Source organism: Falsiroseomonas stagni DSM 19981, assembly GCF_900114315.1.
GTDB lineage: Bacteria > Pseudomonadota > Alphaproteobacteria > Acetobacterales > Acetobacteraceae > Falsiroseomonas > Falsiroseomonas stagni.
Window position 1 is genome coordinate 1 of record NZ_FOSQ01000007.1, and the last position, 56,050, is coordinate 56,050.

Below are 56,050 nucleotides of genomic sequence, written 5' to 3' on the forward strand. Positions count from 1 at the left end.
CGACCGATTGCCCACCCGCACCGAGCGTGGATCGCAGAGTTGGCTCTACGCCCACCTCGTCCTGGCCCTGCTCTGCGACGACCTCAGCCAGGATGTCCTGGAATCTTCCCCCTGAGGCGTTGCTCGACGACGCCTACACGCCCTCGCTCTGGGCCGTGCAGAAGATCGCGCTGATCGTCCTGCTCGGCACCGTCATCGGCACCGTCACCATCGCCGACATCCTGCATGCCAGCCCCAAGGCCCATCGCAGCCTCGCCAATGCGCCACGACGCCGAAAACCACACGTCAGCTACCCAGTCAGAAACCTATTTTAGCGCGTATGGGGCTCTGCCCCCTGGTGGATGGGGTATGGGGAAGGCAGAGCCTTCCCCATCAACCTAGGCCGCGTGCACCTCGTTCACATCGCTGCCGAAGCGGTCATACCCGACCCCGTAGCAATGGATGGAGATCGCCGTCCGGCAGGACAGGTTGGCGATCCGGTGGATCAGGCGCGGGTCGGCCGCACCGTGGCTGCCCTCACCCAGCCGCAGCAGCTTCGTCGCGGTCGGGATCGGGTGTTCGTCGCCCGGCTCGTAATAGGTTTCCGTCAGCGCGCCCTGGTGGACGGCGAAGGCGCACCAGGTGCGGTGGCCATGCACGGGTGACATCTGGCCGGGGCGCCAGACCAGCGCGACGACGGCGTAGCCGCCCTCGGGATCGGCGCCCAGCAGGTGGCGCACATAGCGGTCCGGGCAGCAGGGACAATCCACCTCCGCCAGCAAGGCCGGGTCCGCCGCGAAGGCCGCGATGGCGGCGGCGACCGCGCCGGGCCGCGCCTCGACCGGCGCGCGTGCCGCGGCGGCGATGCCGGCGAGCATGGTGTCGAGCGGCGGGCGGGTGCGGATGTAGGTCATCAGGGCATCTGTCCTCTGCCACGCGAGGATAACAGCGTCTTTTTTCTCAGCGCAACCCGGAAAGGGATGGTTGTTCCCTTTTCTGAGGTCTGGAGGGCATGAGTCTCTCCTGCTGCCGGGGCTGGGAGAAGGGATGCGGCGGCGCGGGCGGGCCCCTGGCCGTGGCGCCCCCGCACGGTATGCTGGCGGGATACCAGGATGAGGACCGACCCGATGCGCCGCCGCACGCTGCTTTCCGCGCCGCTGCTTGCCAGCCTTGCCACGCCGGCGCTGGGCCAGGCGGCAAGGCGGCCGCTGCGCCTCGTGGTTCCCTTCCCCGCAGGCGGCACGGCGGATCTGCTGGGGCGGCTCGCGGCGCGGGAGATCGAGGCGGGGATGGGCATGCCGGTGGTGGTGGAGAACCGCGCCGGCGCCGGGGGCGCGATCGGGTCCGATTCCGTCGCCAAGGGGCCGAATGATGGCAGCGCGATCGTGCTGTCCAACATCGCCTCCCAGGCCATCGGGCCGGCGGTGTCGCGCAACGTGCCCTATGACCCGATCCGTGACTTCACGCATATCGCGCTGGTCGCTGCCGTACCCTCGGCCATCGCGGTCAGCGCCGCCGGGCCGATCCGGACGATGGCGGACCTCGTGCAGCGTGCGAAGGCGTCCCCGGGCGCGGTGCGCTTCGGGTCGAACGGCATCGGCACGTCGAGCCATGTGAAACTGGAACTGCTGAACCGCGCGGCGGGGATCGAGATCACCCATGTGCCCTATCGCGGCAGCGCGCCGGCGGTGACGGATGTGATCGGCGGCCAGGTGGAGGGGCTGATCGCGGCGGTGCCGGATATCGGCCGCAACGACCGGCTGCGGCTGCTGGCCATCACCCTGCCCGACCGCGCCGCGCGCTGGCCCGATGTGCCGACCGTGGCGGAGGCCGGCTTCCCGACCCTGGTCGCCACCAACTGGTTCGGCCTTTCCGGCCCCGCGGGCATGCCGGCGGAGATCGCGCAGCGGATCAACGAAGCCATGGTGGCGGGGCTGAACACGCCGGCCATGGTGGACCGACTGGCGGATCTCGGCGCGCCGCCCAACCGGATGAGCGTGGCGGAATACACCGCGATGGTGGCGGCGGAAGTGCCGCGCTGGGCGGCGGTGGCGCAGGCCGCGAATATCCGGGCGGAGTAGGGCATGGCGCGGCGGGCGGTGCTGGTGCTGGGGATGCACCGGTCCGGCACCTCCGCCCTGACGCGCGTGCTGTCCCTGCACGGGCCGGCGCTGCCCGCGGACCTGATGGCGGGGCGGGCGGACAACCCGCGCGGCTTCTTCGAGTCGCGCGGCATGGTGGCGCTGGATGATGCGATGCTGGCGGCGCTCGGTAGCGCCTGGGACGATCCGCGGCCGCTGCCGGCGGATGCGCCGGCGCGGCTCGCGGGCTTCGTGCCGGATTGCGTCGCGCTGCTGCGGGACCAGGTGCCGGAGGATGCGGATTTCATCCTGAAGGACCCGCGCGCCTGCCGGCTGCTGCCGGCCTGGCTGCCGGCGCTGGTTGCGTTGGGCGCCCTGCCCTTCGCCGTGATCGCGGTGCGCAATCCGCTGGAGGTCGCGGCATCGCTGGCCGAGCGGGACGGCATGGAGAGGCTCGACGCGCTGCGGCTCTGGCTGGCGCATGCGGTGGCGGCGGAGCGCGACACGCGGGGCATCGGACGCGTGGTGGTGCATTACGACGACCTGCTGCGGGACTGGCGCGGCGTGGTGGCCCGGGTGGGGCTGGCGGTGCGGGGCGGCGCCGCCGCGGCGACGGAGGCCTTCCTGGCCGGGGCGCTGCGGCACCATGGCCGGACGACCGATGCGCTGCTGCGGGATGCCGGGGTGCCGGCGGTGGTGAAGCGCGCCTATGCGGAATTGCGGCGCGCACCGGGGGAGGAAGGGTTGGATCCCGCCGTCTTCGACGCGGCGGAGGGATCGATTTTCCTCCGGGGCTGATCCCCTTGCCGAAGGGGCATCGCTGCCCGCATGCTCCGCCCCTGGAAAGAGCGCCGCGCAAGGCGCACCACCTTGGGAGGGGAACCGGATGTCCATCGTGATGAACCGCCGCGCGGCGCTGCTGGCCGGCGCGGGGCTGCTGGCGCTGCCGCATGTCGCCAAGGCGCAGGCCGCCTACAAATCCGAATACAAGCTGACCGTGGTCGGCAACCGGCCGATCCCGCTGTCCGAAGGCGCCTTCCAGTGGGCGGACATGGTCACGCAGCGCTCCGGCGGGCGGATCAACGTGAAGGTCTATCCGGGCAGCCAGCTGGTCGGCGGCGACCAGACGCGCGAATTGGTGGCGATGCGCCAGGGCGTCGTCGATTTCGGCGTCTTCTCGACCATCAACATCTCCCCGCAGATCCGGGAGATGAACGTCTTCTCCCTTCCCTTCCTGCTGAATGACCACAAGGGCTACGACGCCATCATCAACGGCCCGGTCGGCGAGGAACTGTTCCGCACCCTCTCCTCCCGCGACGTGGTGCCGGTGGCCTGGGGCGAGAACGGGTTCCGCGAGATCTCCAACAGCCGCCGCGCGATCCGGGAACCCGGCGACATGCGGGGCATGAAGATCCGCTTCGCCGCCGGGGCGATCTTCAGCGAGATCTTCACCGCCCTCGGCGCCAACCCCGTGCAGATGTCCTTCGCGGATTTGCAGCCCGCACTCTCCACCGGCGCGGTGGATGGGCAGGAGAATCCGATCAACCTGTACCTCGCCTTCCGCATGGACACGCTGGCGCAGCGGCACCTGACGGTGTGGAACTACGTCGCGGATGCCGGGGTCTTCACCGTCGCCAAATCGGTGATGGACAGCTTCGCGCCGGCCGACCGGCAGTTGGTGCAGGAATGCGCTCGGGATGCCGCGCGCGCGCAGATCGCGGCGAGCCGGAAGGGCATCGGCGTGGATGCCGACCGGTCGAGCCTGGAGGAGCTGGGCCGCCGCGGCGTGACGGTGACGACCCTGAGCGATGCGGAGAAGCAGGCCTTCGCCCGCGCCACGCGGCCCGTCTACGACAAATGGGCGCAGACCGTCGGGGCGGATCTGGTGCGTCGTGCCGAAGCCGCGGTCCGCGGCGCGCGGGCCTGAACAGCTTCGCCTGACACGCCACGCGGCCCGCCGGGATGACCGGCGGGCCGTTTTCCTTTCTCCCCCTTTTCAAGCGAACGAACAGCCATGGCTGCCGAGCCCGATCCATCCGCCTTCCGGGAAAACCCGCCGACCCGCATTCCGCTGAAGATCGAGGAGGCGCTGGTGGCGGCGGCGATGGCGGCGATGGCGCTCATCACCGCGGCGAATGTCGCCACGCGCTACCTGACCGACATGAGCATCAGCTTCACGGAGGAATACTCCGTGGTGCTGATGGTGCTGGTGGCGCTGCTGGGCACCGCGATCGCGACGGCATCGGGGCGGCACATCAAGATCGGCTACTTCACCGACATGCTGTCCCCCCAGGGGCAGAAGGTGGCGGAGATGGTGGCCATGGCGCTGACCATCATCTGCTTCGGGCTGCTGGTCTGGCATGGCTGGCGGCTGGCCTATGACGAATACCGGTTCGAGGTGCTGTCATCCGGCCTCGGCCATCCGAACTGGTGGTACACGGGGTGGCTGCCGGTGCTGTCCGCCGTGGTGGTGCTGCGGGCGCTCGGGCGGTTCATCCGCCTGGCGCGCGGCGGGGAAGGCTGAGGCCCATGATCGGTGCGATCCTGTTCCTGACCTTCCTGGTGCTGCTGCTGGGCGGCATCCCGATCGGCGTGGCGCTGGGCCTGGCGGGCGCGCTGGCGATCCTGCTGGCGGACCAGTCCATCCTGGCGATGCCGACCAATGTCTATGCGGGCATCGCGAAATACCCGCTGATCGCCATCCCGATGTTCGTCCTGGTCGGCAGCGTCTTCGACCGCACCGGGGTGGCGCTGCGCCTGGTGCGCTTCGCGACCGCGCTGGTCGGCGCGGGGCGTGGCGCGCTGGCCTCCGTCTCCGTGCTTGTCGCCATGGTGATCGGCGGCATCAGCGGGTCGGGGCCCGCGACCTCCGCCGCCGTCGGGCAGGTGGTGACGCGGAGCATGGTGGCGGATGGATATCCGCGGCCCTTCATCGCGGCGACGGTGGCGGCGGCGGCGGCGACCGACATCCTGATCCCGCCCTCGATCGCCTTCATTATCTACGCCGTGCTGGTGCCGGGCGTGTCCGTGCCCGCGATCTTCATGGCGGGGATGTTCCCGGGGATCCTGGCGGGCTGCGCGATCATCGTGGCCGTGCTGATCCTGTCCTTCATCAACGGCTTCGGCGGCAAGGCGCGGGCGGAGGAACGGCTGCAGGTCTGGCAGACCTTCAAGGAAGCGATCTGGGGGCTGATGGCGCCGGTCGTGATCCTGGGCGGCATGCGGATCGGCGCCTTCACGCCGACCGAGGCGGCGGTCATGGCCGTCTTCTACGGGCTGTTCGTGGGCGTCGTCGTCTATCGCACCCTCACCTGGCGCGACATGTACGAGATGCTGGTGGAGGCGGGGGAATTGTCCGCCGTCATCCTGATCGTCGTGGCGCTGGCCAGCGTCTTCGCGTGGTCGACCTCCACGCTCGGCATCGTGCAGCCGGTGGCGACCTGGATCGTGGGGCTGGGGCTCGGCGAATACGGGACCATCGCGCTGCTGATGATCGTGCTGATCTTCATCGGCATGTTCCTGGACGGTGTCTCCACCTTCCTGATTCTGCTGCCGGTGCTGATCCCGATCGCCAACGCCTTCCAGTGGGACCTGACCTGGTTCGGCGTGATCCTTACCATGAAGATCGCGATCGGGCAGTTCACCCCGCCCATGGCGGTGAACCTGATGGTGTCATGCCGCATCGCCGGCGTGTCGATGGAAACCACGATCCCATGGGTGATCTGGATGATCCTGGCAATGTTCGTATCGCTGGCCCTGGTGGTGGTGTTCCCCGACATCGCGCTGTGGCTGCCGCGGGCGCTGGGAACGATGTGATTCGCCATCCCGCCGCGGCGGGGTGCGCGAGCAGCAGCGGCGTGCGGTGCAACCGCCGCCCTGCGACGCCCGCGGCACGCGAGTTGGCGGGGGCTCCACGAACCATCCCGGTTTTGCATCGGTTTTCATTAACTGTTTTGTAATTCAAAACGCCCTGCGGTTGAACCAGCGCGCGTTTTACTCAAGCTCCATGTGCGGAAGCCTTCGTATAACGCCTTCAAGTAGGTGGTATGCCCACTTCGTGCACCGTGATCGGATGGCCAATTCCGGGAGCTGGGCGATGAGGTTGGGCGGCGGGAAGAACGGCACGGACCCGGCGGGCGTGCGCCGAGGAAATCGGAGACAACCCTGGATTGTCAATCCATGCGGGTCTGCCGTCATGAAATGTCGGCTTCATTCAGATTCACAACGGAAGTGAGCGGTAGCGAAGCCTGCACGACTGAAGAGCGCCTGGATCGAGTCACGATGACCCAAAGCCGCCTCCTCCCCGCGCCGATCGATCGACCCGGCCGGCCGGGTGACGGGCAGTGACAACCTTCTCCGCGCTGACACCGCTGGAGGGCAGGAAGCCCGGCGACGGACTGCACGGCCAGGCGCCTTCCATGATGCGGCGCGCGGCGGTCGGCATGGCGGTGGCGGCGAGCATCGTGGGCGCCTGGTGGCTGGCGGCGCGGGTCACGGATGATGCGGCGCAGGCGGAGGTCAGCCGCGTCTATGCCCGCGCGGAAGCGGATGCGCTGGCAGCCGAGAACCTGGTGCGTCGCGTGGCGGAGGATGGCCGCGCCCTGCGTGACCTGGCGCAGCGCTGGGTCCTGGCGGAAGGCCCGCAGGCCGAGGTGCGGCGCGAGGAGATCGAGCTGTCGCTGCGCACGCTGCTGTCGCTGCGCAGCCTGCCGGTATTCCACCTGATGATCACCGGGCTGGATGGCGTGACGGTGTGGCAGAGCCGCAGCGGACAGCCGCCGGTCAACCTGGCGGACCGCGAGCATGTGCAGGTGCACCGGACGAACGTCCCCTCCCCCTGGTTCGGCCAGCCCGCCATCTCCCGCGCCACCGGGGAACAGGTGGTGCCGGTCACGCTGCGGCTGGATGACCCGCAGGGCCGGCGGGCGGGCGTGCTGGTCATGCATTACCGTCCCGCCGACCTCGGCCGGGCGCTGGCCCTGCTGGGCAGCGGCAGCGACACGGTGCTCTGCCTGATCCGGAACGACGGCGTGCTGCTGGCGCACAGCGCGATGCAGCGGGACCTGCTGGGCCGCCGCGTCCTGCCCGAGGCCGTGCAGCGGGTGAATGCAGGGACGCGCATCCTGCGCCAGCGCACCACCGGCAGCGCCGAGGATGAGGCGATGCTGGTGGTGCTGCGTGCCTCCGACCAGGCGAACATCATCGCGGTCGCGGGCCAGACGACGGAATCCGCGCTCGCGCCGGTGGTGCGGGTACGCAACCTGGCCATGGCCACCGCCGGCGGCTATTCAGTGGCCGCGCTGTTGATGCTGGCCTTCGGCTACGGAATCGTGCGCCAGCGCCGGCTGCGGCGCGAGGCCGCCATGCTCCGCGCCGGGCGGGCGGAGGTGGAGCGGCTGCAGGGCAAGCTGCCCGTCGTGATCTTCCTGCGGAAGGTCTTCCCGGATGGATCGTCCCGCATCCTCTACCGCACGGGCGACATCGCGGGCGTGACGGGCTGGACGAACGGGGAGCTGGAGGGACTCGGCCCCTGGGACAGCTACGTGATCGAGAGTTCGCTCTCCCGCGCGGAGGGCAATTCGATCGTGCTGCGCGACGGCTTCGCGAAGGCGACCTGGAAGCTCCGCCAGCCCGATGGCAGCCAGCGCCGGATGCTGACGCAGATGGAACGGCTGTCGGTGAACCCGGCCGGCGGCGGGGAGATCGTCGGCTATATCCGGGACCTGACGGCGGAGCACAGCGCGAGTGAGCGCGAGGCGGCGGCGCGGCAGGAACTGGATGATACGCTGGCCCTGGCCCCGGTCATCGTCTTCCGCGCCATGCTGGCCTCCGATGCCCGCGCGATGATCGAGCGGGACAGGCCCTGGTACCGGGAGGTCTTCGTCAGCCGCAGCGTGGAGCCGGTGTCGGGCTGGACGCCGGAGACGCTGGCCGCGGAAGGCGGGCTGCCGGGGGTGCTGGAGCCCTGGGACAGCCTGGTGGAGGGGATCGAGGCGCTGAAGCGGGACGGCGCCTGGGCCGCCGATCTCGGCCTGCGGCACGGGCATGGCGGCAGCATCGTCGTGCGCATGACGGTGCGGCTGGTGGCGGAGGATGGCGATTCCCTCTCCGTCGTCGGCTACATCGCCGATGTGACGGCGGAACGCGATGCGAAGGCGCGCGCCATCGGCAGCGCCAGGCTGGCATCGCTGGGCGAATTGTCGGCCGGGCTGGCGCATGAATTGAAGCAGCCGCTGCAGGCGATCGAACTGGCGGTGAGCAATGCGCACAGCGCGCAGAAGCGCGGCAACATGCCGGCGATCGGCCAGCGCCTGGACCGCATCACCGCCTATACCCGCCGCGCCAACCAGGTGATCGAGCATCTGCGCCGGCTGGCGCGCGGCACGGATGATGCGGCACCGGCGGAGCCCGTCCATATCGAGGAAGCGCTGGCGGGCGTGCTGGCGCTGATGGCCGGGCCGCTGCGCGATGGCGGCGTGGTAACGCGGGTGGAGCTGACGGACCCGCCGCCGCGGGCGATGGGCCACAATGTCGCGCTGGAACAGGTGCTGGTGAACCTGCTGGCGAATGCGCGGGACGCGATGCAGTCCCTTCCGCCGGACGATACCCGCCTGGTGACGCTGAAGGCGGAGACGCTGCCGGAGGGCCGGGTGCTGATCACCGTCTCCGACACCGGGGGCGGCATCCCACCCCAGGTCATGGCGCGGCTGTTCGAGCCCTTTGTCACGACCAAGGGGCTGGAACGTGGCACCGGGCTCGGCCTGTCCATCTGCCAGGGGCTGATCCGGCGGATGGGCGGCACGATCACGGCGACGAATGAGGGGCCGGGGGCGGTGTTCCGCATCTCCCTGCCCGCCGCGCCGGCGCCCCTGGCGCCGGTGGCCGAACCGGTGCCGGACAGCCAGGCGGCGGCGTAGGCACGGGCTGGGGCCGGGAAGCCCCCCTCACCCAACCCTCTCCCCCGTGGGGAGAGAGGGCTTTCCGGTGGCTACAGGCTCATGTCCAGTGCGGGGGTGGCGTCGGGCGGCAGGGGGCTCTCATAGGGCTTGCCGCCGGTGCGCTTGCGGTGGTCGGCCTTGGCCTCCGCGATGATGGTGGGGTTCAGCAGCGCATCCACCGCCGTGCCCGCCATCACCTTTGCCACATGCACCATGCCCTTGTGCGCGGCCGGCAGCTTGCCCTGGCCGGTCAGCTGCCAGGAATGGAAGGGCGTCCCGATGGCGCAGGTGGCGCCGCGGGCCTGCACGGTCGGCACTTTCCAGGAGACGTCGCCGACATCGGTCGATCCGATCATCGGCACGCCCTTGGCGGATTCCGGCACCACTTCCTCGCACAGCACCTCCCCCGGGCGGGGCTCCACGCCGACGCGACGCCAGGCGGAGGAGATGTCCTCCGGCAGCAGGGTCGCCTGGAAGGCGGCGGCGACCTCCCGGTCCTTGTCGTCCCAGACAGGGGCGCCGAGGCGGGCGAGGTTGGCGTGCATCGCGCGTTCCAGCGCCGTGTTGCCGACCAGTTCGGAGACGGCGGAGACGACGCGGGTGGAGACGGTGCATTCCGTCATCAGCGCCGCGCCATCGGCGATCTTGCGCACGCGCGTGACCAGCTGCTTCAGCTCCTCCACGTTGCGCGCGCGGATGAGGTAGCGGACCTTGGCGGTGGCCTGCACCACGTTGGGCGCGATGCCGCCGGCATCGAGATAGGCGTAGTGGATGCGGGCGTCGCTCGGCATGTGCTCCCGCATGTAGTTCACGCCGACATTCATCAGTTCCACCGCGTCCAGCGCGGAGCGGCCGAGATGCGGCGCGGCGGCGGCGTGGGAGGCGCGGCCGACGAAGGAGAAGTCGATGCGGGTATTGGCGAGGCTGATCGCATCATCGACGCCCGCGAAATTGGCGGGGTGCCAGGTGATGGCGATGTCGACATCGTCGAAGGCGCCGTCGCGGACCATGAAGCCCTTGGCGGCGCCACCTTCCTCGGCCGGGCAGCCGTAATACCGAACCCGACCGGGCAGGTTGTTGGATTTGAGAAAATCCTTGACCGCGGCGGCGGCCATCAGGCTCGCGGAGCCGAGCAGGTTGTGGCCGCAGCCATGGCCACGGCTCTCCCCCGGGACGGGGCGCGGTTCGGTGACGCCCGCTTCCTGGGACAGGCCCGGCAGCGCGTCATATTCGCCGAGGATGGCGATGACGGGACCGCCTTCGCCGAACTCACCCATCACCGCGGTCGGGATGCCGGCGACGTTCGTGGTGACCTTGAAGCCCTCGGCTTCCAGCATGGCGCGGTGTTCGGCGCTGCTGCGGTGCTCGTCGTAGCAGAGCTCGGGCATGCCCCAGATGCGGTCGGCAAGTTCGACATAGGGCTCACGGCGCTGATCGACCAGGCGCCAGATCTCTTCTTCATTGGCCATGGGGGGCTCCTTCGTGATGGCGGATTGTCGCGCGGATCGGCCAGGGGTGCCAGAAGGGAGGGGGCAGAAGGGAGGGGCTAGAAGGGAGGGGGCAGGAGGGACGAACCGGGAGGGGGATGCGTTGACAGGATCGCGATTGACCCGGCCGGGCGGGCCGTGGATACCCTCCGGGCCGTGACGGACCTCCTCATCGACTATGCCGTGCTGTTCGCGGCGATCCTGGTCATCGCCTACCTGCTGCCGGCCGGGGCCTTCCAGCTGGTGATGCGGCTGGCGCCGCCGGCCAGCCGCATCCAGTCCCGCCCGATCAGGCCAGGCCAGGTGCGGCGGGAAGTGCTGCTGTCGCTCCGGGCCGTCGCCATCTTCGCGCTCTACGGCCTCGGCCTGCTGATGGCCTATCGCGCGGGCTGGACGGCGCTCGACCCCGATTGGGCGGCCTGGCCCTGGTGGTGGCCCGCGGTCGGGTTCCTGGCCGCGATCCTGATGCATGACACCTGGTTCTACTGGGTCCACCGCGCCATGCACCTGAAGCGCGTGTTCGGCTGGATGCATGCGCAGCACCACCGATCCGTCACGCCGACGCCTTGGTCCATCCTGGCCTTCGACGTGGCGGAGACGATCCCCCAGTTCGGCATCTTCGTGGTGCTGGTGATGCTGGTGCCGATGCACCCGGCGGTGCTGGGCGCCTACCTGCTGTTCGACAGCATGGTGAACGCCGCTGGCCATTGCGGGCATGAGATCATCCCCGATCACCAGCGCACGCATTGGCTGCTGCGCTACACCAATGCGGTGACGCATCACGACCTTCACCATTCGCGGTTCGACTGCAACTACGCGCAGTATTTCAACATCTGGGACCGGGTCTGCGGCACCTTCCGCGACCGGGATGCCCCGCCTGCCCGGCCTGACCGCGCCGCCTGACGGCCCTGCCTGAAACGGCGGGCGGCTGGCGGGTTGAGATATGTCATTGGCGCCCGGCGCCGGCCTGGCGGACAGTGGCGCCATGCCGATCCCGATCATCATCGACGGACACGCGATCGAGGCCCCGCCGGGCGCCTCGCTCATCCAGGCCTGGATCTCGGCCGGGCTGCCGCTGACGGAGAATGTCGGCTGCATGGGCCAGGGGGTCTGCGGGGCCTGCCGCGTGCTGGTGCGGCGGGAGGGGGAGAGGATCGCCACCGCCGCCCTGGCCTGCGAGACGCGGGCGGAGGCCGGGATGCAGGTGGCCTTCATCGACCATTTCCCGGCCAGGCGTCCCCATGCCTATGACCTGGCGGCGATGGGCGACAGCTGGACGGCGCTTGGCCAGGTGGATGCGGTGTTCCCGGAGGCGAAGCATTGCCGCCATTGCGGCGGCTGCGACGCCGCCTGCCCCAAGGGGATCGAGGTTCAGAAGGCCGTGACATTGGCGGTGGAGGGGCGCGCGCTGGCGGCCGGGGCGCTCTTCGACCATTGCGTCATGTGCAACCTCTGCGTCGCCGCTTGCCCGGAACACATCGCGCCGGCGCATCTCGGCCAGTTTCTGCGGCGGATGGCGAACAGCCTGACCCTGCGGCCCGGGGATCTGATCGAACGTATTCGGCAGATCGAGGATGGCAGCCAGGCGATCGACCTGGACTCGCCGGGGGCGGCGCCGTGATCGCCTGGGACCAGGCGCTGGCGGCACCGCGCGACCCCGCGCCACCGCTGCCTTCCGACCGCGATGCGCTGCTGCGGGGCTTCCACCCCGACCATGCGCCGGGGGCGATGGAGCGGCTGCGCGTCGGCGTCTCCGCCGGCCAGCCCTGCCCCGCCGCGCTGGCCGACCTTCTGCAATCCAATGCGCTGGTGGAGGATGTGGACATCGCTGGCCGCGCGATGCGGGAGGCGGAGGTGCTGGTGCTGGGCGGCGGCGGCGCCGGCTGCATCGCGGCGCTGACGGCGGCGCGGGACGGCGCGCGGGTGCTGCTGGTGACCAAGCTCCGCATGGGCGACGGCAACACGGTGATGGCGGAGGGCGGCATCCAGGCCGCGGTGGGCGCCGAGGATTCGCTGCAACGCCACTACGAGGACACGCTGCGCGCCGGCCATTTCCGCGCCGACAAGGCGCTGGTGGCGGCGATGGTGCGGGATGGCCCGGCTTCGATCCGCTGGCTGATCCAGCAGGGCATGGGCTTCGACCTGGAGGAGGGCGAGGACCGCATCGGCGGGCACCTGCTGCGCAAGAAGCCGGGCGGGGCAACGGCGGCGCGGCTGCTGTCCTTCCGCGACTATACCGGGCTGGAACTGATGCGGGTGATCCGGGAGGCGGTGCTGCTGACCCCCGGCATCACCGTGCTGGAACGCCATCCGGTGGTGGAACTGCTGACGGACCCGCATGGGCGATGCGCCGGCGCCGTCCTGCTGGAGCTGGGGCGGCGGGAGATCGTGCTGGCCCGCGCGGGCGCGGTGGTGCTGGCGACCGGCGGCGCCGGCCGGCTGCACCTGAACGGCTTCCCGACCAGCAACCACTACGGGGCGACGGCGGATGGGCTGGTGCTGGCCTACCGCCTGGGTGCCGGGCTGCGGGAGGTGGAGAGCTTCCAGTACCACCCGACCGGCATCGCCTGGCCGCCCCACCTGGCCGGCACGCTGATCAGCGAGGCCGCGCGCGCCGCTGGCGGGCTGCTGTTCAACGGGCTCGGCCAGCGCTTCGTCGATGAACTGGCGCCGCGGGATGTCGTGGCCGCGGCGATCCTGCGGGAGATCGCGGAAGGCCGCGCGGCGGCGCGCGAGGGCTGCGAGGGCGTGCTGCTGGATACGCCGGGGCTGGAGGCGGCGAATCCCGGCATCCTGGCGAAGCGGCTGGTGACGCTGTCGCATTTGGCGCATCGCGCGGGCTTCGACCCGGCGCGGGAGCCCTTCCTGATCCGCCCCACGCTGCACTACCAGAATGGCGGCATCGCCATCGATGCGGAGGGCCGGACGGCGGTGCCGGGGCTGTTCTGCGCGGGGGAGGCCTCCGGCGGGTTGCACGGGCTGAACCGGCTGATGGGCAATGCGCTGCTGGAACTGGTCGCCTTCGGACGGCGGGCGGGGGCGGCCGCGGTGGAGGCAGCGCGCGGGGACCGGCCGCGGGGCGTGGGCCTGACGCATCTCGCGGCGTGGGAGCGGGGGCTGGTGGCGGCGGGGCTGCCGCTCGACCGGCGGGCGCCCATGGTCTTCCCGCCCTATGGCAATGTGGACCTGGCGGCGATGCTGCGGCAGCGGGTGGCGGCATGATGGTACTGACGGACCCGGCGCTGCGCGGCCTGGCGCTGGACGGCTACCTGGCGTCGGCCGGGCATGGGCTGCGCGCGGCACTGCGCGATCCCGGCGCGATCATCCCGGTGATTGAGGCGTCGGGGTTGCGGGGCCTCGGCGGCGCGGGCTTCCCGGCGCATCGGAAATGGGCGGCGGTGGCCGCCGCGCCCGGTCCGGGCCGTTGGATCATCGCCAATGGCAATGAGGATGAGCCCGGCACCTTCAAGGACCGTTTCCTGCTGGCGGAGACGCCGCACCAGGTGATCGAGGGCGCGCTGGTCGCCGCCGTGGCGGTCCGCGCCGCGCAGGTGGCGCTGTATGTGAACCCGCGCGATGCAGCGACGGTCGCGGGGCTGCGGGATGCAGCGGCGCAATGGGCGGCGCATCCGCTGCTGGCCGCGGTCTCGGCGGCTGTGGGAGAGGCCGTCACGCTGCGCGTGGTGGAGAGCAGCGGCCTCTATATCGGGGGGGAGGAGACGGCGGCCGTGGCCGCCGTGCAGGGCGGCTTCCCCTTCCCCTCCCTGAAGCCGCCCTTCCCCGCGCAGCATGGCGTGCATGGTGCGCCGACGCTGGTGACCAATGTGGAGACGCTGGCCCAGGCCGGGCACATCCTGGAGAAGGGTGCGGATTGGTATCGCGGCCTCGGCATCGGGGATGCGGCGGGAACGAAGCTGTTCTCCCTGTCCGGGGACGTGCTGCGGCCGGGGCTGCATGAACTGCCGATGGGGACCAGCCTGCGGTCGCTGGTCTTCGACCATGGCGGGGGGATGCTGGGCGGGCGGGGGTTCAAGGCGGTGTTCACGGGAGGGCCGTCCAACACCCTGCTGACGGAACGGGACCTCGATGTCGCGATGGATTTCGACAGCCTGCGGGCGCGGGGATCGCGGCTTGGCACCGGGGCGATGATCGTGGTGGGTGAAGGCACCTCCATCCTGCGCAAGACGGCGGAATATGTGGCCTTCTTCGCGGCATCGAGCTGCGGGCAATGCCCGCCCTGCAAGGTCGGTACCTTCCAGGTGGCGCGGCTGCTGGAACGGCTGGAAGCGGGCAGCGGCGGGCCTGGCGACCTGGAGGCGCTGCGCAATTTGGCCGCGCTGCTGCCGGGCAGCGGGCGCTGCGGCCTGGTGGATGGCGCGGCGACGGTGCTGGCGAGTTCGCTGGCGACCTTTCCGGCGGAGTATCAGCGCGCGCTGCGCTGAACCCGGCGGGTCAGCTGCTGCGCCGCCAGGGCGGCGGCCGCATGTGGCCGCGGCGGATGGCCATGAGGAGCAGCACGACGCCCGTCGCGGTGCAGAACAGGAAGGCGACCAGCGAGGCTTCCAGGCCGAAGCTGCCGCCCGTCAGCGCGACGGGGCCGTCGATGCGGGGGCGGATCAGGCCGGGGTCGGTCACGCCGCCGGAGACGATGCCGGAGAAGATGGCGGATTGCGTGTAGTTCCACGCCATGTGGAAGCCCATGCTGAGCCAAAGGCGGCGCGTCAGCACATAGGCGGCGCCCAGGAGCAGCCCGGCCTCGATGCTGATGAACAGCGCGCCCAGCATGGTGGCCGCGGGGTTGAGCAGGTGCATGAAGCCGAAGACGAAGGAGGAGACGAGAAGGGCGATCCAACTGCCCAGCATCTCCTCCACGATGCGGAACAGCGCGCCGCGGAACAGCAATTCCTCGAAGATGGCGGAGCTGATGGCCATGGCGATCGCGGGCAGCAGGAAGCCCCAGGGGTTCAGGCCCTCGATCCGGTAGACGCCGGGCACCATCAGGATTAGCACGCAGGCGGTGTAGAGCCCGGCGCCGATCGCGAGGCCGATGGAAAGCTCCCGCCCGAGCGGCGGCAGGGCCAGTTCGCTGACCGCGCGGCCTTCGAGGAAGCGGACGAAGCCGGCATAGAAGGCGAAGCCCAGCACCCCCATGCCCGCGGCGGCCGCGGCCGCGCGCAGCGGCTGCCCGGCGAAGACCAGCATGGCGTCGTTGCTCATCACCAGCATGACGAAGAGGACGCCGCCCAGCAGCAGGAGGCGCAGCGGCGGAAAGCGGAGGAGCCTGAGCCACAAGGCGGGCTTCGGGGCGGAGGGATCGGTCATGCGGGCAGCCCGGCGGAAGCCGCCAAGGCTAGGCCCGCGGAACGATCCGACCAAGGGATTCGGCGGGCTACCGGATCAGCATGATCCAGGGGATGCCCACCACCAGGAATACCGCCAGGAACAGCGCCCCGAAGATGGCGCCGAGCCGCCAGTAGTCCCGCGCCGGCAGGTAGCCGCTGCCGTAGTAGACCGGGCTCGGCCCCGTCGCGTAGGGCGTCAGGATGCCCATGATGCCGAGGGTGAGGACGAGGGCGAGCGTCAGCGCCTTCATGTCCATCCCCGGCACCGCCGCGCCGACCGTCAGCATCACCGGCAGCAGCGCCGTGACATGCGCGGTGACGGAGGCGAAGGCATAGTGGGCGAGGTAGAAGACGATCACGAGTGCCACGAGCGCCGTGGTCGGCGACACCCCCGCGACGGCGCCACCGACCTTGGCCGCGAACCAGGCAACGAAGCCCACCTGCGCCAGGCCGCCGGCGAGCGCCACCAGCGTCGCGAACCAGGCCAGCGTGTTCCAGGCCTGCCTGTTGGCCAGCACGTCATCCCAACTCGCGATGCCGGTCAGGACGATGGCGGCGAAGACCGCCAGGCCCACCGTAGTGCTGTTGATCGCCGGCTCCCCGAACACCCAGAGGCCGAGCGCGACCACCACCAGCACGCCGAGCATGACCTCCTTCCGCGTCAGCCTGCCCATCCGCGCCAGTTCCTCGCCCGCCCAGGCGACGACCTCCCCGCCCTCCGTCACCTCCGGCGGGTAGAGCTTCCAGGCCAGCAGCGGCACGGCCAGCAGCAGGATGGCGCCGACCGGGGCGAAGGCCAGGAACCATTCGAACCAGGTGATGGTGACGCGCGCCGTGCGGCTTGCCAGTTCCAGCGCCAGCAGGTTCGGCGCCAGCGCCGTGAGGAACATGGAGGAGGTGACGCAGGTGGCGGCGATGGCCGTCCACATGACGTAGCCGCCGATCCGCCGCGCCGTCGGGTCGTTCGGCAGGCTGCCATAGAGCGGCGGCAGGTTGCGCACGACGGGGTAGATGGTGCCGCCGGACCGCGCCGTGTTGCTCGGCGTGAAGGGCGCCAGCGCCAGGTCGGCGAAGGCGATGGCATAGCCCAGCGTCAGCGTCCGCCGCCCCATGGCGCGCACCAGCAGCAGCGCGATCCGCCGGCCGAGGCCCGATTTCTCATAGCCCAGCGCGAACATGAAGGCCGCGAAGATCAGCCAGACCGTCGCGTTGCTGAAACCGGACAGCGCCCAGGCCAGCGACGCCGTGGCGGGGCGGAAGCCCGGCCGCGCGAGTTCCGCCGGGCCGTAGAGCACCCAGGGTGACAGCAGCGCGATCAGCGTGACGCCCGTCAGCCCGATCAGCGCGCCGGGGATGGGTTCCAGCACCAGCGCCAGCACCACGCCGGCGAAGATGGCGAAGTAGAGCCAGGCATGGGGGGACAGGCCCTCCGGCGCCGGCAGAAGGGCCAGCAACGCCGCCAGCGCCACCGGCGCGGCCAGTTTCATCCAATGCGGCATGCCCCACCCGATCCGTGATCCGCCGCCAGATTGCGCGCGCCAGGGCCGCGCCGGCATTGATGCGGCGCAAGACACGCGAACGTCATCCCGGCGCCGCATTCGCGGGCCAGGAAATGGACCACACCCTGGCCTGCGCCATCACTTGGACTGGAGATTCCGCATGCCCGAGATTCCCCTCGCCACCATCATCCTCGCCGTCATCGTCATCCTGGCCGTCATCACCGTGGCGAAGGGCGTGCGGACCGTGCCGCAGGGGGAGGTCTGGTCGGTGGAGCGATTCGGCGCCTTCACGCGCCTGCTCCAGCCCGGGCTCAACCTCATCATCCCCTATGTCGACGGCATCGGCCGCAAGCTGAACGTTCAGGAAGTGGTGCTCGACATTCCGGAGCAGTCGGTCATCACCAAGGACAATGCCTCGGTCGCGGTCGATGGCATCGTCTATTACCGCGTCATGGATCCCGCCAAGGCGGCCTATGCGGTGCAGGATCTGAAGCAGGCGCTGGTCGCCATGGCGATGACCAACATCCGCGCCGTGATCGGGGAGATGGACCTGGACCAGACGCTGTCGTCGCGCGACCGGATCAACACCTCGCTCCTCACCATCCTTGATGGCGCGACGGAATCCTGGGGCGCCAAGGTCAGCCGCGTGGAGATCCGCAAGATCGAGCCGCCGGAGAACCTGATCCGCGCCATGAACCTGCAGATGACGGCGGAGCGCGAGCGCCGCGCCAGCGTGGCGAAGGCGGAGGGCGACAAGCAGGCACTGGTCCTCCAGGCCGAAGGCCGCCGCGACTCCGCGCTCCGCGATGCGGAGGCGCGGGAGGCGCTGGCCCAGGCGGAGGCGAATGCCACGCGCATGGTGGCGGAAGCGGCCGCCGGGGCGGGGTCCGACGCGCTGCGCTACTTCATTGCCCAGCAATATGTGAAGGCGTTCGAGGCGCTGGCCGCCAACCCCTCCTCCAAGCTCGTCGTCGTGCCGATGGAAAGCGCCTCCCTCGCGGGCGGGATCACGCAGGCGATGGAATTGCTGCGGGCCTCCCACGCCGGGACCGCGCCACCCGCCGCCCCGCCGCCCGCACCGCCGCCGCCGGCACCGCCCGCCGGCGGGACCCTGCCGGGGGTGAGCCCATGGACCCGGGGCTGATCTGGATCCTCGCCGGGCTGGTCGGGCTCGGCGCGGAACTGCTGCTGCCGGGCGTCTGGTTCCTCTGGGCGGGGATCGCCGCCATCGGCACGGGGCTGCTGGTGCTGCTGCATGATCCCGGCCTCGGGCTGGAGGTCGCGGTCTTCCTGCTGCTGCTGGGTACCGGCGTGCTGGCCTCGCTCCGCCTCAAGAAGCGGGTGGAGGGGCCGGCGCATCGGGTCAATGCGCCGGAGGCCGGGCTGGCGGGGCGCCTGGCCACGGTGATCCTGGTGGAGCCCGGGGGCCTGCGCGTCCGCCTCGGCGACAGCGATTGGGCGGCACGGCTGCCGCGGGATGCGGCGGCGTCGGTCGGCGACAGCGTCCGGGTCGAAGGGGTGGACGGCACCGTATTGATCGTGAGGCCCGCCGCCGCCCCGCGCGCTTGATGCGGCGGCGGAATCCCGCATAGCCTTCCGCAAAGCGTGCCGGCACATCGGCGACGCATGGGGAGGAATGTCGAGATGACCCGCGTGACCCGTCGTACCCTGCTGGCCGCTTCCGGCCTGGGCGCCGCCAGCCTGGCACTGCCCGCGCTGGCCCAGCCGCGCTGGCCCGTGCGGCCTATCCAACTGATCGTGCCATGGGGTGCCGGCGGCGGCACGGACGCGACCGCGCGAATCGTGGGGTCGCTGCTGGAACGCGACCTCGGCCAGCCCGTGAATGTCGTGAACCGCACGGGTGGTTCGGGCGTGGTCGGGCACAGCGCCATCGCGACCGCGGCGCCGGATGGCTACACGATCGGGATGATCACGGTCGAGATCGCCATGATGCACTGGCAGGGCCTCACCGAACTGAAGCCCACCAGCTACACCCCGCTGGCGTTGATGAACGAGGACCCGCCCGGCGTCACGGTCAACGCCTCCTCCCCCCACGCCGACATCAAGGCGCTGGCGGATGCGATCCGGGCGAGCCGCCCCGGGCAACTCAAGGCATCCGGCACCGGCCAGGGCGGCATCTGGCACCTGGCGCTGGTGGGCTGGCTGCAGGCGATGGGGCTGCGCGGCGACCATGTGCGGTGGGTCCCCTCCAACGGCGCGGCGCCGGCCATGCAGGACCTGGCGGCGAACGGCATCGACCTCGTCACCTGCTCCATCCCCGAGGCGCGGGCGATGATCGATGCCGGCCGGGCGAAGGCGCTGGCCATCATGGCGCCGGCCCGCAACCCGATCTTCGGCAACGTGCCGACGCTGAACGAGACGCTGGGGATCAACTACTCCTCCGGCGCCTGGCGGGGCATCGCCGGGCCGCCGAACCTGCCGGCGAATGTGCGGGACACCATCGTCGCGTCGCTCGACAAGGCGTTCAAGTCCAGCGAGTTCCAGGACTTCATGCGCGCGCGCGGCTTCGGCACGGTGTGGGCCGGGCCGCAGGATTTCGCGAGCTTCATGGACCGGGCGAATACCGGAATGGGCGAGGCGATGCGCGCGGCGGGGCTGGCGCGGGGCTGACGGCGGGGAGCGCCGGGGAGGGCGTAGCCCTCCCCGGACCCCACCCACCAAGGGCCAGCGGGCCCTTGGAACCCTTGAGATACAAGTACGAATGGGGAGGGGGCGTTTCGGCCCCCTCCCCTTTCGTCGTCATGCCCGTGGTCCAGGAGGACGCTGCCTCCTGGTGGGGGGATCGAAGGGGGGCAAGGCCCCCCTCGCCTACGCCGCCGCGACCTTCCGGCGTTGCAGCGCCCAGGCCAGCACCGGCCAGGCCAGGGCACCCAGGGTCAGCGCCGCCAGCACGCCCGCCACGGGCCGTTCGAAGAAGGGCAGCACGCTGCTGTCCGACTTGATGAGCGACGTGACGAAGGTCTGTTCCAGCATCGACCCCATGACGATGCCGAGCACCATTGCCGCCACCGGATAGCCGTTGCGCTCCATCACGAAGCCCAGGCAGCCGAAGATCGCGACGAGGATGACGGCGAACAGGTTGGCCCCCGTGGCGAAGGTGCCGACGGCGCAGAGCAGCATGATGACCGGCATCACCGCCGAGCGCGGCGCCTTCAGGATGCGGCTGGCGAGGCGGATCATCAGGATGCCCAGCGGGATCATGATGATGTTGGCGATGATGAAGATGATGTAGAGCGCGTACATGCTGCTGGCGCGTTCGGTGAACAGCGTCGGCCCGGGGTTCAGCCCCTTCATGTAGAGAACGCCGATGGCGATGGCGGTGATGGTGTCGCCGGGTATGCCGAACAGCAGGGACGGCACCCAGCCAGAGGCGAGGGAGGCATTGTTGGAGGCACCGGCCTCCACCAGGCCTTCCGGGTGGCCGGTGCCGAACTTCTCCGGCTCCTTGCTGAACTTCTTGGACATGGCGTAGCTGACCCAGGCCGCCATGTCCGCGCCCGCGCCGGGCAGCACGCCGATGATGATGCCGACGACATTGCCCCGCCACATCGGCCATTGGTACTTCTTCGTCAGCGCCCATTGCCCCGCCAGGATCGATCCGAACTTCCGGTCCGGCAGCGGCGGCGGCGGCGGGATCAGCATGGCCCGCATCACTTCGCTGACCGCGAAGACGCCGACCAGCGCGGGAATCGGCTCGATGCCCCCCAGAAGGTCCGTCAGGCCGAAGGTGAAGCGCGGTGTGCCGGCCGGGTTCTCCATGCCGATGCAGGCCACCAGCAGGCCGAGCAGCATGGAGGCGATGGCCTTCACGGGGGAAGACCGCGCCACCAGCGTGGCACACATCAGGCCCAGCAGCGCGAGCCAGAAGTATTCGTAGGAGGAGAAGTTCAGCGCCATCTCCGCCAGCACCGGCGCCATGAGCACCAGCGACAGCGTGCCGACGATGCCGCCGATCGCGCTGAACCAGAGGCCAGCGCCGAGCGCGAGCTCCGCCTGGCCCTTGCGCGTCATCGCATAGGCTTCGTCGGTATAGGCCGCGGACGCCGGCGTGCCGGGGATTCGCAGCAGCGCCCCGGGGATGTCGCCGGAGAAGATCGCCATGGCGCTGGCGGAGATGATGGTGGCCACGGCCGCGATGGGCGACAGGTAGAAGGTGAAGGGCACCAGCAGCGCCGTCGCCATGGTGGCGGACAGGCCGGGCAGCGACCCCACCACCAGGCCGTAGATGGAGGAGAGGATGATGGCGATCACCACCTCCGTCTCCGCGACCAGTCGAAGGCCTTCGAGAAGATCGGTCATTTGGTCACCTGGGGGATCACCACGGCGCCGGCAGGACGCCGTCCGGCAGGGGGACGCGCAGCAGTTTCGCGAAGACGGCGTGGACGCCGAAGGGGGCGATCAGCGCCAGCGGCAGGAGGAGCCGCCAGGAAGCGCCGAGCGCATAGGCGGCGATGCCGATCATGATCGCCGCGGTCGGCAGGAATCCCAGCGGTTCCGCGACCAGCACATACAGCACAAGCAGCGCCGGCGGCAGCAGGGCACGCAGGCCATACAGCGGGTGGCGCGGGGTCGGGTCCTCCTCCTCCGGTGCCTCGAACCCCTGGCCGATGCCGAAGGCGACGAGCGCGCCGCACAGCACGAGTCCGCCGCCGACCACCATCGGAAAGACGGAGGGTCCGACATCCTGGCCCGGCACGCCTGGCAGGCGCGACCCGAACCAGGCTGCGGCAATGCCGAGCGCGACGAGGATGCCGCCGGACATGCGGTCCGATAGCTTCATGGCGTTGATCTGCCGTGGCGCATGGCTCCCCCCTGATGCCCTTGTGGGGAGGCTAGGCTGTAGCGGCCCGTCGCGACAAGGTACGCCGACCACCAGCGAGGTTGCCATGACGCCCCTGAATTCGCTCGATGAGCTGTCGCCCGGCCAGGAATTCGACCTGGGCCGCTTCGCCCTGCCGCGGCAGGAGGTGCTGGACTTCGCCGGGAAGTACGACCCGCAATACTTCCACCTGGATGAGGAAGCGGCGAAGGGCTCGATCTTCGGCGGGCTAGTGGCGTCCGGGCTGCACACCCTGTCCTCCGCCATCGGCCACCTGGTCCGCAGCGGGCTGATCAGCCGGATCAACCTGGCGGGCGGGGGAATGGAACTGTCCTGGCCGGCGCCGCTGCCGCCGGATACGGAGGTGGCCTTCACGCTGGGCGTGGTGGAGATCCGCCCCTCCCGCAGCAAGCCGGAGATGGGGATCGCGAAACTGCGCTACCTGCTGCGGCGGGTGGATACGGGCGCGGTGGTGCTGGACGCCGTCGCCACGCATTTCATGAAGCGGTAGGGCCGGAAACACGAACGGCGCGGGGGTTGCCCCCCGCCCCTCCCGCCGGAGGCGGGGTGAAACGCAAAACGGCGCGGGGGTTGCCCCCCGCGCCGCTGGCGTCAGTCTATCCCGATGGGATCAGGCGGACTTCTTCATGATCTCGTCGGCGACGTTGCGCGGCACCGGATCATAGTGGTGGAACTGCATCGAGAAGCTCGCGCGGCCCTTGGTCATGCCGCGGAGGTTCGAGATGTAGCCGAACATCTCCTTCAGCGGCACATGGGCGCGCACGATGACGGAGGTGCCGGCCATGTCCTGCGACTGGATCACGCCGCGGCGGCGGTTCAGGTCGCCGACGACGTCGCCGACGTGGTCCTGCGGCGTGGTGACTTCCACGTCCATGATCGGCTCGAGGATGACCGGGCTGGCCTTCTTCATGCCTTCGCGGAAGCAGGCCTTGGCGGCGATTTCGAAGGCCAGGGCCGACGAGTCGACGTCGTGGTACTTGCCGTCCACCAGGGTGTACTTGAAGTCCACCGTGGGGAAGCCGGCGAGCACGCCGGTATCGGCCTGCACCTTGATGCCCTTTTCGACCGCCGGGATGTATTCCCGGGGGACGGAGCCGCCGACGACGCCGTTGACGAACTCGATGCCCTCGTTCCGTTCCTTCGGCTCGAAGACGATCTTCACCTCGGCGTACTGGCCCGAGCCACCCGACTGCTTCTTGTGGGTGTAGATCTCGGTGTGCGGCTTGGTGATCGTCTCGCGGTACGCGACCTGCGGGGCGCCGATGTTGCACTCCACGTTGTATTCGCGGCGGAGGCGATCGACGATGATCTCCAGGTGCAGCTCGCCCATCCCGGACAGGATGGTCTGGCCGCTTTCCTGGTCGGTCTTGACGCGCAGAGACGGGTCCTCGCCGGCCAGCTTGCCGAGGCCGATCTGCATCTTCTCGACCGCATCCTTGGTCTTCGGCTCGACAGAGATGTCGATGACGGGGACCGGGAAGGCCATGCGCTCCAGCACCACGGGGTCGGCCTGGTCGGCCAGGGTGTCACCCGTGCCGGTGTCCTTCAGCCCCACGAAGGCGGCGATGTCGCCGGCGGAGACTTCCTTGATTTCCTCGCGCTTGTCGGCGTGCATCTGGAACATGCGGCCGATGCGCTCGCGCTGGCCCTTCGTGGTGTTCATCACCATGTCGCCCTGGCGGAGGACGCCGCGGTAGACGCGCACGAAGGTCAGGTTGCCGTACTTGTCGTTGATGATCTTAAACGCCAGGCCGGCGAAGGGCGCGTTCTCATCGGCCGGGATGTTGCGGCGGTCGGCCGTCTCGTCCTGGCCTTCCTCCGGCGCCACCTTGATGCCGGGGATGTCGATCGGGCTCGGCAGATAGTCCACCACGGCGTCGAGCAGGGGCTGCACGCCCTTGTTCTTGAAGGCCGTGCCGCACAGCACCGGGCGGAACTCGCCGGAGATGGTGCCGAGCTTGATGCAGCGCTTCAGCGTCTCGACGGAGACGTCGCCCTTGTCGAAATACTCTTCCATGGCGGCGTTATCGATGCCGACCACGGTATCGACCAGCTTCTGGCGGTATTCGGCGGCCTTGTCGGCCAGGTCGGCCGGGATCGGCGCGTCCTCGTACTTCGCGCCGAGCTCGTCGCCCTTCCAGATGATCGCCTTCATCTCGACCAGGTCGACGACGCCCACGAAGGTGTCCTCGATGCCGATCGGGAGCTGCAGCGTCACCCAGTTGATGCCGAGCTTCTCGGTCAGGGTCGCGGCGGCGCGGTAGAAATCGGCGCCCGTGCGGTCCAGCTTGTTGATGAAGATGATGCGCGGAACGTTGTAGCGGTCGGCCAGGCGCCAGTTGGTCTCGGACTGCGGCTGCACGCCAGCCACGCCCTCGATGATGAAGACGGCGCCGTCCAGCACGCGCAGCGACCGGTTGACCTCGATGTTGAAGTCGATGTGGCCGGGGGTGTCGATGACGTTGATGCGGTAGTCCTTCCACACGGCCGTCACGGCGGCGGAGGTGATGGTGATCCCCCGCTCGCGCTCCTGCTCCATGTAGTCGGTCGTGGTGTTGCCGTCGTGGACTTCACCAATCCGGTGGGACTTGCCGGTGTAGTAGAGAATCCGCTCGGTCGTCGTCGTCTTGCCGGCATCGATATGCGCCGTGATGCCGATGTTGCGGATCTTGTCGAGCGGTGTGCGCGCCACGATGGGCCTCCATACGCGAAAGCGGGCCCGACACTGGGGAAATCCCCGTGGGGAAATCCCTGTGCCGCCCGCGCAATGGTTCCGAATCTAGTCTTGTGCGGAGGGGGAGATGCCCTCTCCCGGCCGGTTTTGCAAGCGTTCCCGCATGGCGGGCGATGCGGGGCTGCCCTGCGGCAGCGCCGCGTCACCATCCGTCACCACACGACCGCTGCGGCGGCGCGGGCGGCGTGCTAGTGGTCCGTCCCATGAGTGTTCGCGGATACATCGCCGCCATCCGCTTCGGCTACGGGCTCCGGCTGGGCGAGGCGCCGCCTGCCGACCCGGAGGCCTGGCTGGTCGGGCAGATCGACAACCCGGCGCCGCCGCCCCAGGGCCTGACAGTGGCCGAGGGCTTCGAGCTTGCCCTTGCCGACCGGGCCGCGCGGCGGGCCAACATGGAGGCGCCCCGGGCGCCCAATGGCCGCGCGGCGCTGGCCGAGGCCATCCGGGCCGACATGATCGCGCAGGCCCATCGCGCCCTGACCACGAAGGAGGGCTACCGCGAAAGGCTGGTCGATTTCTGGATGAACCACTTCACGGTCAGCCGCCGCGTGGGCGCCATCCAGCCGATCATCGGCGCCTTCCAGCGCGATGCGATCCGCCCGCATGTCACCGGCCGCTTCGCCGACATGGTCGTCGCCGTGGCCCGCCACCCCGCGATGCTCGTCTACCTCGACAACCAGAACTCCACCGGGCCGGCCAGCCCGGTGGGCGAGCGCCGGCGGCGCGGGTTGAACGAGAACCTGGCGCGGGAGGTGCTGGAACTGCACACGGTCTCCCCCAGCGGCGGCTATACCCAGCGGGACGTGCAGGAATTCGCCCGCCTGCTGACGGGCTGGTCGGTCGAATCCCGCGTCCCGCCGGTCGGCTTCGCCTTCCGCCCCGCCACGCATGATCCCGGGGAGAAGGTCATCCTCGGCCGCCGCTTCGGGGACGGAGAGGCGGAGGGCGAGGCCGCGCTGCGGTTCCTGGCGGAGCATCCCGCCACCTGGCGCCACCTGGCGACGAAGCTCGCCCGGCATTTCGTGGCCGATGATCCGCCGGCGGAGGCGGTGCGGGCGCTGGAAGCCGTGCTGCGCGACACGCGGGGGGACCTCGGCGCCGTTGCCCGCGCGCTGGTGCGTCTGCCGCAGGCCTGGGACCGGCCGCTGGCGAAGATGAAGGCGCCGATGGACTACGTCATCACCGCGGCCCGGGCGATCGGGCTGCCGGAGGAACGCGCCGACGTCATCCTCACGGGCCTCGCGGCGCTGGACCAGCCGCTCTGGACCGCGCCGCAGCCCAATGGCTGGCCGGACGGGCTGGCGCATTGGGCATCGCCGGAGGGTCTGATGCGCCGGGTGGACTGGTCCTACAACCTGGCCGGGCGCGTGCCGCGCGCCGATCCGCGGGCGGTGGCGGCGGCCGCGCTCGGGCCGCTGGGACGGGCGGAGACCGCGACCGCGGTGGGCCGCGCGGGTTCGGTGCGCGATGCCCTGACCCTGCTGCTCGGCAGCCCGGAGTTCATGCAGCGATGAGCGACGCGAAGCACGCCTCCTTCCGCATCGGCCGCCGCGGCCTGCTGCTGGGCCTGGGCGCCACCTTCGCGCTGGGGCGGTCGCGGGTGGCCTTCGGCCAGGCGGCGGGGGACCGGCGGCTGGTCGTCATCATCCTGCGGGGCGCGCTGGATGGGCTCCATGCCGTGCAGCCCTATGGCGACCCAGGGGCGGCGGAGCTGCGCGGGGCGCTGATGCTGCCCGAACCCGGGCAGGAGGGCGGGCTGCTCGACCTCGGCGGCCAGTTCGGCCTGCATCCGGGCTTCGCCAACCTCCATGCGATGTACCGGGCCAATGAGGCGCTGGCCCTGCATGCCGTGGCGGGCCCCCATCGCAGCCGCAGCCATTTCGAGGCGCAGGACCTGCTGGAGACCGGCGCCAGCCGGAGCATGACCAGCGGCTGGCTGAACCGCGCCCTGCAGGCCGTGCCGTCGGCGGGCCCGTCGCGCGCCGGCATCGCCATCGGCGCCGGCGTGCCGCTGCTGCTGCGCGGGCCGGTCCCCGTGGGCGCCTACGCCCCCCCGGGGCTCGACCGGCCTTCCGAGGACCTGATGTACCGCCTCGCGGAGTTGCAGGGCGCCGATCCGCGCCTTGCCGCGCCCTTCGCGGAGGGGATGCGCGCCCGCGGCTTCGCCATGCAGACGCTGGGCGCGCCGAGCAATGACCCGGATCGCGGCAGCTTCCCGCGCCTGGCGGCGGCGGCGGGACGGCTGCTGTCGGAAAGCGGCGGGCCGCGCGTGGCCGCGCTGGAACTCGGGGGTTGGGACACCCATGCCAGCCAGGCCGGGCGCATCATGGGACCGCTGCGGTTGCTGGATGACGGGATCGGCCAGCTCAAGACCTCGCTCGGCGCGGCATGGGCGCGGACGGCGGTGCTGATCGTGACGGAGTTCGGTCGCACCGCCCGGGTGAACGGCAATCTCGGCACGGATCACGGCACCGGCGGCGTCGCCTTCCTGCTGGGCGGCGCGGTGGCCGGCGGCCGGGTTGTGGCGGATTGGCCAGGGCTGGCGCCCGGGCAGTTGTTCGAGAACCGGGACCTGCAGCCCACGCGCGACCTGCGGACGATCGCCAAGGGCCTGCTGCGGGACCATCTGCGGCTGCCGGAGGCCGCGGTGGCGCAGGCCTTCCCGGACAGCCGGGACGCCCCGCCCATGGCCGGGCTGATCAGGGCCTGAGCCGCCCGATACCGGGCAACCCGATCGGCGGCCCTGGCGTTCCCCCTGCACGACAAGGGAATGCCAGGATGCCGGAACGCTTCGCCGTCTATCGCTATGAGATCGAGCGGCCGGGGGAGGCTGATGAGCCGCGCTATTCCCTCGCCCCCATGCAGGGGGTTGGCTATGCGGGGAATGACGAACCTTCCGACGCCCATCCCCGCGGGAATGAGGCAGCGGAGGCGACGCAATCCCACCCCGCCGGGCATGTGGAGGCGCCGGACGGGACGAGCATCGCCAGCTTCGAGCCGCCGACGCTGGAGATCCCGGGCCGTGGCCGCGTGGACCTCTCCGCCGTCATCGGGGTGACGGAGGGGGATGCGGCGGAACTCGGCCCGCTGCTGCGCTGGCTGCCGGCGTGACGGTCAGCAGCCCGGGCGGGCCATCCGGTCGTCTCGGCCGATGAAGGTGAAGGACCAGGGCTCGGCGGCCGAGGGATCGACCGCGACCATCACGGCACGGACATCCTGATCCCCCGGCACCATGATGCGGGTCAGGTTCGGGGCGGTGGCGATGGGCCGGTCATGCAGCCAGAAATGGCTGTCGCCATGCACCAGCAGCACGGGCCTGCCGAAGGCCGCGGCGTGGCGGGCCAAGGCCGAGCGGAAATCGGCATAGCCGCTGTCATAGCCGCGGCCGCAGCGCGCCACGTAGAACAGATCCGCCTGCACCATCACCACAACCGCCGGGGCGGCAGCGCGGGTGGCATCCGCGAAGGTCGCCTCCAGCCAGGCCAGGTTGGCGGCGTGCCGGGCCTCGTATTCCGCCAGCGCGCCGGGCGCCTGGGGGACCACGGGCGTGTCGCCGGGGATGCCGGGGCGGCCGTTGTTGCTGCCGGTGACGTGGAGGGTGGCGAAGACCACGGCGTTGCGGACCCAGCGGGCATTCTCCACCAGCGCGGGGTGGGCGGGGTCCACATCCGCCTGGCGCAGCAGCGGCATGGGGCGGCGGCCGAGGCTGCTGGCATCCCGGAAATAGCGGGCACGGAGGAAGGCCAGACGCTCCTGCGGCGCATACCGGCCGGCGAAATCGCGCCAGCAATCCGTCCATTCATTGTCGCCTGGCGTATAGACCAGCGGGTGGTTCGCCAGGGTGAAGAAGGCGAAGGCGCGGAGCAGTTTCTCGTCCGTGCACAATTCGCTGCCGCCGATCGTGTCGCCGACATGGACGGTGAAGGCCGGGTTGGCGCGGTTCAGGTCCTGCATCAGGTCGGCGACGCGGGCTTCCTGTTCCACGCATTCCCGTGGTGCCCAGGGGCGGCAATAGGGCACGTCCCCGAAGGCGGCGAAGCTGAAGGGTTGCGCGGCGGCAGGGGCGACGGGGGCAAGGAGCAGGAGAAGCAGCGGCAGCAGGCGACGCATCGGGGACTCCGCGGAAGGAACGGCCTGGCGCCCTTCTACCGCGCCGCCCGGCCCGCGTGCATGACGGATCGGCGGCGTTCCGTGCTGGACAAGCCCGGGGGTCCGGGCCACATGCCGCGGCCATGCCGGATGCCCCGCCCTTCCCCACGCCGCTGCGAACCGGGGATTTCGACTATGACCTGCCCGAACGCCTGATCGCCCAGGCGCCGGCCCGGCCACGCGATTCCGCCCGCCTGCTGGTGGTGGGCGATGGGCGGCTGGAGGATCGGGGCGTCCTCGACCTGCCGGCGATGCTCGACCCCGGCGATGTGCTGGTGGTGAACGACACCCGCGTGATCCCGGCCCGGCTGCATGGCCGCCGGGGCGAGGCCCGCGTCGAGATCATGCTGAACCGGGCGGAGGGCGGCGGGCTGTGGCACGCGCTGATCCGCAATGCCCGGCGGCTGCGGCCCGGCGATACCGTGGCGATCGAGGGCGCGGAAGGCTGCGTGGCGCGGGTGGTGGAGCGCGACGGCGGCAGCGCGCTGCTCGATTTCGGGCCGGACCAGGCGGCGCTGGCAGCCGCGCTGGAACAGGCGGGCGAGGTTCCCCTGCCCCCCTACATCCACCGCGATGGCAAGCCGGGCGCGGAGGATGTGGCGGACTACCAGACCATCTTCGCGGAACGCCCCGGCGCCGTGGCCGCCCCCACCGCCAGCCTGCACTTCACCGACCAGCTCCTGGCGGCACTCGACGCGCGCGGCATCCGGCGCGCGACCGTGACGCTGCATGTCGGCGCCGGCACCTTCCTGCCGGTGCGGGAGGATGACCCCCGCGCGCACCACATCCACCAGGAATGGTGCGACGTATCGCCGGAGGCCGCGGACACCATCAACCAGGCCCGCGCCGAGGGCCGCCGGGTGGTGGCGGTGGGCACGACGGCGCTGCGCACGACCGAAAGCGCGGCGCGGGAGGATGGGACCGTCGCGCCCTTCCGGGGGCTGACGGACCTCTACATCCTGCCGGGCTACCGCTTCCGCGCCGTCGATGCTCTGGTGACGAATTTCCACCTGCCCAAATCCACGCTGCTCATGCTGGTCTCCGCCTTCGCCGGCACGCGGCGGATGCGCGCGGCCTATGCGCATGCGGTGGCGCAGGAATACCGCTTCTTCTCCTACGGGGACGGCAGCCTGCTGTTCCGCTGCGACCAGGATTCCCCCGCGTGACCCTGCACTGGACCATGGCCGCCCGAGACGGCGCGGCCCGCGCCGGCACCCTGATGACGGCGCATGGGGAGGTGCCGACACCGGTCTTCATGCCGGTCGGCACCGCCGGCACCGTCAAGGCCATGACGGCCGATGCGGTGCGCAGCACCGGCGCGCGGATGGTGCTGGGCAACACCTACCACCTGATGCTGCGCCCCGGCGCGGAACGCGTGGCGCGCCTCGGCGGGCTGCACAGGCTGATGGACTGGCACGGGCCGATCCTGACGGATAGCGGCGGCTACCAGGTGATGTCGCTGGCGGGGCTCAGGAAGCTCGACGCCGATGGCGTGACCTTCCAGTCCCATATCGACGGGTCGAAGCACCGGATCACGCCGGAACGCAGCGTGGAGATCCAGCATCTGCTGGGCGCCGACGTCACCATGTGCTTCGACGAATGCACGCCCTACCCCGCCACGCATGAACAGGCCGCCGAGAGCATGCGCCTGTCCATGCGCTGGGCCGCGCGGTCCCGCGCAGCCTTCAAGCCGCGCCCCGGCCACGGCCTGTTCGGCATCGTGCAGGGCAGCACCTTCGAGGATCTGCGCAGCGAGAGCATCCAGGCCCTGACCGCGATCGGCTTCGAAGGCTATGCCATCGGCGGCCTGGCCGTCGGCGAGGGCCAGGCGGAGATGCTGCGGGTGCTGGACTTCACCACGCCGCAACTGCCGCAGGATGCGCCCCGCTACCTCATGGGCGTGGGCACGCCCTCGGATCTGATCGAATCCATCCGTCGCGGCGTCGACATGTTCGACTGCGTGATCCCCACGCGATCCGGCCGCACCGGCCGCGCCTATACCAGCCGCGGCGTGCTCAACATGCGCAACGCGAAACACGCGGAAGACACCGGGCCGGTGGACCCCGACTGCGACTGCCCGGCCTGCCGCAACCACTCCCGCGCCTATATCCACCACCTCATCAAGGCCGAGGAGATGCTCGGCCCGATGCTGCTGACCTGGCACAACATCCAGTACTACCAGCGCCTGACCGCACGCCTGCGGGCGGCGATCCTGGCGGGGCGGTTCGAGGAAGAAGCGGCGGTGATCGAGGCGGGGTGGGGTGGCGCTGGTGAGGCTGGGGACGGGGCGCTGCCCCCTCCCCAGACCCCTTCCCCGCCAAGGGGCAGCGGCCCCTTGGATCCCATGTGAATTGGAAGGCGGAGAGAGGGGCACGGCGCGCGTCCCCCATCCGAGCGTGCTCGGTGCCCCTCCCTCCGCCTTCCAAAACCTCGCGGTCCAGGGTCCCGCTGGACCCTGGCTGGGTGAGGTTCGGAGAGGGGCAGCGCCCCTCTCCGAGGGCCACCCGCACCCACCCCACTCACGGCCTCCATCCCCGCAACTCCCCGAACACCTGCGCCACCGTCGGCGGCAGGTCGGGCGGCGGGGTCGTGCCGGGCCAGCGGATGGTCGTGGTGCCCTGGCTGAGGGAGCAGGTCATGTTCCCCGGCGCGCCCCCGCCCATGCGGATGAAGCCGGCAGCGGCCAGGATGGCGTCCCAGCGGCGGAAGGCGGCTTCGTCCTCCCCCAGCGGGGTTGCCACTTCGGGGGCGGCGGCGGTTGTGCGGCTGAGGCGGAGGAGGCGCCCATCCGGCATGATGCGCGTGCCGTTGCCGCCGCCGGTCACGCCGCCGGCGCACCAGGCGGTGATCGGGGTCTGTGCCGCGGCGGGCGTCGCCAGGGCCAGGGCAGCCGCCACCAGGAATACGCGCATCCTCGCCCCTTCCTTCCGGCGCTGCTATAGGCGCCGCCTTCCAGGCTAGTGGATTCCAGGCGGTGACGGGACCTTCGATTTCGACGGATACGAGCGGGCTGACCATGCTCGGCCAGCAGACGGCGCAGCCCGCGACGCCGGAGGCGGCGGTGCTGGAGCGCGTGCCGAACCCGCATCCGGGGCAGCGCTATTGCGTGCGCTTCACGGCGCCGGAGTTCACCTCGCTCTGCCCCATGACGGGCCAGCCGGATTTCGCGCATCTCGTCATCGACTATGTGCCGCGGGATTGGCTGGTGGAGAGCAAGTCCCTGAAGCTCTACCTGACCGCCTTCCGCAACCACGGCGCCTTCCACGAGGCCTGCACGGTCGGCATCGCGCGGCGCCTGGTGGAGGAGCTGGACCCGGAGTGGCTGCGCATCGGCGGCTACTGGTATCCGCGGGGCGGCATCCCGATCGACGTGTTCTACGCCACGGGGGAGCCGCCGGCGGGCGTCTGGGTGCCGCCGCAGGACGTGCCGGGGTATCGTGGGCGGGGCTGAGGCCCGGGACGCGATACGGGCCCGCGCGCTGGCGCTGGGCTTCGATGCGGTGGGCTTCGCGCGCGCCGCACTGGCCGCGGAGGCGCGGGAACGACTGGGTGCCTTCCTGGCCGCGGGACACCATGGATCGATGGGCTGGATGGAGGCTCGCGCCGACCAGCGCGCGGACCCGAAGGCGCTGTGGCCGGAAGCGGTGAGCGTGATCTCGCTCGGCCTGAACTACGGGCCGGACCGGGACCCGATGGAAAGCCTGGGCTGGCGGGACCGAGGGACGATCAGCGTCTACGCCCGCAACCGGGACTATCATGACCTGGTGAAAGGGCGGCTGAAGCAGCTGGGCGGCTGGATCGCGGGGCGGTTCAAGGGCAGCGGGATCAAGGTCTTCGTCGATACCGCGCCGGTGATGGAAAAGCCGCTGGCGCAGCAGGCGGGGATCGGGTGGCAGGGCAAGCATACCAACCTCGTCTCCCGCGATTTCGGGTCCTGGCTGTTCCTGGGCGAGGTGTTCACCACGCTCGACCTGGTGCCGGATGAGGCGGAGCGCGACCATTGCGGACGCTGCGATGCCTGCCTGCGCGCCTGCCCGACGGAGGCCTTCCCGGCGCCCTACCGGCTGGATGCCAGGCGCTGCATCTCCTACCTGACCATCGAGCATCACGGCCCGATCCCGGCTGAACTGCGCGCGAGGATGGGCAACCGCATCTATGGCTGCGATGACTGCCTGGCGGTCTGCCCCTGGAACAAATTCGCCCGGGCGCATGAGGAGCCGGCCTTCGCGCCGCGCGCGGCCCTGACGGCGCCTCGGCTGGCGGAACTGGCCGCGCTGGATGATGCGGGGTTTCGCGCGCTGTTCAGCGCCAGCCCCATCAAGCGCATCGGCCGCAACCGCTTCGTGCGGAACGTGCTGGTGGCCATCGGCAACAGCGGCGATCCGGCGCTGCGCGCCACGGCGCAGGGCCTGTGCGATGATGCGGATGAGAGCGTCGCGGAATGTGCGCGATGGGCAAGCGAGAGGTTGCTTGGATGATCCCTTCTGTTGCTGGAGCCGCTTCGCGCCCGCCAGCGGCGGGCGAGGCCGCGAATGCGGCCCGCCGGCAGTCCGGCGAGCCAAGCGCGCGGAGCGCGCGCCCGGCGATTGAGGGCGAGCGGAGCGACAAGGCGCTGGTGCTGTTCTCCGGCGGGCAGGACAGCGCGACCTGCCTGGCCTGGGCACTGGACCGCTATGCCGCGGTGGAGACGCTGGGCTTCGACTACGGCCAGCGGCATGTGGTGGAACTGGAAACGCGCGCCGCCTTCCGCGCGCATGTCGCGGCGCATCCCGTCTGGGGCGGCCGGCTCGGCGCGGATCATATCATCAAGATCGATGCCCTGGGCGCGATCAGCGAGACCTCGCTGACCCGCGATGTGGCGATCGAGATGGAGACCGGCGGGCTGCCCAACACCTTCGTGCCCGGGCGGAACCTGATCTTCCTGACCTTCGCCGCGGCGCTCGCCTTCCGGCGCGGGCTGAAGCACATCGTCACCGGCGTCTGCGAGACCGACTATTCCGGCTATCCCGACTGCCGGGACGACACGATCAAGGCGCTGCAGGTGGCGCTGAACCTCGGCATGGAGAAGCGTTTCGTCCTGCACACGCCGCTGATGTGGCGGGACAAGGCGGCAACCTGGCAGCTGGCGCAGGAGCTTGGCGGGGATGGGTTGGTGGAGGCGATCCGGACCATCACCCATTCCTGCTACCTCGGCGATCGCACGCCGCATGAATGGGGCGCGGGCTGCGGGCATTGCCCGGCCTGTGACCTGCGGGAACGCGGCTGGCGGAAGTGGAAGGCGGCATGACCCCGCGGGCGGAGGGCTTCGTCTTCCTCGCGGGGTTCGGGCTGTGCATCCCGGCGGCCAATTGGCTGATCGGGCATGCAGGCACGATGTGCATCCCGGGCGGGCCCTGCCTGGTGCCGGTCGCGCCAGGGGTCATGGCGCCGTCGGGCGTGCTGATGATCGGCTTGGCGCTGGTGCTGCGGGATCTGGTGCAGCGCCGGCTCGGGCTGGGATGGGCGTTCGGGGCGGTGCTGGCCGGCGCCGCGCTCTCCGCCCTGCTGGCGCCGCCGGCGCTGGTGGTGGCCTCCGCGCTGGCCTTCCTGCTCTCGGAACTCGTGGACCTCGCGGTCTATACGCCCTTGCAACGGCGGGGCCTGGTGCTGGCCGTGGCGGCGAGTGGCGCGGTGGGCCTGGTGGTGGATAGCGCTGTGTTTCTGTGGCTGGCCTTCGGCAGCCTGGACTTCATGGCCGGGCAGGTTCTGGGCAAGGCGTGGATGGTGCTGGCGGCGCTGCCCATCCTGCAGGTGATGCGCAGGCGCGATGCGGCGCGGGGGATTGCATGAAGATCCTGGTGGTTCGGAACAGCGAGACAGCGCCGGAGGGCGCCTTCGGCGACTGGCTGCGCGCGCAGGGGCATGAGCTGGAGATCATCGCCGGCTGTGACGTGACGGACGCCCAGATGCAGGCGGCGCCCCTCGTCGTCATGCTCGGATCGCCGCGGGGCGTCTATGAGGGCGCGGCCCATCCCTGGATCGACGCGCAGCGCGCCATGGTGGCGAAGCGGCTGGAGGCGCAGCACCCCACCATCGGCATCTGCTTCGGCGCGCAGATGATGGCGGCCGCCGCGGGCGGCAGCGTGGCGCGCCATGCGGAGGGCGTGTTCCATCGCGGCTGGATCGGCAATGCGGAGGCCGCTGAGCCCTCCCTGGAAGGGGTGTGGCCGCGCTGGCATGGCGATGTGATCACGCCCCCGCCGCAGGCGACGGTGCTGGCCCGCGATGCCGGCACGGTTCAGTGCTTCGCGCTGCCCAACGCCATCGCCGTTCAGTTCCACCCGGAGGCGACACCCGCGATCATGGACCATTGGGCGAGCCTGTCGGCGCCTGGCGCCGTGGACCGCGGAGCGATGCTCGACCAGGGCGCGGTGCTGTTCGAGGAACGGCGCGCGGCGCGGGAGGCCTTGTTCGCGGAATTGCTACGGCGGGCCGGGGTGTGATGCGATCGGCACGACGGGGTGACCTGCGGCCGGCAACGCCGGCCGAGGCGCCGGATGGCGCCCGCGGCCAGTGCGGCGAAGCCAAGCCCGCGGAGCGGGCGCTGGCGATTGAGGCACCGGAAAGCAACACCAACGAGCCGCTGCAAGCGGCCGTTGGTGTGAGGCTGGACACGCCGCGCCTGCGGCTGCGGCCGCACAGCGTCGAGGATTTCGAGGCGCTGGCGACGCTCTGGGCGGACCCGGCGGTGACGCGCTTCATCGGTGGCCGGCCGGCGACGCGGGAGGAAAGCTGGGGGCGGCTGCTGCGCTATGCCGGGCTCTGGCGGTTGCTGGGCTTCGGCTATTGGGCGGTGGAGGATCGCGAAACCGGCGCCTATCTCGGCGATGTCGGCTTCGCGGATTTCCACCGGCCGCTGGACCCCGCGCCCCCTGCCCTGCCGGAGATGGGCTGGGTGCTATCGCCCGCCGTGCATGGGAAGGGCCTGGCGACGGAGGCCGCGGCTGCGGCGCTGGCCTGGCTGGGTCGCGACTGCTTCTGCATGATCGACCCTGCCCATGCAGGTTCGCTGCGCGTCGCCGCAAAGCTGGGCTTCGTCCAGGTTGGCGTGCCGCGTTATCGCGACGGCGTTACGACCTTGTTGATCCGCCGCCATTGAAGGCGGGGCCCGGGGGGCGCCACGCCCCCCGGCGGGGGTGCGGGGGCGGCGTCCCCGCCCTTACGCCTTCCCCGGCGTCTGCAACGCGTAATACCCGTGCCGCTTCCTGGCCTCCGCCAGGTCCACCCCCGCGCGGATGTCGCGAAGGATCAGTTCCTCCTTCGCGTCGATCGATTCCGCGATGCCCAGCACGTCCATGGCGCGGGAGAGCGGGACGCAGACGACGCAGCTGTCATCGGCGCAGATGACATCGCCCGGGTCCACGCGGACATGGCCGAGCACGACGGGCACGTTGGTTGCGTCCAGCGCCACGCGGTCCTTGCCGGTGCGCGAATGGTTGGCGCGGGACCAGATAGGGTAGCCGTATTCGCGGCTTTCGCCGACGTCGCGGTTCACGCCCTCGATCACCGTGCCGGCGATGCCCTTGGCCTTCGCGGCCTCCGTCAGGATGTTGCCCCAGACGGTGCAGTCGATGCGGCCGCGATTGTCGATGACGATGACGTCGCCGGCTTCCGCCAGGTGCAGGAAATCGCCCACGGTGCCGCCGGCCGGCCCCATCGGCAGGTAGCGCAGCGTCACCGCCTGGCCGCAGATGCGCGCGCCTTGCAGCATGGGCTTCAACCCATCCACCTGCCCCGGGATGGCCAGCTTGTCGCAGGCATCCGAGACGCAGGAGGAAGGCAGCTTCGCGAAGCGCGCGATCACATCGGGGGCGAGGCGGTCGAAGGACATGGGCTCAATCCGGTTGGATGTTGTTGGCGCGCACGATGGCGCCCCAGGTCTCGACCTGCCGCGCGAAGAAGACGCGGAGTTCCTCGGGCGAGGAGAGGACCAGGCGCGCCTGCTGGGTTTCCGTCATCACGCGGCGGGCGCGTTCCTCCGACAGCGCTTCGCGCAAAGCGGCGTTCATGGCGGCGATGGTGGCGGGCGGCGTGCCGCGCGGGCCCCAGACGCCCCACCAGGCCTCGGCCTCCAGCCCCTGGTAGCCGGCTTCGGCGGAGGTCGGCGTATCCGGCAGGCCGGCCAGTCGCGTCGGCCCGAACTGCATGAGGGGGCGGAGCGATCCGCCGGCGATGTGGGGCAGCATCAGCGCGGCGCTGCCGATCATCATGTCCACATGGCCCGCCACCGCATCGTTCACCGCGAGGCCGCCGCTGCGATAGGGGACGTGCTGGAAGCTCGTGCCTTCCCGGTCGCCGAGTTGGATCATCGTCAGGTGCCCGATGGTCCCGTTGCCGGTGGAGCCATAGGAGACGCTGTCCCGCTGCGCCTTCGCCCGCGTGACGGCATCCGCCATGGTGCGGAAGGGCTTGTCCGGCTTGCAGGCCACGGCATAGGGCGAACCACCGATCAGCATGACGGGATCGAGGTCCGTCAGCACGTTCAGCGGCGGCGTGCGCAGCAGGGCCGGGATGGTCGCGTGGCTGTCGAAGGTCAGCATCCAGGTCAGGCCATCCGGCCGTGCCTTGGCCACGATATCCGCGCCGATGGAACCTGCGGCGCCGGAGCGGTTCTCCACCACCACCGTCGCGCCGAGCCTGGCGCCGACACCCGGTGCGACCAGCCGTGCGACGGCATCGGTGGAACCGCCGGGGCCGAAGGGCACGACGATGCGGATGGTGTTGGACTGCGCGCTGGCGATGCGCGGCGCGGCAAGCACCGCGGCGGCGCCGAGCAGGGCGCGCCGGTTGATCCGGACCATGGACTAATCCTCCCGAGTTGAGCCGGCGTTCAGACGCCGTGCGTCGTCTCGTGGAAGAGTGCCTCCGGCTGCACGTCCTGGGAAGTCAGGCCATCGGCGGCGGAGAAGCGGCACATCGCGGCCATCTCCGCCCGGTTGCGGCGGAAGCCGTAGGGCCAGGGGTCGCCGCCCATGAATTCGGTCTGCTTCGCGACTTCCGACGCGATCCAGGGGATGGAGACGCGCAGCACATTCACCATCGCGGCCTCCGCCAGCGCATGGGCCTTGGCGGCACTGAAGGCGTTGAACAGCGCCATGGCCAGGCCAGGATTGGCGGCGGCGACATCACGCCGGATGGCGATGCAGTGCATGATCGGGAAGAAGCCGGTGGCCTTGTAGTAGGCTTCCTCATGGGTCCGGAAATCGGGGAACAGGCGGGCGACGGGCGCCGTACCGTTCACGAAGCAGGCAGGCGGGCGGGGGGCGATGACGGCATCGATCTCGCCCCCGGCCAGCATGGCGTCGAGCGTCTGGCCCTCCGCGATGCTTTCCTTGCGGATGTGGGGCGGCAGCACGATGGGCGTGCGTTCGCCCGCGACCTTCCAGGTGATGCCGGACAGATCGACGCCATAGTGGTCGCGCAGCACGCCGCGCACCCAGACCGCCGCGGTCTGCTGGTATTCCGGCAGGCCGATGACGCGGCCGGCCAAATCCTTCGGCCCGGTGATGCCGCGGTCGGTGCGGATGTAGATGGCGGAATGGCGGAAGGCGCGGGACGGGAAGACGGGCACGCCGATGTAGCGGCTGTCACCGCGCGCGACGGAGAGGATGTGGCTGCCCATCGACATCTCCGTGATGTCGTAGCGGGCTTCCCGCATGGCGATGCGGAACAGGTCCTCCGGCTCCCCCGGCGTGAAGGCGATGTCGAAACCCTCGACCTTGATGCGCCCTTCCACCACGGCGCGGGTGCGATCGGTCAGCGTGCAGGCGAGGGAAAGCTGGGTCATGCATCATCCATGGCGCGGGCGATATTCTCGGGCGTGAAGGGCCAGCGCGTGACGCGCACGCCGAGCGCATCGGCGATGGCATTGGCGATGGCGGCGATGACGGGGCCGAGGCTGCATTCACCGGCGCCGAGTGGGGGCGCTTCCGGCCGCGCGATGAGTTCGGCCTGGACGCGCGGCACATCTGTAAAGCGGAGGATCGGGTAGGTTTCCCAGCTATCCGACGTGACGTTGCGCGCATCGTGCCGCACGGCTTCCAGCAGGCAGAGCGACGTCGCCTGGATGGCGCCGCCCTCGATCTGGTTCAGCGATCCGTCGGGGTTCACGACCTCCCCCACATCGGCGGCGAGCCAGAGGCGCTTGCAGCGGATGCGCTCACCGGCCTCGATCTCCGCCACCGCGGCACACCAGGCGCCGCTGCCCTTGTAGCGGGAGACGGCGAGGCCCATGCCGATGCCATCGCGCTTCTGCCGGTTGGGCCAATCCGCCATCCGGGCGGCGCGGGACAGGACATCGCGGGACCGCGCATCGTCGAGGTGACGGAGGCGATGCGCCAGCGGGTCCTCCGCGGCCTGGGCCGCGAGTTCGTCCATCACGCTCTCGATCGCCCAGACATTCACCAGCGCGCCCAGGCCGCGCAGCGCGGAGGTGCGGAGCGGCATGGCGGTGATGCGCGCCATGTCGACCTTCAGCGCAGGCACGCGATAGGGCGGGACGGCATTGCGCTGCGCGCCGCCACCGCCGGCCAGCGGCGGGTTGATGGCGGGCGGCACGGGGAAGCCATCCGCCATCATGGAAGCCGCGAGCAGCGTCGGCAACGCGCCGCGGCCGGGGCGGCCGGAATGCCCGTTGGAGAGCACCTGCTGCGACCAGCGGAGCAGCGTGCCATCCGCCTCGGCCTCCGCCGCCACATCGACGATCATCGCGGGGGATGCGGGGCCCCAGGCGAGTTCCTCCGCGCGGGACCACAGCACGCGGATCGGCGTGCCGGGATGGGCGCGGGCGATGAGGGCGGCATCGAGCGCGACATCATCCGCGCCATTGTGGCCGTAGCAGCCGGCACCCTCGACATGGTGGAGGATGATGTTGTCCGCCGGCATCCGGAGCGCCTTCGTCAGGTCGGCGCGGAGGTTGTAGATGCCCTGGCTGTGGCACCAGATCTCCACCGTATCTCCAGTCCAGGTCGCGACGGCGCATGACGTGCCGATGGAGCCGTGGGTGATGAAGGGGCGGAAGAAGCGGCGCGCGATCCGGCGCGCGGGCGCGGGGGTTTCGGCGCTGCGTTCCAGCACGATGGAATCCTCGCGCGGCGCGGAGTCCATCCAGGCCTCGATCGCGTGTTCCTCCGGCAGCGTATCCGCCGCATCCCAGCTGGCGCGGGCGGCCAGGCGGGCGGCGGCTGCCTCCGCGTGGTGTTCCTGGGTGGCCAGGGCGGCGAGGACGCTGCCATCGCGGAAGATGGTGGCGCCGCCGGGCAGCGGGCCGTCGCGGAGCGCCGCGAGCGTCGCGCCGCGTGCGGCGGGGCGGACCATGCGGGCATGCATCATGCCGGGCAGGCGCATATCATGCACGAAGCGCGGCTGGCCGAATATCTTGGCCGGCAGGTCAAGCCGGGGCGCGGAGGTGCCGGCGATCCGGCGGGCGCTTGCTGGCTTGGCGCGGTCGCCCGGCGTGGCCTCGACAGCCAGCAGCGCGGCATCGGCCATGGACCAGTAGGAACCCAGCACGCGGCCATCCGGGGCGACGAAATCGCCGTCCTGCACCGCAATGTCCTCGCGCGGCACACCGGTCTTCTGAGCCGCCACACCGACGAAGATCGCGCGCGCCTCGGCGCAGGCATGGCGGATTGCCATGCCGGATTCCTGGACGGAGAGGCTGCCGCTCGTCACGGCCTCATCCGGGCTTCCCGGCGTGGAGGCCGGGCGCACCACCAGGCGGGGCAGCGCGACATCCAGCTCCTCGGCGGCGATCTGGGCGAGTGCCGTGATGATCCCCTGCCCCAGCTCCACCTTGCCCGGCGTGATGGTCACGGTGCCCCCGGGCTGGATGGACAGCCATTGGTCGAGCCGCCGGTTCACATGCAGGCTGCCGGGGAGCTTCGGCTTGTCGTCGCCACCCTGCACGGCGTTGCGGAAGGCCAGGTTCATGCGGGCTGCCCTATCGCCGCGGCGCGCAGCACGGCGCGGATGATGCGGTTGTGGCTGCCGCAGCGGCAGAGATGCGGATCGAGCGCCGCGCGGACGTCATCCTCGGTGGGCGCCGGCTTGTCGCGCAGCAGGACGGAGGCGCGGAGCAGGATGCCGGAAAGGCAGAAGCCGCACTGCCCAGCCTGGAGTTCGAGAAACGCCGTCTGCAGGGGATGCGGCGCTTCCGGCGTGCCGAGGCCCTCCACCGTCGTCACGCTGCGCCCCGCCACCACGCCGCTGTGCAGCGTGCAGCTATAGGCGGGCTGGCCATCGACCAGCACCAGGCAGGCGCCGCATTGTTCCGCCCCACAGCCATAGCGCGTGCCCGAAAGGCCGAGCGGCCCGCGCAGCGCGGCGAGCAGCGGCGCCTCATCCTCGATCGGCGCGGCCACCGCCGCGCCGTTCAGGGTGAAGGAAACGCTCACGTCGGCGTCATGCGCGCCATGCGGATGTATTCCGCCTGGCGCGTGATGTCGCGGCGCAGGAAGGCATCGAAATCCGCGATCGACATCGGCAGCGGCGCGGCGCCGGCGCGGGCCTGGGCTTCCTGGGTGGCCGGCAGCGCGAGGATGCGGTTCACCTCCGCATTCAGCCTTTCCTTGATGGGCTGCGGCAGCGCGGCCGGCGCCATCAGGCCGAGCCAGATGGATGCCTCGAAGCCCGGCAGCGCTTCCGCCACCGCCGGCACTTCCGGCATCAGCGGGCTGCGCGTCGGCCCCGTGGTGCCAAGCGCGCGGACGCGGCCGCCCGCGACCTGTTCGCGCATGGTCGGGATGGCGTCGAACATGATCGGCACCTGGCCCGCGATCAGCGCCGTGCGGGCCTCGTTCGATCCGCGGAAGGGCACGTGCTGCGCCTGCACGCCAGCCATGGCGAGGAAGACCTCCCCCGCCACGTGATAGGGCGTGCCGGGGCCGGAGGAGGCGTAGTCATACCGCCCGGGATTGGCGCGCAGCAGCGCGATCAGTTCCGGCACCGTGGTGGCGGGGATGGAGGGGTGCACGGCGAGCACGTGGTAGGCGACGTTGATGGCCGCGACCGGCGCCAGGTCCCGCATCAGCTGGTAGGGCCGGTTGGGGATCAGCGTCTCATTCGCCGTGTGGGTGTTCGACATCAGCAGCAGCGTGTAGCCATCGGCGGGCGACTTCACGACGAGGTCGGTGCCGATCACGGCGCCGGCGCCGGGCCGGTTCTCGATCACGAAGGGCTGGCCGAGGGATTGCTGCAGCTGCTCCCCCAGGAAACGCGCCGCGACATCGGCGGAGCCGCCAAGGCCGAAGGGCACCACGATCTTCACCGGCCGGTTCGGCCAGGCGCCCTGAGCCGATGCGATGGACGGCGCCGCCAGCAGCCCCGCCGCGCCCAACATCAGTCTGCGTGAGATCATGGGTCCCTCCCGGTGCAACCGTTTGCGGCTACATTGTCCATGCCGGCCGGAAGGGCAAGGGTGTTTCAGAACCCCGCCATTTCCCGCCGCACCCGGGCCAGGAAGCTCGCGCGCTGGTGTTCCGTGGCGCGGTTCATGTCGTAGAGGGCGTGATACTGCACCGCCGCCCGCCCGCCGCTGACCACGCGGAAGTAGCGCGTGACGATCTTGCGGGGCGGGTCGCCCATCATCATCGCCGTCCAGCGCGGGCGCCCATAGGTGCTGATCCCCGCCACCTTCCTGATGTGCAGCAGGTTGGGGGAGGCCACGCCATCCTCCAGCCTGAAGGACACGCCCGGCAGCATCACGCGGTCCATCCAGCCCTTCAGGATGGCGGGCAGGCCGAAGCACCAGGTGGGGAAGGACAGGACCAGGGCCTCGGCCTCCATCAGGCGGCGGACGTAATCCGCCACGGGCTCCTGGTTCGACGGCACCTCGTGGTAGCCGCGGCGTTCCTCGGCGCTCAGGACCGGGTTGAAGCCTTCCGCATAGAGGTCGCAGAAATCCACCTGGTGGCCGGCATCGCGCAGCCCGTCCCGCGCGGCGCGGCTGATGGCGGCATGGAAGCTGTCTTCCAGCGGATGGGCGTAGAGGTAGTGGATACGCATCAGCGGCGCCCCGCGATGATGGCGATATCCTCCGGCGCCAGGTCGACCGGCGTGCCGTTGCGGATCAGCTCCGCGAAACCCTCATTCGGCGTCATCATCGTCAGGCAATACAGCTTCTCCTGCGTGTCGTTGACCACGACATGCTCGGTCCCCGGGCGCAGCACGAAGCAATCGCCGGGGCCCACGGGCATCTCCACGCCATTGGCGTAGGCCTTGCCGGAACCCGCGAGGACGAAGAAGCATTCCTCCGCCGCGCTGTGGGTGTTGGGGGGCGTGCGGCCGCCCGGTTCGAAGATCTCCACCACCAGGGTGAAGGTCACGCCATCGGCCACGGGATCGAAGAGGCAGGCGAAGTAGTTGCTGTCATCGGGCGCGATGCGGAAGCCGCGGAGGTCCGCGGCGCGGCGAGACAGGACGGGGGCGGCCATCATGCGGCGACGTTCCTTGCAAAGCTCACGCTGATTGTTGCACATCGCGCGCCGGAACAACCGGGACAATCGCGATGCGCATCCTGCTGGTGCACAGCCACCCACGGGCCGACAGCCTCAACGCCGCGCTGCGCGACGCCACGCGCGAATCGCTGGAAGCGGCGGGCCACACGGTGGAGGTGCGGGACCTCTATGCCGAGGGATTCAACCCCGCGCTCAGCGCGGAGGAGCGCGGTGTCTATCACGCGGTGACCGACAACTACGCGGGCGTCGCGGACCATGTGGAAAGCCTGCGAACAGCCGATGCGCTGGTTCTGGTGTATCCGACCTGGTGGTACGGCATGCCCGCCATGCTGAAGGGGTGGTTCGACCGCGTCTGGGCGCCGGGCGTGGCCTTCAAGCTGGGCGATGGCGCGATCGAGCCGCTGCTGACCAACATCAAGCGGATCGCAGTGGTGACCACCTACGGGTCCCCCACCTGGCTGCTCTGGTATATCGGCCGCACCGACCGGAAGCTGATGGGCCGCGGCATCCGCCGGCTCTGCGCCAAGGACTGCAAGGTCGAATGGGTGACGCTGACGCGGATGGACCACCGGACGCGGGCGGAATGCGAGAGCTTCGTCACCCGCGTCCGCGCGCATTTCCGGCGCTGGTAGGCTAGAGGCCGACCACCGCATCCAGTTCCCGCCAATCCGGCGCGACGGCATCCAGCACCTTCCCCGCCCGCAGCACGACGCGATCGGCTTGCGGGCGGGACAGAAGCTCCGTCATGAAGCGGGCGGAGAACAGCACCAGGTCGGCGGTGGCGCCGGCGCGGATGCGGCCATGGGTGGCGCTGACCTGCATCGCCTCCGCCGGCGCGGCGGCGGCCGCGCGGTGCCAATCCGTGAAGGGATGGTCGAGGTGGAGGATGCGCGTCGCCTCGCGGAACACTTCCGCCATGTCGAGGTCGCCATAGGCGTAGAAGGGATCGCGCGTATTGTCGGAAGCTACGGAGACGCGGATGCCCGCGGCGCGCATCTCATGCACCAGGGTCACGCCGCGCCAGCGGGGCGTGCGGCTCGGCACGCGGTCCTGGAGATACATGTTGCACATCGGCAGGACGACGATGTCGATCCCGGCCTCCGCTACGCGGGCGATCGTCTCCTTCGCGAAATCCTCCGGCTGGATGGACAGCGAACAGCAATGGCCGGCCTGGATGCGACCCTTGAAGCCGCGCTTCAGCGCGGTCAGCGCGATCTCCCGCAGCGCTCGCGCGCCCGTCTCCCCGCTCTCGTCGACATGAAGGTCGAGGTCGAGGCCACGGGCCTCGGCCAGGGAGAAGAAGTGGTCCAGTTCCTCCTGGAATCCCTCGGGCAGGTCGTCATGGATGCCGCCGGAATGGCGCGTGACCATGCCGAGCACGCCGCCGCTATCCGCCACCATGTCGGCCAGCGCCGCGCCATCATCGCCCCGGAAACGGTCCAGCGGGCAGATGGAGGTCATCTGCAGCGCGATGCGCCCGGCCCAATCGTCCCGAAGCTTGCGGAAGACGCGCCAGGTGCCGGCGCCGTGGGGCATGTAGGTGTCGAGGTGGGTGCGGATGGCCACCGTGCCATGCGCATAGGCGCAGCGAAGCGAGAAATCGGCGCGCGCGGCGACGTCATCCGGGCTCCAGGCCTTGGTGCGGTCGGCCATGACGGCGTTGATGGCGCCGGCGAAGGTGCCGTCCGCATTGCGCGACCGCGGCCAGATATGGCCCTTGTCGAGATGCGTGTGGGCATCGACGAAGCCGGGCCAGACCTGGCCGCCGCGAAGGTCGATGCCCTCCCCGCCCCCCTTCCCCTGCGGCACCACGGCGGCGATGCGGCCACCCTCCACGCGGATATCGACGCGGCAGAGGTCATCGATGTCCGGCGTCCCGACGGGTTCGGCCAGCAGGGAGGCAGGCACGCGGGCGTCCACCAGCCAGTAGTGGCTGCCGGCAGCAGAAAGGGCGGTCTTCACTACTTCCGTTCCTTCATCGCGCTTTCGTGCCAGTGGCGCAGCGCGAGATGCGAAATGAGGCTGAGCGCCAGGAAGATGGCGATGCCGGTGACGGAGATGAGCACCAGGGAGGCGAACATCCGCGGGATCTTCAGCTGGTAGCCCGCTTCCAGGATGCGGTAGGCGAGGCCGGAAGCCCGCCCGCCCGTGCCCGCCACGAATTCCGCCACGATGGCGCCGATCAGCGCCAGGCCGCCCGAGATCCGCAGCCCCGCCAGGAAATAGGGCATGGCGGTCGGCAGGCGGAGGTAGCGCAGCACCTGCCAGCGATTGGCGCGGTACAGCCTGAACAGGTCGACCAGATTGTGGTCCGCGCTGTTCAGGCCGAGCGTGGTGTTCGACAGGATCGGGAAGAAGGCGACGATCCAGGCGCAGATCAGCAGCGCGATCCGGATGTCATCCACCCAGATGAAGATCAGTGGCGCGATGGCGACGATCGGCGTGACCTGCAGGATCACCGCATAGGGGAAGAGCGACAATTCGATGATGCGGGACTGCGCGAACAGCACCGCCAGCGCCAGCCCCAGCACCGCGGCCACGGTCAGCGCGGCGAAGGTGATCTGCAGCGTGATCAGCAGCGACCCCGACAGCGTGCCCCAATCCGTCAGCAGCGTGCGGCCGATCTCAATGGGCCCCGGCAGGATGTAGGAGGGGATCTCCTTCGCCCGCACAGCCCATTCCCAGGCGCCGAGGGCCAGGAAGCCGATGAGCATGGGCATCAGGATGCGGAGCCAGCCATCCGGCGTCAGCCCCAGCACCTTGCGCTCGCTATGTTCCTCGACCGCCGTGGCGGCTTCGTTGGAGGAGAGGACGACGCTCATTCGCCCATGGCCCGGGACAGGGCCGCGGAGATGTCGCGGCAATGGGCGGCATAGGCGGCGGAAGTGCGGAACACCTCGCCACGGGGATAGGGGGCATCCACGGAGAGGTCCTCCACCACGCGACCGGGCCGCGCGGCCATGACGACGATGCGGCGGGAGAGGTAGACGCTTTCGAACACCGAATGGGTGACGAAGATGGCGGTGAAGCGCTCCGCCTCCCACAGCGTCAGCAGGTCGTTGTTCAGCTTGTGGCGCGTGATCTCATCGAGCGCCGCGAAGGGTTCGTCCATCAGCAGCAGGCGCGGCTTGGTGACAAGGGCACGGGCGATGGAGACGCGCATCTTCATGCCGCCGGACAGGGCGCGGGGGTAGGATTTCTCGAACCCCGCCAACCCAACGGAAGCCAGCGCCGCGGCGGCACGCGCCTCGGCCTCCGGCTTCGGCACGCCGGCCAGGCGCAGCGGCAGCATCACGTTCTTCAGCGCGTTGGACCAGGGGGCGAGGGTCGGCTCCTGGAAGACGAAGCCGACATCGCCGGTAGCGTGGCCGCCCGAGGCCATCTCGATCCGGCCCGCACTCGGCGGGATCAGCCCCGCCATCATGCGCAGCACGGTGGATTTGCCGCAGCCCGAAGGGCCAAGCAGGGAGACGAAATCCCCCTGCCCGATGGCCATGTCCACGCCCCTGACCGCGAGCGTCCCGTTGGCGTAGCGCTTGGTGACGCCCGCCAGCGAGACGACGGGCGCCCCCACGCCAACATCCATGTCAGGCAAGACCGACGCGCTTGTTGACGAAGTCCAGGCTGTAGGCGCGCTGGAACTCCATGCCGGCGGGGTAGAGGCCGACATCGCGCATCCCTTCATAGAATGACTGCCAGCGCGCATCGGTCATGGCGCCGCAGCCCAGCGTCAGCGCATCGCCGGACATGACGATCCCGTTGCTGTTCATCACCTGGATCGCATAGGCGATCTTGGCGTCGTCCATGTCGGGGTTGTCGCGCTTGATGAGGGCGTTGGCCGCGGCGATGTTCTGGCCCGTCAGGTACTGGGTCCAGCCTTCCATCGTGGCGTTGACGAAGCGCTGCACCAGGTCCCGGCGTTCCGTCACCATGCGGCGGCTGACGTCGATGGTTGTGTTGTAGTTGTTGTAGCCGGCATCGGCGATCAGGAAGACCTTCGGCCGCGCGCCGGCCTGGATGGCGGCGAAGGGCTCCGACGACACGAAGCCCTGCTGGATTGCCATGCGGTCGGCCAGGAAGGGGCCGACATTGAAGGTGTAGGGACGGATCTGCTCATCCGTGAAGCCGAAGCGCCGGCGCAGGAAGGGCCAGTAGGTGACGCGGCCTGAAGCGCCGATCAGCACGGGACGGCCGCGCATATCCTCGAAGGAATTGATGCCGTTGCCCTCATGCGTCATCAGGATCTGCGGATCCTTCTGCATGATGGCGCCGATCGTCAGGAAGGGCAGGTTCTCCCGCACATAGTTCAGGGCCTGGAAGCCGTTGGACATGATGAAGTCCACGCGGCCCGCCAGCAGGAGCTGGGACGGGTTCTGCTGCGGCCCGCCCATGCGGATCTCGCAATCGATGCCGTAGCGGCGATAGATGCCGGAGGCAACCGCATGATAGTAGCCGCCATGTTCCGCCTGGGCGCGCCAGTTGGTCTGGAAGGAGACGCGATCCAGCGTCTGCGCCAGCGGCACGCGCGCGCCGGCGACCGCCGCCAGGGTGAAGGCCGTGCCGCCCGTCAGCAGCGCCCGCCGCTCGATCCGATACCTCGTCCGCATCCGCCGATCCCTTTCTTCCGCATCCCGGTTGCCGCCGACTCGCGGCGGTTCGCCCCACTAGAAGGGGGCATGGCCGAAAGTCAGCAAGGGCCATGCCAGGGCCCATGAAGCGCGGGCAGGCATAGACCAAGCGGGCACCGATGCGAAAGCGGGCAGTCGCGGAAATTTTAGGCATCCGTTGCGCGCCAGCCGACCCGGCACCCTGTCTTTCCACCCCGCACGGGCATGGCGCCGGGGCCCCGGCTTTGCCTACAGTCCGGTCGTGCAAGAAAACGCCCCCCACCTCCGCCTCGACCGCCTCACGAAGCGCTATGGAAGCCAGGCCGCCGTCGATGGCGTGTCGCTCTCCGTCGATCGGGGCGAATGCATCGCGCTTCTCGGCCCCTCCGGCTGCGGCAAGACGACCACGCTGCGGCTGGTGGCCGGCTTCATCATGCCGGATGAGGGACGCATCCAGCTCGACGGCAAGTCGATCGAGCGGTCGCCCCCGCATCGCCGCCAGATCGGCATGGTCTTCCAGAACTACGCGCTCTTCCCGCACATGACGGCGGCCGACAATGTCGGCTTCGGGCTGGAGATGCGCGACGTCTCCCGCGCCGAGCGCGACAAGCGGGTGGCGGAGGCGCTTTCGATGGTGGGCCTCGCGCATCTGGCAGACCGCTACCCCGCCCGCATGTCGGGCGGCCAGCAGCAGCGCGTTGCGCTCGCCAGGGCGCTGGTCATCCGCCCCGACCTGCTGCTGCTGGATGAACCGCTGTCGAACCTCGATGCCGGGCTGCGCGTGGAGATGCGGGAGGAGATCGCCCGCCTGCGCGCCGCCGCCGGCATCACCACGCTGTTCGTGACGCATGACCAGGAGGAGGCGCTGGCGTTGGCCGACCGCGTCGCCGTGATGGATCGCGGCCGCATCGTCGAATGCGCCTCGCCGGCCGAGCTCACGGAACGGCCCCGGCATCTCTTCACCGCGGGTTTCCTTGGCGCCCGCACCGTGCTGGCGGGCCGCGCCGCCGACGGGCATTTCGTGCTGGAGGACGGGACGGCGCTGCCCCTGCCGGAGGATGCGCCCGAACGGCCGAGCCATCTGGTGCTGCGCGCGGCGCGCCTCTGGCTGCTGCCGGCGCTGGAGGCGGAACTGCCGCGCGGGCCCCTGCCCTACAACCGCCTGGCGCTGCCGGCGGTGGTCACGGCGGCGACGCGCCTTGATGACAGCATCCATTACGAGGTCGCGGTCGGCAGCCGGCAGATCAGGGTCCATCGCCCCTCCGCCGAGCTCGCCATCGCGCCGGGCACCGACGTCACCCTCGCCGCGCCGCCGGAAGCGGTGTCGTGGATCGAGGATTTCACCGCCGCAACGGGAGCATCAGCATGAGCATCCAGACATCTCGTCGTGCCCTTCTGGCCGCCGCCGCGCTGGCCGCGCCCGCGATCTGGGGCCGCGACGCGGTCGCGCAGATCCGCCGGGGCGATGAACTGACGGTCGGCATCTGGGGCGGTGCGCAGGAACGCATCACGCGGCAGTTCTGCGCCACGCCGCTGGAACGCCAGCATGGCGTGAAGATCAACTATGTGCTGGGCGGCACGCCCGAACGCCGCGCCCGCGCCTATGCCGAACGCGGCCGGCCTTCCTTCGACCTGCTCTACCTCAACATCTTCGAAAGCCGGCAGGCGGTGAAGGACGGGGTGACGATGGCGTCCAGCGCCAATGTCCCCAACTTCGCCAACCTGTATGACATCGCGAAGATCGGCGGCTATGCCGTGGCCTTCAACCCCGTCACCATCGTCTATGACCGCCGCAAGGTGGCCGCGCCGATGACGTCCTGGCGCGACTTCTGGCGCGACGATCTGAAGGGCAAGGTGATCTGGCCGACCTATCCGGGCGCGCAGGGCACATCCGCGCTGCTGATGGCCGCCAAGGTCTGGGGCGGCAGCGAGAGCAATATCGACCCCGCCTTCACCAACATCGCCCGCCTGCGCCCCTTCGCCGCCATCCAGGGCAGCCAGGACCAGCTCTATGGCATGTTCGACCAGGATGTCGGTGCTGCCAGCGTGGAGTTCGGCAGCTTCACCCGCAAATACGCGGAGACGCGCAACCCCAACATCGTCATCGCCGACCCGACCGAGGGCCAGGCCATCGCGACCAATGTCGCCTGCATCACGACCGGCACGCGCAACCAGGCGCTGGCGGAAGCCTTCGTGAACCTGCACCTCTCCCCGGAATGCCAGGCGGCCTATGCGGAGGAGATCTACTACTCCCCCACCATCAAGAACGTCAGCTTCGCCCCGGAACTCGCGGCCAAGCTGATCCTGGGCGAGGCCGCGGTGAACAAGCTGGTGGACTTCAACTGGGACCTGGTGATCGCGAACCAGCCCCGCTGGTCCAGCCGCTTCACGCGTGAGATCGCGGGCTGACATCGGGCCACTGGATACGGGCATACGGGACGGCGCATGAATTCCTCTCCGCGGGCCGGCTGGCTCGCCCTGCCCTATGGGCTGTGGCTGCTGGCCGCCTTCGCCGCGCCGCTCGGTGCCGTGGCGCTGCTCTCCGTGCAGGAGAGCAGCGAGATGTTCGCGCCGCTCTCCCTCCTGCCCTCCGGCGCGCAGTATGCGGAACTGCTGGGGGACCGCTTCTATGTGCGGGTCTTCCTCAACACGATCTGGCTGGGGCTGGGAGTGGCGGCGGCCTCCACCTTCCTCGCCTATCCGCTGGCGCTGTGGCTGACGCGCCTGCCGCCGCGCTGGAAGCCGGTGGGCTTTGCGGTGGTGCTGGTGCCGCTGCTGACCAATGTGGTGGTACGGTCGCTCGGCATCATCCTGCTGTTGGCGCCGCGGGGCATCGTATCGGGCATCGGGCAGTTCTTCGGGCTGCCGCCGTCCAACCTCCTGTTCGGCTGGTTCGCCGTCGGCCTGGCGCTGACGCAGGTCTTCCTGCCCTACATGGTCCTGGCCTTGTACGACGTGCTCGACGGCCAGGATAAGCGGCTGGAGGAAGCGGCGGCGGGCCTCGGCGCCGGACCGGCCATGCGCTTCCTGCGCGTGATCCTGCCGCTGTCGCTGCCTGGCCTCCGCGCCGGGCTGACCGTGACCTTCCTGATGGCATCGACAGCCTACGTCTCCGCGACCCTCGTCGGCGGGCGGAAGGTGTGGGTTTCCGGCATGGTGGTGCTGAAGGAGGGGATGGAGATCCTGAACTACCCCCTCGCCGCCGCGCTGGCGATGATGATGCTGGGCGCGTCGGTGGTGGTCACGATCCTGATCGGGCGCGCGATCGGGTTCCTGACGCCCTGGGTGACAGGCCGCGCGCCGCGCTTCCGCCTCTCCCTGCCGCCAGGCCTCCGCCGGCCGCTGGTCGCTGTGGCGGAGGCCGCGGCGCCGGTCGTCTCCCGCTTCCTGCTGGCACTGGCCATTGGCGTCCTGATCTTTCCGCTGCTGCTGGTCGCCGTCGCCTCGGTGAATGACAGCCCGCAGGCGACGGTCGCGCAATTCGTCGGCTTCACCTGGAAGTGGTACGGGATGGTGCTGCAGAATGAGCGCTATCTCTCCGATGCCTGGGTCAGCGTGAAGCTGGCGCTGGCCTGCGTCGCCATTTCGCTGGCCATCGCGCTCCCGGCCTCCTTCGCCCTGGTGCGGGCGGGGTTCAGGGGGCGGGAGGTGCTGGGCGCGGCGCTGATGCTGCCCCTCGCCCTGCCGGGCATCGCGATCGGCCTTGGCATGTTGCGGCTGCTGCAATGGTTCACGGCGCTGCCGCCCTTCATGGGCGTGCTGGCGGTGCATGTGGTGCTGGTCGCGCCCTTCATGCTGGCGCTGCTGCGCGCCTCCGTCGCGGGGCTGGACCGGACGCTGGAGGAAGCGGCAAGCGGCCTCGGCGCGCCGCCCGCGCGCGTCTTCCGCAAGGTGATCCTGCCGCAGCTTGGCCCGGGCATCGCGGTGGCCTGCGTCATCGGCTTCCTGCTGAGCTTCGGGGAGGTGACGGTGACAGCCTTCCTGACAACGGCGCGGCTGCAGACCCTGCCGGTGCGCATCTATGCCGAGAGCACCTTCAGCCTGGAGAACACGGTGAATGCCATCAGCACCATCTTCATCCTGATGACGGTGGCGATGCTGATCCTGGTGAACCGCTTCATGCCGCTGGACCGGGTCTGGAAGCGGTAGCCCTTCCCCCTCCGCCGCCCCACGAAACCCCTCCGTCGCCCGGCGCCGGAGGGGTTTTTCGTTTGCGGTTGACGCGCGGCGGCACTTGGCTACATGCTTGCTGTACGAAGGACGCTGTCCTGCATTGCGAGACGCCCATCCCGCAGCGCAGTCGGGGAAGGAAACCAGGTGCCAGACGATGTGACGGGCGCGCCGCGCGCCCTTGCGGCCGCGACCGCCGCCACCGGCTATTCGCTGGCCGTCGATATCGGCGGCACCTTCACGGATGTGGTGCTGCGCCATGCGGATGGCCGCGCCACCACCGACAAGACGCTGACCACCCATCGCAACCTGCTGGAAGGCTTCTTCCGCGCGGTGGATTTGGCGCTCGGCAAGGCGGGTGTGGGGCCAGAAGCGGTGACGGAGGTCACGGTCCACGCCACCACCCTGGTGACCAATGCGGTCATCGAGCGTCGAGGCCCGCCGACCGCCCTGCTGGCGACGAAGGGTTTTCGGGATATCCTGAGCATCCGCAACGAACATCGCTACGACATGTTCGACCCGCAGATCGAATTCCCCGATCCGCTGGTGCCCGACAGCCTGGTCTACACGCTGGATGAACGCATGCTCGCGACCGGCGCGGTGGAGAAGCCGGTCGACGCGGCGGAAGCCGCTGACCTGGCGCATCGCATGGCCGCCGATGGCGTGAAGGCGGTGGGCATCTGCCTGCTCAATGCCTATCGCAACGGGGCCAATGAACGCGCGGCGCGGGCGGCGATACTGGCGGCGGTGCCCTCCATGGAGGTCACTCTGTCCTCGGAGGTCTCACCGCAGATCCGCGAATATCCGCGCGCCTCCACCACGGTGATGAATGCCTACACCCAGCCCATCGTCGCGCCCTATCTGGCGGCGCTGTCGGCGGAGCTGGTGCGGCGGGGCTTTCCGAACCGGCCGCTCATCATGCTGTCGAATGGCGGCGTCGTCGGCACCTCCATCGCCGGCGCCTTCCCGGTGCGGATGATCGAGAGCGGGCCGGCGGCCGGCGCGCTGGCGGCCAGCTACTTCGCCGATGTGCTCCACCTCCCGCGGCTGCTGTCCTTCGACATGGGCGGCACCACGGCCAAGGCCTGCATGATCGATGCCGGCAAGCCGCTGGTGGCCGGGGAGTTCGAGGTCGATCGCCGCTACCGCTTCAAGCCCGGCAGCGGCTTCCCCATCACCATCCCCGCCGTGGACATGATCGAGATCGGCGCCGGCGGCGGCTCCATCGCGCGCGTCGACAATCTCGGCCTGCTGAAGGTGGGGCCGCGCAGCGCGGGGTCGGAACCAGGGCCGGTCTGCTACGGCCGTGGGGGCACGGAGCCCACGGTGACGGATAGCGACGTGGTGCTGGGCCTGCTGGATGCGGACCGCTTCCTCGGCGGCGACATGAAGCTGGACATGGCGGGTGCCGCGGCCGCGCTGGGGCGGCTTGGCGAACGCCTCGGCACCGATGCGGTCGCGACGGCGCGCGGGGTGTTCGAGGTAGTCTGCGAACAGATGGCCGGCGCGGCGCGCGCCCATGCGACCGATCGCGGCATCGATTGGCGCGGATTGCCGATGCTGGCCTTCGGCGGCGCCGGTCCCGTCCATGCCTGCCGCGTGGCGGAACTCCTGGAATGCCGGCACCTGGTCTTCCCACCGATGGCCAGCGTGCTCTCCGCCTTCGGGACCCTCGTCTCCCCGGTACGGCTGGACCTGGTGCGTTCCGCGCTCTCCCCGCTCGCGACGCTGGACTGGGCGGCCGTGCGCGCGCTGGTCGGCGGCATGGCGGATGAGGGCCGCGCGGCCCTGGCGGAGGCGGGCGTCGATGCCGCGGATGCGACGCTGGAACTCGGCGTGGATTGCCGCTACCGCGGGCAGCAGAACGAGGTCACGACCGAACTGCCGCTGTCCGTGCTGGACAGCGGCGATGCGGTGGCGCTGCGCGAATCCTTCGAGCAGGCCTACGAAGCCCTCTACGGCATCCGCCTGCCCGATGTCCCGATCGAGGTCGTGACCTGGCGCCTGGCCGCGCGCGGGCCGCTGCCCGTTGCCAGCCCCTCCCCCATGCCGGGCGGCACGCCCGCCAGCCCGCGCACGCATCGCCCCGTGGCGGTTGAGCCTGATGTGCCGATGGTGCCGGTCTATGACCGCGGAGCCATCGCCGTCGGCCAGAAGATCGAAGGCCCTGTCATCATAGAGGAACGGGAGACCACGCTGGTGGTGCTGCGCGGCTGGACGGCCAGCGTGCACCCGACTGGCGCCGTGGTCGCGGAGCGCGTGGCATGAACACCTCCCTCGACGGCATCGCGCTGGAGATCCAGTGGTCCAACCTGATCGCGACGGTGACGGAACAGGCGCGCGCGCTGCAGCGCATCGCCTTCAGCCCCATCGTGCGGGAGGCGGGGGACCTGGCCACCGCGCTGTTCGACCGGCGCGGGCGGATGGTGGCGCAGGCGGTGACGGGCACGCCAGGGCACATCAACAGCCTGGCCGCCGCCGGCCAGCACTTTGTCCGTGCCTTCCCGCCCGATAACCTCTCCCCCGGCGATGTGCTGATCACCAATGATCCCTGGCTTTCCGCGGGGCATTTCTTCGACATCACGGTGATGACGCCTGTGTTTCGCGGCGGCGCCTGCATCGGCTTCTTCGGCAGCACCATCCACCATACCGATATCGGCGGCTACGGCGTCGGTGCCGGGGCGCGCGACGTGCATGAGGAAGGGCTCTGGATTCCGCTGGCGAAGCTCTATGAGAAGGGCGTCGCCAATGCGCTGCTCTTCGACATCATCCGCCGCAATGTCCGCACGCCCGACCATGTGGCAGGCGACCTGGCCGCGCAGGTGGCGGCGGGGCGTGTGGGGGCGGAGCGCCTGAACGCGCTCTGCGACCGTACCGGCTTCGATGACATCGAGGCACTTTCCGATGCCATCATCGGCCGGTCGGAAGAAGCGACGCGGGAGAGCATCCGCAAGCTGACGCCCGGCACCTTCCATGGCGAGAGCATCTTCGATGTCCCCGGCGGGCTGAAGGTGACGCTGAAGGCGGCGGTGACGGTGGATACCGATGCCGGCGAACTCGTCATCGACTTCACGGGGTCTTCGCCTGAAGCGCCGATCGGCATCAATGTCGTGCTGAACTACACGGCGGCCTATGCGAACTTCGCCGTGCGCGCCTGCCTCGACCCCGACCTGCCCAACAACTACGGCAGCCTCTTCCCCGTGAAGGTCCGCGCGCCGGAAGGCAGCATCGTGAATTGCCGCTACCCTGCGCCGGTGAATGCGCGGCACGTGGTCGGCATGTATGTTCCCTTCCCCGTGCTGAAGGCGCTGCACCAGGTGATGCCGGACCGCGTGCTGGCGGAGGGTTCGGGCGCGGTCTGGACCATCCAGATCCAGGGCAAGGATGATGAAGGCCAGCCCTTCACCTCCTCGATGTTCAACTACTCCGGCGGCACGGGCGCGCGGCGGGAGAAGCCCGGCCTTTCTGCCACCTGCTACCCTACGGGCGTCGCGGCGGTGCCGGTGGAGGTGCTGGAAGCCGCCATGCCCATCGTCTTCACGCGCAAGGAGCTTCGCCGCGGATCGGGTGGCGCGGGGCGGATGCCCGGCGGCGATGGCCAGGTCATCGGCTACCGCATGAGGACCCGCGATCCCTGGCTGCTCAACGTGGTGGCCAGCCGCACCGACCTCGGCCCGGAAGGGCTGGAAGGCGGTGGCGATGGGTTGC

At 70.2% G+C, this 56,050-nt stretch carries 53 protein-coding genes (1 of these 53 cut by a window edge); 32 read left to right on the top strand and 21 right to left on the bottom strand.

Annotated features, from left to right (window positions below):
• The first annotated feature begins 92 nt into the window (after window positions 1–92).
• On the top strand, window positions 93–314 hold the full coding sequence (locus BM041_RS17605) for a hypothetical protein (RefSeq protein ID WP_139226097.1): 222 nt from the start codon (window positions 93–95) through the stop codon (window positions 312–314).
• 63 nt (window positions 315–377) lie between these two features.
• Here BM041_RS17605 and BM041_RS17610 read toward each other — a convergent pair whose 3' ends face one another.
• The gene (locus tag BM041_RS17610; protein ID WP_092961208.1) at window positions 378–893 is read right to left on the bottom strand and encodes a cysteine dioxygenase family protein; all 516 of its coding nucleotides are present in this window, start codon (window positions 891–893) and stop codon (window positions 378–380) included.
• Between the two features lie 213 nt (window positions 894–1,106).
• Between BM041_RS17610 and BM041_RS17615 the strand changes: the two genes are divergently transcribed.
• The 6 genes from BM041_RS17615 (at window position 1,107) to BM041_RS17640 (ending at window position 8,977) form a co-directional block, all read left to right on the top strand.
• On the top strand, window positions 1,107–2,060 hold the full coding sequence (locus BM041_RS17615) for a Bug family tripartite tricarboxylate transporter substrate binding protein (RefSeq protein WP_408735413.1): 954 nt from the start codon (window positions 1,107–1,109) through the stop codon (window positions 2,058–2,060).
• Window positions 2,061–2,063: 3 nt separating this feature from the next.
• Window positions 2,064–2,858, top strand: coding sequence for a sulfotransferase family protein (locus tag BM041_RS17620; protein WP_092961210.1), 795 nt, complete (start codon window positions 2,064–2,066; stop codon window positions 2,856–2,858).
• Between the two features lie 88 nt (window positions 2,859–2,946).
• Window positions 2,947–3,987 (top strand): TRAP transporter substrate-binding protein DctP, encoded by a 1,041-nt coding sequence (gene dctP, locus BM041_RS17625; protein WP_092961211.1) that lies wholly within the window; start codon window positions 2,947–2,949, stop codon window positions 3,985–3,987.
• 87 nt (window positions 3,988–4,074) lie between these two features.
• Entirely contained in the window at window positions 4,075–4,584 is a 510-nt protein-coding gene (locus BM041_RS17630) for a TRAP transporter small permease (RefSeq protein WP_092961212.1), read from the top strand.
• 5 nt (window positions 4,585–4,589) lie between these two features.
• A complete protein-coding gene (locus tag BM041_RS17635; protein WP_092961213.1) occupies window positions 4,590–5,876 on the top strand; it encodes a TRAP transporter large permease in 1,287 nt (428 codons plus the stop codon).
• Window positions 5,877–6,403: 527 nt separating this feature from the next.
• Entirely contained in the window at window positions 6,404–8,977 is a 2,574-nt protein-coding gene (locus BM041_RS17640; RefSeq protein WP_139226098.1) for an ATP-binding protein, read from the top strand.
• Window positions 8,978–9,048: 71 nt separating this feature from the next.
• Here the strand turns inward: BM041_RS17640 and BM041_RS17645 are convergent, their stop codons facing one another.
• The gene (locus tag BM041_RS17645) at window positions 9,049–10,467 is read right to left on the bottom strand and encodes a M20 family metallopeptidase (RefSeq protein ID WP_092961215.1); all 1,419 of its coding nucleotides are present in this window, start codon (window positions 10,465–10,467) and stop codon (window positions 9,049–9,051) included.
• 156 nt (window positions 10,468–10,623) lie between these two features.
• Here BM041_RS17645 and BM041_RS17650 point away from each other — a divergent pair, with 156 nt between their 5' ends.
• From BM041_RS17650 to BM041_RS17665, 4 genes are all read left to right on the top strand, one after another.
• On the top strand, window positions 10,624–11,388 hold the full coding sequence (locus BM041_RS17650; RefSeq protein ID WP_092961216.1) for a sterol desaturase family protein: 765 nt from the start codon (window positions 10,624–10,626) through the stop codon (window positions 11,386–11,388).
• 82 nt (window positions 11,389–11,470) lie between these two features.
• The gene (locus BM041_RS17655) at window positions 11,471–12,106 is read left to right on the top strand and encodes a 4Fe-4S dicluster domain-containing protein (RefSeq protein ID WP_092961446.1); all 636 of its coding nucleotides are present in this window, start codon (window positions 11,471–11,473) and stop codon (window positions 12,104–12,106) included.
• On the top strand, window positions 12,103–13,707 hold the full coding sequence (locus BM041_RS17660; RefSeq protein WP_217648753.1) for an FAD-binding protein: 1,605 nt from the start codon (window positions 12,103–12,105) through the stop codon (window positions 13,705–13,707). Before BM041_RS17655 ends, BM041_RS17660 begins: the two co-directional genes overlap by 4 nt.
• Entirely contained in the window at window positions 13,704–14,927 is a 1,224-nt protein-coding gene (locus BM041_RS17665; protein ID WP_092961217.1) for an NADH-ubiquinone oxidoreductase-F iron-sulfur binding region domain-containing protein, read from the top strand. The genes BM041_RS17660 and BM041_RS17665 overlap by 4 nt, the downstream gene beginning before the upstream one ends.
• Before the next feature lie 10 nt (window positions 14,928–14,937).
• Here BM041_RS17665 and BM041_RS17670 read toward each other — a convergent pair whose 3' ends face one another.
• Complete coding sequence (locus BM041_RS17670; protein WP_092961218.1) at window positions 14,938–15,807, bottom strand: CPBP family intramembrane glutamic endopeptidase; 870 nt, start codon at window positions 15,805–15,807, stop codon at window positions 14,938–14,940.
• 67 nt (window positions 15,808–15,874) lie between these two features.
• Complete coding sequence (locus BM041_RS17675) at window positions 15,875–17,326, bottom strand: anion permease (protein WP_092961219.1); 1,452 nt, start codon at window positions 17,324–17,326, stop codon at window positions 15,875–15,877.
• A 160-nt stretch (window positions 17,327–17,486) separates the two neighbouring features.
• Here BM041_RS17675 and BM041_RS17680 point away from each other — a divergent pair, with 160 nt between their 5' ends.
• The 3 genes from BM041_RS17680 (at window position 17,487) to BM041_RS17690 (ending at window position 19,957) form a co-directional block, all read left to right on the top strand.
• Window positions 17,487–18,470 (top strand): SPFH domain-containing protein, encoded by a 984-nt coding sequence (locus tag BM041_RS17680; protein WP_092961220.1) that lies wholly within the window; start codon window positions 17,487–17,489, stop codon window positions 18,468–18,470.
• Window positions 18,455–18,895: an NfeD family protein gene (locus BM041_RS17685; RefSeq protein WP_092961221.1), complete on the top strand. Its 441-nt coding sequence runs from the start codon at window positions 18,455–18,457 to the stop codon at window positions 18,893–18,895. Before BM041_RS17680 ends, BM041_RS17685 begins: the two co-directional genes overlap by 16 nt.
• Window positions 18,896–18,970: 75 nt before the next feature.
• Entirely contained in the window at window positions 18,971–19,957 is a 987-nt protein-coding gene (locus BM041_RS17690; protein WP_092961222.1) for a tripartite tricarboxylate transporter substrate binding protein, read from the top strand.
• Between the two features lie 198 nt (window positions 19,958–20,155).
• Here BM041_RS17690 and BM041_RS17695 read toward each other — a convergent pair whose 3' ends face one another.
• Window positions 20,156–21,646, bottom strand: coding sequence for a tripartite tricarboxylate transporter permease (locus BM041_RS17695; protein ID WP_092961223.1), 1,491 nt, complete (start codon window positions 21,644–21,646; stop codon window positions 20,156–20,158).
• A 16-nt stretch (window positions 21,647–21,662) separates the two neighbouring features.
• Window positions 21,663–22,127, bottom strand: coding sequence for a tripartite tricarboxylate transporter TctB family protein (locus BM041_RS17700; RefSeq protein WP_092961224.1), 465 nt, complete (start codon window positions 22,125–22,127; stop codon window positions 21,663–21,665).
• Window positions 22,128–22,233: 106 nt separating this feature from the next.
• Between BM041_RS17700 and BM041_RS17705 the strand changes: the two genes are divergently transcribed.
• Entirely contained in the window at window positions 22,234–22,677 is a 444-nt protein-coding gene (locus tag BM041_RS17705; RefSeq protein WP_175534001.1) for a MaoC/PaaZ C-terminal domain-containing protein, read from the top strand.
• Between the two features lie 120 nt (window positions 22,678–22,797).
• On the opposite strand, the gene fusA is transcribed toward BM041_RS17705, so the two are convergent.
• Complete coding sequence (fusA, locus tag BM041_RS17710; RefSeq protein WP_092961225.1) at window positions 22,798–24,879, bottom strand: elongation factor G; 2,082 nt, start codon at window positions 24,877–24,879, stop codon at window positions 22,798–22,800.
• A 245-nt stretch (window positions 24,880–25,124) separates the two neighbouring features.
• On the opposite strand from fusA, the gene BM041_RS17715 reads away from it, so the two are divergent.
• The 3 genes from BM041_RS17715 (at window position 25,125) to BM041_RS17725 (ending at window position 28,032) form a co-directional block, all read left to right on the top strand.
• Window positions 25,125–26,435 (top strand): DUF1800 domain-containing protein, encoded by a 1,311-nt coding sequence (locus BM041_RS17715; protein ID WP_092961226.1) that lies wholly within the window; start codon window positions 25,125–25,127, stop codon window positions 26,433–26,435.
• Complete coding sequence (locus BM041_RS17720) at window positions 26,432–27,631, top strand: DUF1501 domain-containing protein (protein ID WP_092961227.1); 1,200 nt, start codon at window positions 26,432–26,434, stop codon at window positions 27,629–27,631. The genes BM041_RS17715 and BM041_RS17720 overlap by 4 nt, the downstream gene beginning before the upstream one ends.
• A 68-nt stretch (window positions 27,632–27,699) precedes the next feature.
• Window positions 27,700–28,032: a hypothetical protein gene (locus BM041_RS17725; RefSeq protein ID WP_092961228.1), complete on the top strand. Its 333-nt coding sequence runs from the start codon at window positions 27,700–27,702 to the stop codon at window positions 28,030–28,032.
• A 3-nt stretch (window positions 28,033–28,035) separates the two neighbouring features.
• Here BM041_RS17725 and BM041_RS17730 read toward each other — a convergent pair whose 3' ends face one another.
• A complete protein-coding gene (locus BM041_RS17730) occupies window positions 28,036–29,031 on the bottom strand; it encodes a metallophosphoesterase (RefSeq protein WP_175534002.1) in 996 nt (331 codons plus the stop codon).
• Between the two features lie 122 nt (window positions 29,032–29,153).
• On the opposite strand from BM041_RS17730, the gene queA reads away from it, so the two are divergent.
• Together queA and tgt are read left to right on the top strand one after the other, a co-directional pair.
• Window positions 29,154–30,236: a tRNA preQ1(34) S-adenosylmethionine ribosyltransferase-isomerase QueA gene (queA, locus tag BM041_RS30960; RefSeq protein ID WP_456303964.1), complete on the top strand. Its 1,083-nt coding sequence runs from the start codon at window positions 29,154–29,156 to the stop codon at window positions 30,234–30,236.
• 14 nt (window positions 30,237–30,250) lie between these two features.
• Window positions 30,251–31,420: a tRNA guanosine(34) transglycosylase Tgt gene (tgt, locus tag BM041_RS17740; RefSeq protein WP_092961448.1), complete on the top strand. Its 1,170-nt coding sequence runs from the start codon at window positions 30,251–30,253 to the stop codon at window positions 31,418–31,420.
• Between the two features lie 169 nt (window positions 31,421–31,589).
• Here tgt and BM041_RS17745 read toward each other — a convergent pair whose 3' ends face one another.
• Window positions 31,590–31,982, bottom strand: a complete 393-nt coding sequence (locus BM041_RS17745) for a hypothetical protein (RefSeq protein WP_092961229.1) — start codon at window positions 31,980–31,982, stop codon at window positions 31,590–31,592.
• Between the two features lie 104 nt (window positions 31,983–32,086).
• Here BM041_RS17745 and queF point away from each other — a divergent pair, with 104 nt between their 5' ends.
• From queF to BM041_RS17775, 6 genes are read left to right on the top strand one after another with little or no spacing between them, the layout of a single operon-like run.
• Complete coding sequence (gene queF, locus BM041_RS17750) at window positions 32,087–32,521, top strand: preQ(1) synthase (RefSeq protein WP_092961230.1); 435 nt, start codon at window positions 32,087–32,089, stop codon at window positions 32,519–32,521.
• Window positions 32,508–33,548 carry a tRNA epoxyqueuosine(34) reductase QueG gene (queG, locus tag BM041_RS17755; RefSeq protein ID WP_092961231.1) on the top strand — a complete coding sequence of 347 codons (1,041 nt, stop codon included), beginning with the start codon at window positions 32,508–32,510 and terminating at the stop codon, window positions 33,546–33,548. Before queF ends, queG begins: the two co-directional genes overlap by 14 nt.
• On the top strand, window positions 33,545–34,357 hold the full coding sequence (queC, locus tag BM041_RS17760; protein WP_092961232.1) for a 7-cyano-7-deazaguanine synthase QueC: 813 nt from the start codon (window positions 33,545–33,547) through the stop codon (window positions 34,355–34,357). The genes queG and queC overlap by 4 nt, the downstream gene beginning before the upstream one ends.
• Window positions 34,354–34,899, top strand: coding sequence for a VUT family protein (locus BM041_RS17765; RefSeq protein WP_092961233.1), 546 nt, complete (start codon window positions 34,354–34,356; stop codon window positions 34,897–34,899). Before queC ends, BM041_RS17765 begins: the two co-directional genes overlap by 4 nt.
• Window positions 34,896–35,552, top strand: coding sequence for a glutamine amidotransferase-related protein (locus BM041_RS17770; protein WP_092961234.1), 657 nt, complete (start codon window positions 34,896–34,898; stop codon window positions 35,550–35,552). Before BM041_RS17765 ends, BM041_RS17770 begins: the two co-directional genes overlap by 4 nt.
• Window positions 35,552–36,208, top strand: a complete 657-nt coding sequence (locus BM041_RS17775; RefSeq protein ID WP_092961235.1) for a GNAT family N-acetyltransferase — start codon at window positions 35,552–35,554, stop codon at window positions 36,206–36,208. The genes BM041_RS17770 and BM041_RS17775 overlap by 1 nt, the downstream gene beginning before the upstream one ends.
• 60 nt (window positions 36,209–36,268) lie before the next feature.
• On the opposite strand, the gene BM041_RS17780 is transcribed toward BM041_RS17775, so the two are convergent.
• The 8 genes from BM041_RS17780 to BM041_RS17815 form a co-directional block, all read right to left on the bottom strand.
• Complete coding sequence (locus BM041_RS17780; RefSeq protein WP_092961236.1) at window positions 36,269–36,940, bottom strand: RraA family protein; 672 nt, start codon at window positions 36,938–36,940, stop codon at window positions 36,269–36,271.
• 4 nt (window positions 36,941–36,944) lie between these two features.
• On the bottom strand, window positions 36,945–37,910 hold the full coding sequence (locus BM041_RS17785) for a Bug family tripartite tricarboxylate transporter substrate binding protein (protein ID WP_092961237.1): 966 nt from the start codon (window positions 37,908–37,910) through the stop codon (window positions 36,945–36,947).
• 29 nt (window positions 37,911–37,939) lie between these two features.
• Window positions 37,940–38,896 carry a substrate-binding domain-containing protein gene (locus BM041_RS17790; RefSeq protein WP_092961238.1) on the bottom strand — a complete coding sequence of 319 codons (957 nt, stop codon included), beginning with the start codon at window positions 38,894–38,896 and terminating at the stop codon, window positions 37,940–37,942.
• Entirely contained in the window at window positions 38,893–41,040 is a 2,148-nt protein-coding gene (locus BM041_RS17795) for a molybdopterin cofactor-binding domain-containing protein (protein ID WP_092961239.1), read from the bottom strand. The genes BM041_RS17790 and BM041_RS17795 overlap by 4 nt, the downstream gene beginning before the upstream one ends.
• Window positions 41,037–41,504: a (2Fe-2S)-binding protein gene (locus BM041_RS17800; protein WP_092961240.1), complete on the bottom strand. Its 468-nt coding sequence runs from the start codon at window positions 41,502–41,504 to the stop codon at window positions 41,037–41,039. Before BM041_RS17800 ends, BM041_RS17795 begins: the two co-directional genes overlap by 4 nt.
• Window positions 41,501–42,466, bottom strand: coding sequence for a Bug family tripartite tricarboxylate transporter substrate binding protein (locus tag BM041_RS17805; RefSeq protein ID WP_092961241.1), 966 nt, complete (start codon window positions 42,464–42,466; stop codon window positions 41,501–41,503). Before BM041_RS17805 ends, BM041_RS17800 begins: the two co-directional genes overlap by 4 nt.
• Before the next feature lie 65 nt (window positions 42,467–42,531).
• Window positions 42,532–43,113 carry an NAD(P)H-dependent oxidoreductase gene (locus tag BM041_RS17810; protein WP_092961242.1) on the bottom strand — a complete coding sequence of 194 codons (582 nt, stop codon included), beginning with the start codon at window positions 43,111–43,113 and terminating at the stop codon, window positions 42,532–42,534.
• Window positions 43,113–43,544, bottom strand: a complete 432-nt coding sequence (locus BM041_RS17815) for a cupin domain-containing protein (RefSeq protein WP_245762150.1) — start codon at window positions 43,542–43,544, stop codon at window positions 43,113–43,115. Before BM041_RS17815 ends, BM041_RS17810 begins: the two co-directional genes overlap by 1 nt.
• A gap of 71 nt (window positions 43,545–43,615) precedes the next feature.
• Here BM041_RS17815 and BM041_RS17820 point away from each other — a divergent pair, with 71 nt between their 5' ends.
• Window positions 43,616–44,197, top strand: coding sequence for an NAD(P)H-dependent oxidoreductase (locus tag BM041_RS17820; protein WP_092961243.1), 582 nt, complete (start codon window positions 43,616–43,618; stop codon window positions 44,195–44,197).
• Between the two features lies 1 nt (window position 44,198).
• Here BM041_RS17820 and BM041_RS17825 read toward each other — a convergent pair whose 3' ends face one another.
• From BM041_RS17825 to BM041_RS17840, 4 genes are read right to left on the bottom strand one after another with little or no spacing between them, the layout of a single operon-like run.
• Window positions 44,199–45,527 (bottom strand): cytosine deaminase, encoded by a 1,329-nt coding sequence (locus tag BM041_RS17825; RefSeq protein ID WP_092961244.1) that lies wholly within the window; start codon window positions 45,525–45,527, stop codon window positions 44,199–44,201.
• A complete protein-coding gene (locus BM041_RS17830; protein WP_092961245.1) occupies window positions 45,527–46,387 on the bottom strand; it encodes an ABC transporter permease in 861 nt (286 codons plus the stop codon). The genes BM041_RS17825 and BM041_RS17830 overlap by 1 nt, the downstream gene beginning before the upstream one ends.
• Window positions 46,384–47,139 carry an ABC transporter ATP-binding protein gene (locus BM041_RS17835; protein ID WP_245762151.1) on the bottom strand — a complete coding sequence of 252 codons (756 nt, stop codon included), beginning with the start codon at window positions 47,137–47,139 and terminating at the stop codon, window positions 46,384–46,386. Before BM041_RS17835 ends, BM041_RS17830 begins: the two co-directional genes overlap by 4 nt.
• Before the next feature lie 13 nt (window positions 47,140–47,152).
• Window positions 47,153–48,172: an ABC transporter substrate-binding protein gene (locus BM041_RS17840; protein ID WP_092961247.1), complete on the bottom strand. Its 1,020-nt coding sequence runs from the start codon at window positions 48,170–48,172 to the stop codon at window positions 47,153–47,155.
• A 262-nt stretch (window positions 48,173–48,434) separates the two neighbouring features.
• Here BM041_RS17840 and BM041_RS17845 point away from each other — a divergent pair, with 262 nt between their 5' ends.
• The 5 genes from BM041_RS17845 to BM041_RS17865 all read left to right on the top strand — a co-directional run.
• On the top strand, window positions 48,435–49,541 hold the full coding sequence (locus BM041_RS17845) for an ABC transporter ATP-binding protein (protein WP_092961248.1): 1,107 nt from the start codon (window positions 48,435–48,437) through the stop codon (window positions 49,539–49,541).
• On the top strand, window positions 49,538–50,581 hold the full coding sequence (locus BM041_RS17850; RefSeq protein WP_092961249.1) for an extracellular solute-binding protein: 1,044 nt from the start codon (window positions 49,538–49,540) through the stop codon (window positions 50,579–50,581). The genes BM041_RS17845 and BM041_RS17850 overlap by 4 nt, the downstream gene beginning before the upstream one ends.
• Before the next feature lie 36 nt (window positions 50,582–50,617).
• Window positions 50,618–52,321 (top strand): ABC transporter permease subunit, encoded by a 1,704-nt coding sequence (locus tag BM041_RS17855; RefSeq protein WP_092961250.1) that lies wholly within the window; start codon window positions 50,618–50,620, stop codon window positions 52,319–52,321.
• A gap of 168 nt (window positions 52,322–52,489) precedes the next feature.
• Window positions 52,490–54,610, top strand: a complete 2,121-nt coding sequence (locus BM041_RS17860) for a hydantoinase/oxoprolinase family protein (protein ID WP_217648754.1) — start codon at window positions 52,490–52,492, stop codon at window positions 54,608–54,610.
• Window positions 54,607–56,050, top strand: partial view of a hydantoinase B/oxoprolinase family protein gene (locus BM041_RS17865; protein ID WP_092961252.1) — the 5' portion only. It continues 116 nt past the right edge of the window; only the first 1,444 of its 1,560 coding nucleotides appear in the window; its start codon is at window positions 54,607–54,609; the stop codon falls past the right edge of the window. Before BM041_RS17860 ends, BM041_RS17865 begins: the two co-directional genes overlap by 4 nt.

Excerpts from the sequence above, each read along its gene's own strand:
- BM041_RS17605 (WP_139226097.1), top strand. The coding sequence starts at position 93 with ATGTCCTGGAATCTTCCCCCTGAGGCGTTGCTCGACGACGCCTACACG.
- BM041_RS17610 (WP_092961208.1), bottom strand. The coding sequence starts at position 893 with ATGACCTACATCCGCACCCGCCCGCCGCTCGACACCATGCTCGCCGGC.
- BM041_RS17615 (WP_408735413.1), top strand. The coding sequence starts at position 1,107 with ATGCGCCGCCGCACGCTGCTTTCCGCGCCGCTGCTTGCCAGCCTTGCC.
- BM041_RS17620 (WP_092961210.1), top strand. The coding sequence starts at position 2,064 with ATGGCGCGGCGGGCGGTGCTGGTGCTGGGGATGCACCGGTCCGGCACC.
- dctP (WP_092961211.1), top strand. The coding sequence starts at position 2,947 with ATGTCCATCGTGATGAACCGCCGCGCGGCGCTGCTGGCCGGCGCGGGG.
- BM041_RS17630 (WP_092961212.1), top strand. The coding sequence starts at position 4,075 with ATGGCTGCCGAGCCCGATCCATCCGCCTTCCGGGAAAACCCGCCGACC.
- BM041_RS17635 (WP_092961213.1), top strand. The coding sequence starts at position 4,590 with ATGATCGGTGCGATCCTGTTCCTGACCTTCCTGGTGCTGCTGCTGGGC.
- BM041_RS17645 (WP_092961215.1), bottom strand. The coding sequence starts at position 10,467 with ATGGCCAATGAAGAAGAGATCTGGCGCCTGGTCGATCAGCGCCGTGAG.
- BM041_RS17655 (WP_092961446.1), top strand. The coding sequence starts at position 11,471 with ATGCCGATCCCGATCATCATCGACGGACACGCGATCGAGGCCCCGCCG.
- BM041_RS17665 (WP_092961217.1), top strand. The coding sequence starts at position 13,704 with ATGATGGTACTGACGGACCCGGCGCTGCGCGGCCTGGCGCTGGACGGC.
- BM041_RS17670 (WP_092961218.1), bottom strand. The coding sequence starts at position 15,807 with ATGACCGATCCCTCCGCCCCGAAGCCCGCCTTGTGGCTCAGGCTCCTC.
- BM041_RS17675 (WP_092961219.1), bottom strand. The coding sequence starts at position 17,326 with ATGCCGCATTGGATGAAACTGGCCGCGCCGGTGGCGCTGGCGGCGTTG.
- BM041_RS17680 (WP_092961220.1), top strand. The coding sequence starts at position 17,487 with ATGCCCGAGATTCCCCTCGCCACCATCATCCTCGCCGTCATCGTCATC.
- BM041_RS17685 (WP_092961221.1), top strand. The coding sequence starts at position 18,455 with ATGGACCCGGGGCTGATCTGGATCCTCGCCGGGCTGGTCGGGCTCGGC.
- BM041_RS17690 (WP_092961222.1), top strand. The coding sequence starts at position 18,971 with ATGACCCGCGTGACCCGTCGTACCCTGCTGGCCGCTTCCGGCCTGGGC.
- BM041_RS17695 (WP_092961223.1), bottom strand. The coding sequence starts at position 21,646 with ATGACCGATCTTCTCGAAGGCCTTCGACTGGTCGCGGAGACGGAGGTG.
- BM041_RS17700 (WP_092961224.1), bottom strand. The coding sequence starts at position 22,127 with ATGAAGCTATCGGACCGCATGTCCGGCGGCATCCTCGTCGCGCTCGGC.
- BM041_RS17705 (WP_175534001.1), top strand. The coding sequence starts at position 22,234 with ATGACGCCCCTGAATTCGCTCGATGAGCTGTCGCCCGGCCAGGAATTC.
- BM041_RS17715 (WP_092961226.1), top strand. The coding sequence starts at position 25,125 with ATGAGTGTTCGCGGATACATCGCCGCCATCCGCTTCGGCTACGGGCTC.
- BM041_RS17720 (WP_092961227.1), top strand. The coding sequence starts at position 26,432 with ATGAGCGACGCGAAGCACGCCTCCTTCCGCATCGGCCGCCGCGGCCTG.
- BM041_RS17725 (WP_092961228.1), top strand. The coding sequence starts at position 27,700 with ATGCCGGAACGCTTCGCCGTCTATCGCTATGAGATCGAGCGGCCGGGG.
- BM041_RS17730 (WP_175534002.1), bottom strand. The coding sequence starts at position 29,031 with ATGCGTCGCCTGCTGCCGCTGCTTCTCCTGCTCCTTGCCCCCGTCGCC.
- queA (WP_456303964.1), top strand. The coding sequence starts at position 29,154 with ATGCCGGATGCCCCGCCCTTCCCCACGCCGCTGCGAACCGGGGATTTC.
- tgt (WP_092961448.1), top strand. The coding sequence starts at position 30,251 with ATGGCCGCCCGAGACGGCGCGGCCCGCGCCGGCACCCTGATGACGGCG.
- BM041_RS17745 (WP_092961229.1), bottom strand. The coding sequence starts at position 31,982 with ATGCGCGTATTCCTGGTGGCGGCTGCCCTGGCCCTGGCGACGCCCGCC.
- queF (WP_092961230.1), top strand. The coding sequence starts at position 32,087 with ATGCTCGGCCAGCAGACGGCGCAGCCCGCGACGCCGGAGGCGGCGGTG.
- queC (WP_092961232.1), top strand. The coding sequence starts at position 33,545 with ATGATCCCTTCTGTTGCTGGAGCCGCTTCGCGCCCGCCAGCGGCGGGC.
- BM041_RS17765 (WP_092961233.1), top strand. The coding sequence starts at position 34,354 with ATGACCCCGCGGGCGGAGGGCTTCGTCTTCCTCGCGGGGTTCGGGCTG.
- BM041_RS17770 (WP_092961234.1), top strand. The coding sequence starts at position 34,896 with ATGAAGATCCTGGTGGTTCGGAACAGCGAGACAGCGCCGGAGGGCGCC.
- BM041_RS17775 (WP_092961235.1), top strand. The coding sequence starts at position 35,552 with ATGCGATCGGCACGACGGGGTGACCTGCGGCCGGCAACGCCGGCCGAG.
- BM041_RS17780 (WP_092961236.1), bottom strand. The coding sequence starts at position 36,940 with ATGTCCTTCGACCGCCTCGCCCCCGATGTGATCGCGCGCTTCGCGAAG.
- BM041_RS17785 (WP_092961237.1), bottom strand. The coding sequence starts at position 37,910 with ATGGTCCGGATCAACCGGCGCGCCCTGCTCGGCGCCGCCGCGGTGCTT.
- BM041_RS17790 (WP_092961238.1), bottom strand. The coding sequence starts at position 38,896 with ATGACCCAGCTTTCCCTCGCCTGCACGCTGACCGATCGCACCCGCGCC.
- BM041_RS17795 (WP_092961239.1), bottom strand. The coding sequence starts at position 41,040 with ATGAACCTGGCCTTCCGCAACGCCGTGCAGGGTGGCGACGACAAGCCG.
- BM041_RS17805 (WP_092961241.1), bottom strand. The coding sequence starts at position 42,466 with ATGATCTCACGCAGACTGATGTTGGGCGCGGCGGGGCTGCTGGCGGCG.
- BM041_RS17810 (WP_092961242.1), bottom strand. The coding sequence starts at position 43,113 with ATGCGTATCCACTACCTCTACGCCCATCCGCTGGAAGACAGCTTCCAT.
- BM041_RS17815 (WP_245762150.1), bottom strand. The coding sequence starts at position 43,544 with ATGATGGCCGCCCCCGTCCTGTCTCGCCGCGCCGCGGACCTCCGCGGC.
- BM041_RS17820 (WP_092961243.1), top strand. The coding sequence starts at position 43,616 with ATGCGCATCCTGCTGGTGCACAGCCACCCACGGGCCGACAGCCTCAAC.
- BM041_RS17830 (WP_092961245.1), bottom strand. The coding sequence starts at position 46,387 with ATGAGCGTCGTCCTCTCCTCCAACGAAGCCGCCACGGCGGTCGAGGAA.
- BM041_RS17840 (WP_092961247.1), bottom strand. The coding sequence starts at position 48,172 with ATGCGGACGAGGTATCGGATCGAGCGGCGGGCGCTGCTGACGGGCGGC.
- BM041_RS17850 (WP_092961249.1), top strand. The coding sequence starts at position 49,538 with ATGAGCATCCAGACATCTCGTCGTGCCCTTCTGGCCGCCGCCGCGCTG.
- BM041_RS17855 (WP_092961250.1), top strand. The coding sequence starts at position 50,618 with ATGAATTCCTCTCCGCGGGCCGGCTGGCTCGCCCTGCCCTATGGGCTG.